The 55803-nt window shown below is 73.3% G+C and carries 52 protein-coding genes and 1 pseudogene (1 of these 53 only partly in view); 38 read left to right on the forward strand and 15 right to left on the reverse strand.

Annotation, left to right across the window (positions count from 1 at the left end):
* Positions 1-828 precede the first annotated feature (828 nt).
* Genes ABZ128_RS13720 through ABZ128_RS13730 form a run of 3 tightly spaced genes read left to right on the forward strand, consistent with a single transcriptional unit; the run spans position 829 to position 3538 of the window.
* On the forward strand, positions 829-1596 hold the full coding sequence (locus ABZ128_RS13720; RefSeq protein ID WP_356848260.1) for a hypothetical protein: 768 nt from the start codon (positions 829-831) through the stop codon (positions 1594-1596).
* A gap of 47 nt (positions 1597-1643) precedes the next feature.
* On the forward strand, positions 1644-2795 hold the full coding sequence (gene mycP / locus ABZ128_RS13725) for a type VII secretion-associated serine protease mycosin (protein WP_356848433.1): 1152 nt from the start codon (positions 1644-1646) through the stop codon (positions 2793-2795).
* Positions 2796-2797: 2 nt separating this feature from the next.
* A complete protein-coding gene (locus ABZ128_RS13730) occupies positions 2798-3538 on the forward strand; it encodes an SseB family protein (RefSeq protein ID WP_356848262.1) in 741 nt (246 codons plus the stop codon).
* A 123-nt stretch (positions 3539-3661) separates the two neighbouring features.
* Here the strand turns inward: ABZ128_RS13730 and ABZ128_RS13735 are convergent, their stop codons facing one another.
* Positions 3662-4048 carry a DUF1844 domain-containing protein gene (locus tag ABZ128_RS13735; RefSeq protein ID WP_356848263.1) on the reverse strand — a complete coding sequence of 129 codons (387 nt, stop codon included), beginning with the start codon at positions 4046-4048 and terminating at the stop codon, positions 3662-3664.
* A 353-nt stretch (positions 4049-4401) separates the two neighbouring features.
* Between ABZ128_RS13735 and infC the strand changes: the two genes are divergently transcribed.
* The 9 genes from infC (at position 4402) to ABZ128_RS13780 (ending at position 14636) form a co-directional block, all read left to right on the forward strand.
* Positions 4402-5109, forward strand: coding sequence for a translation initiation factor IF-3 (gene infC, locus ABZ128_RS13740; RefSeq protein WP_356848434.1), 708 nt, complete (start codon positions 4402-4404; stop codon positions 5107-5109).
* Between the two features lie 114 nt (positions 5110-5223).
* Positions 5224-5418 (forward strand): 50S ribosomal protein L35, encoded by a 195-nt coding sequence (rpmI, locus tag ABZ128_RS13745; protein ID WP_114056849.1) that lies wholly within the window; start codon positions 5224-5226, stop codon positions 5416-5418.
* Between the two features lie 99 nt (positions 5419-5517).
* Positions 5518-5910 (forward strand): 50S ribosomal protein L20, encoded by a 393-nt coding sequence (gene rplT / locus ABZ128_RS13750; protein WP_008741875.1) that lies wholly within the window; start codon positions 5518-5520, stop codon positions 5908-5910.
* Between the two features lie 129 nt (positions 5911-6039).
* Entirely contained in the window at positions 6040-6903 is an 864-nt protein-coding gene (locus tag ABZ128_RS13755) for an RNA methyltransferase (RefSeq protein WP_356848265.1), read from the forward strand.
* 55 nt (positions 6904-6958) lie between these two features.
* Entirely contained in the window at positions 6959-8149 is a 1191-nt protein-coding gene (locus ABZ128_RS13760) for an ATP-binding protein (RefSeq protein WP_356848267.1), read from the forward strand.
* A gap of 150 nt (positions 8150-8299) precedes the next feature.
* The gene (gene pheS, locus ABZ128_RS13765; RefSeq protein WP_356848268.1) at positions 8300-9427 is read left to right on the forward strand and encodes a phenylalanine--tRNA ligase subunit alpha; all 1128 of its coding nucleotides are present in this window, start codon (positions 8300-8302) and stop codon (positions 9425-9427) included.
* Complete coding sequence (pheT, locus tag ABZ128_RS13770) at positions 9427-11955, forward strand: phenylalanine--tRNA ligase subunit beta (RefSeq protein ID WP_356848270.1); 2529 nt, start codon at positions 9427-9429, stop codon at positions 11953-11955. Before pheS ends, pheT begins: the two co-directional genes overlap by 1 nt.
* 756 nt (positions 11956-12711) lie before the next feature.
* Entirely contained in the window at positions 12712-14052 is a 1341-nt protein-coding gene (locus tag ABZ128_RS13775) for a transcriptional regulator (protein WP_356848271.1), read from the forward strand.
* 53 nt (positions 14053-14105) lie between these two features.
* Positions 14106-14636 carry an NUDIX hydrolase gene (locus ABZ128_RS13780; protein ID WP_356848272.1) on the forward strand — a complete coding sequence of 177 codons (531 nt, stop codon included), beginning with the start codon at positions 14106-14108 and terminating at the stop codon, positions 14634-14636.
* A 31-nt stretch (positions 14637-14667) separates the two neighbouring features.
* On the opposite strand, the gene ABZ128_RS13785 is transcribed toward ABZ128_RS13780, so the two are convergent.
* Complete coding sequence (locus ABZ128_RS13785; RefSeq protein WP_356848274.1) at positions 14668-15561, reverse strand: 3-hydroxybutyryl-CoA dehydrogenase; 894 nt, start codon at positions 15559-15561, stop codon at positions 14668-14670.
* 154 nt (positions 15562-15715) lie between these two features.
* Between ABZ128_RS13785 and ABZ128_RS13790 the strand changes: the two genes are divergently transcribed.
* On the forward strand, positions 15716-17005 hold the full coding sequence (locus tag ABZ128_RS13790) for a family 10 glycosylhydrolase (RefSeq protein WP_356848276.1): 1290 nt from the start codon (positions 15716-15718) through the stop codon (positions 17003-17005).
* A 69-nt stretch (positions 17006-17074) separates the two neighbouring features.
* Here the strand turns inward: ABZ128_RS13790 and ABZ128_RS13795 are convergent, their stop codons facing one another.
* Together ABZ128_RS13795 and ABZ128_RS13800 are read right to left on the reverse strand one after the other, a co-directional pair.
* Entirely contained in the window at positions 17075-17272 is a 198-nt protein-coding gene (locus ABZ128_RS13795) for a DUF1918 domain-containing protein (RefSeq protein ID WP_356848278.1), read from the reverse strand.
* Between the two features lie 61 nt (positions 17273-17333).
* Positions 17334-18290 (reverse strand): DMT family transporter, encoded by a 957-nt coding sequence (locus ABZ128_RS13800; RefSeq protein ID WP_356848280.1) that lies wholly within the window; start codon positions 18288-18290, stop codon positions 17334-17336.
* Here ABZ128_RS13800 and ABZ128_RS13805 point away from each other — a divergent pair.
* From ABZ128_RS13805 to ABZ128_RS13815, 3 genes are all read left to right on the forward strand, one after another.
* Complete coding sequence (locus ABZ128_RS13805) at positions 18289-19812, forward strand: PLP-dependent aminotransferase family protein (RefSeq protein WP_356848282.1); 1524 nt, start codon at positions 18289-18291, stop codon at positions 19810-19812. The genes ABZ128_RS13800 and ABZ128_RS13805 overlap by 2 nt on opposite strands.
* Before the next feature lie 31 nt (positions 19813-19843).
* On the forward strand, positions 19844-20419 hold the full coding sequence (locus tag ABZ128_RS13810) for a histidine phosphatase family protein (RefSeq protein ID WP_356848284.1): 576 nt from the start codon (positions 19844-19846) through the stop codon (positions 20417-20419).
* A 61-nt stretch (positions 20420-20480) separates the two neighbouring features.
* Positions 20481-21227, forward strand: coding sequence for an N-acetyltransferase (locus ABZ128_RS13815; RefSeq protein WP_356848285.1), 747 nt, complete (start codon positions 20481-20483; stop codon positions 21225-21227).
* A gap of 43 nt (positions 21228-21270) precedes the next feature.
* On the opposite strand, the gene ABZ128_RS13820 is transcribed toward ABZ128_RS13815, so the two are convergent.
* Positions 21271-21717, reverse strand: coding sequence for a peptidase inhibitor family I36 protein (locus ABZ128_RS13820; protein WP_356848287.1), 447 nt, complete (start codon positions 21715-21717; stop codon positions 21271-21273).
* A gap of 132 nt (positions 21718-21849) precedes the next feature.
* The gene (locus ABZ128_RS13825; protein ID WP_356848288.1) at positions 21850-22857 is read right to left on the reverse strand and encodes a winged helix-turn-helix domain-containing protein; all 1008 of its coding nucleotides are present in this window, start codon (positions 22855-22857) and stop codon (positions 21850-21852) included.
* Positions 22858-23088: 231 nt separating this feature from the next.
* On the opposite strand from ABZ128_RS13825, the gene ABZ128_RS13830 reads away from it, so the two are divergent.
* From ABZ128_RS13830 to ABZ128_RS13855, 6 genes are all read left to right on the forward strand, one after another.
* Positions 23089-24078, forward strand: a complete 990-nt coding sequence (locus ABZ128_RS13830) for a sigma-70 family RNA polymerase sigma factor (RefSeq protein WP_356848290.1) — start codon at positions 23089-23091, stop codon at positions 24076-24078.
* A gap of 64 nt (positions 24079-24142) precedes the next feature.
* On the forward strand, positions 24143-25171 hold the full coding sequence (argC, locus tag ABZ128_RS13835; RefSeq protein WP_356848291.1) for an N-acetyl-gamma-glutamyl-phosphate reductase: 1029 nt from the start codon (positions 24143-24145) through the stop codon (positions 25169-25171).
* A gap of 67 nt (positions 25172-25238) precedes the next feature.
* Positions 25239-26396 carry a bifunctional glutamate N-acetyltransferase/amino-acid acetyltransferase ArgJ gene (argJ, locus tag ABZ128_RS13840; RefSeq protein ID WP_356848292.1) on the forward strand — a complete coding sequence of 386 codons (1158 nt, stop codon included), beginning with the start codon at positions 25239-25241 and terminating at the stop codon, positions 26394-26396.
* Positions 26393-27331 carry an acetylglutamate kinase gene (argB, locus tag ABZ128_RS13845; RefSeq protein WP_356848294.1) on the forward strand — a complete coding sequence of 313 codons (939 nt, stop codon included), beginning with the start codon at positions 26393-26395 and terminating at the stop codon, positions 27329-27331. Before argJ ends, argB begins: the two co-directional genes overlap by 4 nt.
* Positions 27328-28527 carry an acetylornithine transaminase gene (locus ABZ128_RS13850; protein WP_356848295.1) on the forward strand — a complete coding sequence of 400 codons (1200 nt, stop codon included), beginning with the start codon at positions 27328-27330 and terminating at the stop codon, positions 28525-28527. Before argB ends, ABZ128_RS13850 begins: the two co-directional genes overlap by 4 nt.
* 7 nt (positions 28528-28534) lie before the next feature.
* Positions 28535-29098, forward strand: a complete 564-nt coding sequence (locus ABZ128_RS13855; protein ID WP_356848297.1) for an arginine repressor — start codon at positions 28535-28537, stop codon at positions 29096-29098.
* Between the two features lie 72 nt (positions 29099-29170).
* On the opposite strand, the gene ABZ128_RS13860 is transcribed toward ABZ128_RS13855, so the two are convergent.
* From ABZ128_RS13860 to ABZ128_RS13870, 3 genes are read right to left on the reverse strand one after another with little or no spacing between them, the layout of a single operon-like run.
* The gene (locus ABZ128_RS13860; RefSeq protein WP_356848435.1) at positions 29171-29857 is read right to left on the reverse strand and encodes a L,D-transpeptidase family protein; all 687 of its coding nucleotides are present in this window, start codon (positions 29855-29857) and stop codon (positions 29171-29173) included.
* Positions 29858-29863: 6 nt separating this feature from the next.
* On the reverse strand, positions 29864-30445 hold the full coding sequence (locus tag ABZ128_RS13865) for a pyridoxamine 5'-phosphate oxidase family protein (RefSeq protein WP_356848298.1): 582 nt from the start codon (positions 30443-30445) through the stop codon (positions 29864-29866).
* Between the two features lie 42 nt (positions 30446-30487).
* Positions 30488-31027, reverse strand: coding sequence for a hypothetical protein (locus ABZ128_RS13870; protein WP_356848300.1), 540 nt, complete (start codon positions 31025-31027; stop codon positions 30488-30490).
* Between the two features lie 39 nt (positions 31028-31066).
* Between ABZ128_RS13870 and ABZ128_RS13875 the strand changes: the two genes are divergently transcribed.
* Complete coding sequence (locus ABZ128_RS13875) at positions 31067-32260, forward strand: argininosuccinate synthase (RefSeq protein ID WP_356848302.1); 1194 nt, start codon at positions 31067-31069, stop codon at positions 32258-32260.
* 84 nt (positions 32261-32344) lie between these two features.
* Entirely contained in the window at positions 32345-33772 is a 1428-nt protein-coding gene (gene argH / locus ABZ128_RS13880) for an argininosuccinate lyase (protein ID WP_356848303.1), read from the forward strand.
* Positions 33773-33846: 74 nt separating this feature from the next.
* Here the strand turns inward: argH and ABZ128_RS13885 are convergent, their stop codons facing one another.
* Together ABZ128_RS13885 and ABZ128_RS13890 are read right to left on the reverse strand one after the other, a co-directional pair.
* The gene (locus ABZ128_RS13885; RefSeq protein WP_356848305.1) at positions 33847-35046 is read right to left on the reverse strand and encodes a hypothetical protein; all 1200 of its coding nucleotides are present in this window, start codon (positions 35044-35046) and stop codon (positions 33847-33849) included.
* A 72-nt stretch (positions 35047-35118) separates the two neighbouring features.
* Positions 35119-35633 (reverse strand): annotated as a pseudogene (locus tag ABZ128_RS13890) (HAD domain-containing protein).
* 85 nt (positions 35634-35718) lie between these two features.
* On the opposite strand from ABZ128_RS13890, the gene ABZ128_RS13895 reads away from it, so the two are divergent.
* From ABZ128_RS13895 to ABZ128_RS13905, 3 genes are all read left to right on the forward strand, one after another.
* Complete coding sequence (locus ABZ128_RS13895) at positions 35719-36288, forward strand: helix-turn-helix domain-containing protein (RefSeq protein WP_356848306.1); 570 nt, start codon at positions 35719-35721, stop codon at positions 36286-36288.
* Entirely contained in the window at positions 36267-37811 is a 1545-nt protein-coding gene (locus tag ABZ128_RS13900; RefSeq protein ID WP_356848437.1) for an MFS transporter, read from the forward strand. Before ABZ128_RS13895 ends, ABZ128_RS13900 begins: the two co-directional genes overlap by 22 nt.
* 65 nt (positions 37812-37876) lie before the next feature.
* Entirely contained in the window at positions 37877-39352 is a 1476-nt protein-coding gene (locus ABZ128_RS13905) for a membrane-associated oxidoreductase (protein WP_356848307.1), read from the forward strand.
* 12 nt (positions 39353-39364) lie between these two features.
* Here the strand turns inward: ABZ128_RS13905 and ABZ128_RS13910 are convergent, their stop codons facing one another.
* Positions 39365-40126 carry a lysophospholipid acyltransferase family protein gene (locus tag ABZ128_RS13910; RefSeq protein WP_356848308.1) on the reverse strand — a complete coding sequence of 254 codons (762 nt, stop codon included), beginning with the start codon at positions 40124-40126 and terminating at the stop codon, positions 39365-39367.
* A gap of 134 nt (positions 40127-40260) precedes the next feature.
* Here ABZ128_RS13910 and ABZ128_RS13915 point away from each other — a divergent pair, with 134 nt between their 5' ends.
* The 3 genes from ABZ128_RS13915 (at position 40261) to ABZ128_RS13925 (ending at position 42603) form a co-directional block, all read left to right on the forward strand.
* Positions 40261-41436 (forward strand): glycerophosphodiester phosphodiesterase, encoded by a 1176-nt coding sequence (locus tag ABZ128_RS13915; protein WP_356848310.1) that lies wholly within the window; start codon positions 40261-40263, stop codon positions 41434-41436.
* Between the two features lie 122 nt (positions 41437-41558).
* A complete protein-coding gene (locus ABZ128_RS13920; protein ID WP_356848311.1) occupies positions 41559-42059 on the forward strand; it encodes a sigma-70 family RNA polymerase sigma factor in 501 nt (166 codons plus the stop codon).
* 37 nt (positions 42060-42096) lie between these two features.
* Positions 42097-42603, forward strand: a complete 507-nt coding sequence (locus ABZ128_RS13925; protein ID WP_356848312.1) for a GNAT family N-acetyltransferase — start codon at positions 42097-42099, stop codon at positions 42601-42603.
* A 33-nt stretch (positions 42604-42636) separates the two neighbouring features.
* Here the strand turns inward: ABZ128_RS13925 and ABZ128_RS13930 are convergent, their stop codons facing one another.
* Positions 42637-43011: a hypothetical protein gene (locus ABZ128_RS13930; protein ID WP_356848439.1), complete on the reverse strand. Its 375-nt coding sequence runs from the start codon at positions 43009-43011 to the stop codon at positions 42637-42639.
* A 79-nt stretch (positions 43012-43090) separates the two neighbouring features.
* Positions 43091-43459: a hypothetical protein gene (locus ABZ128_RS13935; protein WP_356848313.1), complete on the reverse strand. Its 369-nt coding sequence runs from the start codon at positions 43457-43459 to the stop codon at positions 43091-43093.
* A gap of 565 nt (positions 43460-44024) precedes the next feature.
* Between ABZ128_RS13935 and ABZ128_RS13940 the strand changes: the two genes are divergently transcribed.
* The 8 genes from ABZ128_RS13940 to ABZ128_RS13975 all read left to right on the forward strand — a co-directional run bounded on the left by ABZ128_RS13940 (position 44025) and on the right by ABZ128_RS13975 (position 54658).
* Entirely contained in the window at positions 44025-45080 is a 1056-nt protein-coding gene (locus ABZ128_RS13940; protein ID WP_356848314.1) for an ATP-binding cassette domain-containing protein, read from the forward strand.
* Positions 45077-45745 (forward strand): methionine ABC transporter permease, encoded by a 669-nt coding sequence (locus ABZ128_RS13945; protein ID WP_356848315.1) that lies wholly within the window; start codon positions 45077-45079, stop codon positions 45743-45745. Before ABZ128_RS13940 ends, ABZ128_RS13945 begins: the two co-directional genes overlap by 4 nt.
* Positions 45746-45867: 122 nt before the next feature.
* Positions 45868-46728: a MetQ/NlpA family ABC transporter substrate-binding protein gene (locus ABZ128_RS13950; protein ID WP_356848317.1), complete on the forward strand. Its 861-nt coding sequence runs from the start codon at positions 45868-45870 to the stop codon at positions 46726-46728.
* Positions 46729-46881: 153 nt separating this feature from the next.
* Positions 46882-47565: a GNAT family N-acetyltransferase gene (locus ABZ128_RS13955; RefSeq protein WP_356848318.1), complete on the forward strand. Its 684-nt coding sequence runs from the start codon at positions 46882-46884 to the stop codon at positions 47563-47565.
* 69 nt (positions 47566-47634) lie between these two features.
* Positions 47635-48840 carry a precorrin-6y C5,15-methyltransferase (decarboxylating) subunit CbiE gene (gene cbiE, locus ABZ128_RS13960; RefSeq protein WP_356848319.1) on the forward strand — a complete coding sequence of 402 codons (1206 nt, stop codon included), beginning with the start codon at positions 47635-47637 and terminating at the stop codon, positions 48838-48840.
* Positions 48841-49128: 288 nt separating this feature from the next.
* Positions 49129-52260, forward strand: a complete 3132-nt coding sequence (cobT, locus tag ABZ128_RS13965) for a nicotinate-nucleotide--dimethylbenzimidazole phosphoribosyltransferase (RefSeq protein ID WP_356848320.1) — start codon at positions 49129-49131, stop codon at positions 52258-52260.
* Between the two features lie 277 nt (positions 52261-52537).
* A complete protein-coding gene (gene cobA / locus ABZ128_RS13970; RefSeq protein WP_356848322.1) occupies positions 52538-53770 on the forward strand; it encodes a uroporphyrinogen-III C-methyltransferase in 1233 nt (410 codons plus the stop codon).
* Between the two features lie 57 nt (positions 53771-53827).
* Positions 53828-54658 (forward strand): RNA methyltransferase, encoded by an 831-nt coding sequence (locus ABZ128_RS13975; protein ID WP_356848323.1) that lies wholly within the window; start codon positions 53828-53830, stop codon positions 54656-54658.
* Positions 54659-54662: 4 nt separating this feature from the next.
* Here ABZ128_RS13975 and ABZ128_RS13980 read toward each other — a convergent pair whose 3' ends face one another.
* Positions 54663-55803: the 3' portion of a serine/threonine-protein kinase gene (locus tag ABZ128_RS13980; protein ID WP_356848325.1), read on the reverse strand. The gene runs 59 nt beyond the window's last position; only the last 1141 of its 1200 coding nucleotides appear in the window; its start codon lies off the right edge, out of view; its stop codon occupies positions 54663-54665.

Genomic DNA, 55803 nt, shown 5'->3' on the forward strand with positions numbered 1-55803 from the left:
GTCGCTTCGCGATGGCCTTCGGCCACCCTTGACTGCCCGGCCCGCCCCGGAAAGACAACAGACTGCCGGGAAGCCCCCGAGGAATGGCCGGGGGGACAGATGGACATGCGGGCCCGTCAGCGATGCCCGGGCCGTCTCCGGCTGCCAGTTCCCCATCCGGGGCCGATAGGCCCCTTTTCCGCGGCCACCAGCGCCTCAGATCGCTACGCAGCCGCTCCCGACATAGCGTCCGCGGCCCGTCCGGGGCCGCTCATATACGCGACAGATCGCTACACAGTCAGTCGAGGCTTGGCGTCCGACGACCGTCCGTGGCCCGCTGTGGGGGCCGGCCCGTGCCTCATGACTGGGGCCCTCGGAATTGTGGGGCTGGGGCCGGGCCGCGAGATGTGCGGGTGGGGTGGGGACACTGCGGTGGTGAGTCGAGGATGAGCGGTCACCGCCGGGTCCGTTCGCGATCCCGCCAGGATCCGCGAGCCGAGACGAACTTCCGGAGTGGCACCGCCCCACCACGGACCGGTCCCGTCCCGGGACACTCACCTACCGCGGAGCCCCGCCGGGGCAGATCAACTCCGCCTGGGCGCGTCACCGCCGCGGAGCCGGTCCGCCGGGACCGCCCGTCGGCGGGAGGCGGGCCGTCTGGTCATCCGCCCGGGCAGCCCGCCGCCGCAGAGCCGGCCGGCTCGCACGGATGCGGTTCGGCCGGGACGGCCACCGCCGCCCCGCCCGGGGCACGGGCGGTGGCGGGCCCGTTCGGGTTCCGGCCCGGGGGCCCGAGGGCGCGTAGAGTGGCCGGAGGCAGCCGTACGGAACGGGGGGCGGAGCCGCCGGATGACCACGTCGACACCGCATGCGGTCCTGACCGGGCCCGGCCCGGAGCCCGAACCCGAGCACCACCCCCCGCGGCACCGCCGCCCCACCGCCGCCCCCGTCTGCGCCCTCCTCGGCCTCGTCCTCCTCTGCGGCGCCGCCCTCACCGCCTGGGCCGACCACCGCGCCGCGCACCGCCCCCCGACCGCCGAGGCCGTCTACCGCCGCGCCGGCTCCCTCTGGCGGGCCACCCCCGTCGACACCCTCTTCCCGCCCGTCCTCGCCGGCCCCGATGCCGGCCCCGGCGGCGCAGACCGGACCTGGACCCGCGTCGCCCTGGCCCCCGACGCCGAGTGCGGCCCGGCACTGGCCCCGGCCTGGCAGGCGGCCCTCGTCCCCACCGGCTGCACCCGCGTCCTGCGCGCCACCTACACCGACGCCACACGCAGCTCCCTCGTCACCGTCGGGATGGTGTTCACCCCCGCCGACGCCGCCGACATGGCCGCCCTCAGCGGCCACTTCACCGCGCCCCCGGGCTTCGGCTTCGCGGACGGCCGGCGCGCCGCCTGGACGGCGTCCGTGCTGCCCGAGGGCCCGATCGTCCTGTACACCGTCTCGGCCTTCACCGACGGCCGCCCCGTGGACGCCCCCCGCCCCGCCGAGGAGGCCATGCGCAAGGACGCCACCGGAGCCGTCGCCCAGGCGGGCCTCGGCCACGAGGCCAAGGCCGTCGCCACGGCCATGGAACGCACCGTCCAGGCCCTCGCCGCCCCGGAGCCCGCCCGGTGACCACGGCCCCTACCACCCGCGCCTCCACCCTCACCGCCCTCACGGCCCTGGCCGCCCTCTTCGTCGGCACCACCGCGCCCCCCGCCTCCGCCGACACCATCCGCGACCGCCAGTGGGGACTGACGGCCCTGCGCGCGCAGGAGGCCTGGGGCACCACCCAGGGCGACGGGGTCACCGTCGCCGTCCTCGACACCGGGGTCGACTCCACCCACCCCGACCTCGCCGGACAGGTACTCGAAGGCGCCGACCTGATCGGCATGGGCGCCGGCCGCGGCGAACGCTCCTGGGCCCGGCACGGCACCGCCATGGCCGGGATCATCGCCGGGCACGGCCACGGCCCCGGCCGCGGCCAAGGCGTCCTCGGCATCGCACCGCAGGCCAGGATCCTCCCGGTCCGCGTGATCCTGGAGGAGGGCGACCCCGGCCGGGCCAAGGCCCGCGAGACCAAGGGCGGCGCCCTCGCCGACGGCATCCGCTGGGCGGCCGACCACGGTGCGGACGTGATCAACCTCTCCCTCGGCGACGACAGCGACTCCGCCCACCACGAGGCCGCCGAGGACGAGGCGGTCCAGTACGCCCTCGCCAAGGGCGTGGTGGTCGTCGCCTCGGCGGGCAACGGCGGCCGCCAGGGCGACCACGCCTCCTACCCGGCGGCGTACCCCGGGGTCATCGCCGTCACCGCCGTGGACCGGGCGGGCCGGAAGGCGGCCTTCTCGACCCGCAACTGGTACGCCACCGTCAGCGCCCCCGGCGTCGACGTGGTCATCGCCGACCCCGACCGCTCCTACTACGAGGGCTGGGGCACCAGCGCCGCGGCGGCCTTCGTCTCCGGCGCGGCGGCCCTCGTGAGGGCCGCCCACCCGGACCTGTCCCCGGCCCAGGTCAAGAAGCTGCTGGAGGACACCGCCTCGGACGCCCCGGCCGGCGGCCGGGACGACTCCCGCGGCCACGGCCTGGTGGACCCCGTCGCCGCCCTCCGGACGGCCGGGCAGCTGCACCCCGAGCCGCCCGTCCCCGCCCCGGTCGCGGCGGGGTCGCCCTACTTCGGCCCCGGCCCCGAGCCGGTGGCCGCGCCGGGGCCCGGCCACCGCCTCGCCGCCACCGCGGCCGCGTTGGCGGGCGCGGCCCTGCTGGTCCTGGCCGCCGTACTGGCCCGGCGGCCGCGGAGCGTACGCCGGGAGCGGGATACAGTCGGGTAACTGTGGCGAACAAAAGCATTCCCGACCCCGGTTTCTCCGACGACGACGGCTCCGCCGACCCCCGGCTGAGCGCGGCCCTGGCCGCCTGGTCGCAGGACAGAGCGAAGGAACCGGAGGTACTGGCCGCGCTCAAGGACGCCCGCCTGCTGGTCCCGGTCGTCGCCGTCCTCGGCGAGGTCGAGACCGACCCGGAGACCGGGCTGAAGCGGGAGAAGACCAGCGACATGGCCGTCCCGACCCTGCGGGCGGGGGAGCGGCGGGCACTGCCCGCCTTCACCTCCATCGCCTCGCTGGCCCTCTGGGACCCCGCCGCCCGGCCCGTGGCCGTCCCCCTGCACCAGGCGCTGGCCGCCGCCGCGCACGAGAAGGCCGACACCGTCGTACTGGACCTGGCCGGGCCGGTCACCTACCAGCTCACCGGCTCCGCCCTGCTCGCACTGGCCGAGGGCCGTACCGACGCCGACCCGCTCGCCGACCCCGCCGTACGGGAGGCGGTACGGGCCGTCGTGTCCGCGGAGCCGACCGTACTCCGCGCCCACCTGGGTCCCGGCGGGGCGGACGCCGACGGCACCCTGGCGATCGTGCCGGCCACGCCGGGGCAGGCCCCCGAGGCGGCCCGGCGGGTCGCGCAGGCGCTGGCGGCCGACGAGACCCTGCGGGCCCGGCTGGTGCGCGGGCTGGACCTGGCGCTGCTCCCGGCGGCGGCCCCGGCCCCGCCCGGCGAGCCGCTCTTCTCCCGCTGAGCCGACTGAGCCCGCTGAACTCCGCCGAGGCGGCGTACACGCAGAGGGGCCGGGGCGATCGCCCCGGCCCCTCCCTGTTGCGGGCCCGCCCGGGGCGCGCTGCCGTCCGCGGACGGCGACGGCTCAGCCGAAGACGGGTCCCGTGAACTTCTCGCCCGGCCCCTGCCCGGGCTCGTCCGGCACCAGGGAGGCCTCGCGGAAGGCCAGCTGCAGCGACTTCAGGCCGTCGCGCAGCGGGGCCGCGTGGAAGGAGCTGATCTCGGTGGCGCTCGCCGTGACCAGGCCCGCGAGAGCGGTGATCAGCTTGCGGGCCTCGTCGAGGTCCTTGTGCTCGGAGTCCGGCTTGTCCAGGCCCAGGTTGACCGCCGCGGCGCTCAGCAGGTGCACGGCCACCGTGGTGATCACCTCGACGGCGGGCACGTCCGCGATGTCGCGGGTCATGGCGTCGTAGTCGGGGGCGTCCGGCGTGCTGCCGGCGTCGGTGGCGGGGGTGGGGGTCGCGTCAGTCATGCCTCACACGATAAGCCGGTCGGCGCTGGTCCCCGACCGGGCACCGGATGAGCGGACCCGGTGCGGAATGCTATATTGGGCTGACGACCGGCCGGAGACGCATGTCACCGGCCCACAAGTGGAGGCTCCGCTCTCCCACCTGACCGTCCTCCGGGGCGGCGGGTCACCGGTCAGGCGGCATCCATCGTTCCGTACGGACGATGGAAAGCTGCCCGAGTCTGCGCCCCGCGGTTCGCACGCGGCGGTGCTCCGGTTGTTTTGGAGCCCCCGCCTGTGCCCGGCGGGGCATTTTTCGTGTTCCGCCGCGGTTGGTCTGACGACAAATGACGTCAGCGGCTGTCTGCCAGACAGTCGTGTGGTGCTACCGAGGAGGATCCATCAGCACCGAGCCCCGCATCAACGATCGGATTCGTGTCCCTGAGGTGCGACTCGTCGGTCCCAGCGGCGAACAGGTGGGCATCGTCCCGCTTGCGAAGGCGCTTGAGCTCGCGCAGGAGTACGACCTGGACCTGGTCGAGGTCGCGGCGTCTGCACGCCCGCCGGTCTGCAAGCTCATGGACTACGGCAAGTTCAAGTACGAGTCGGCCATGAAGGCCCGTGAGGCGCGCAAGAACCAGGCGCACACGGTCATCAAGGAAATGAAGCTCCGGCCGAAGATCGACCCGCACGACTACGACACCAAGAAGGGTCACGTCGTTCGGTTCCTCAAGCAGGGCGACAAGGTCAAGATCACGATCATGTTCCGTGGTCGCGAGCAGTCCCGGCCGGAACTCGGCTACCGACTGCTGCAGCGTCTGGCTTCGGACGTCGAGGACCTCGGGTTCATCGAGTCGAACCCGAAGCAGGACGGCCGAAACATGATCATGGTCCTCGGTCCGCACAAGAAGAAGACCGAGGCGATGGCCGAAGCCCGCGAGGCGCAGGCCGCCCGCAAGGCCGAGCGCCAGGGTGTCGCCGCCGACGAGGCTCCCGCGAAGGAAGCCGCCGTCGAGGAGGGCACCGAGGTCGCCTCTGCCGAGGACACCGAGGCCGCCTCTCCCGAGGCACCCGCCGAGGCCTGATCCGAGGCCTGATCCGAGCCAGCCTGTCCCGGATCACCGACACAACATGACGCTCCCGCAAGCCGGTCCACCCGGACCGGTGGGGAGCGCCACCGACGAGGAGATAACGGCGCCATGCCGAAGAACAAGACGCACAGCGGTACCAAGAAGCGCTTCAAGGTCACCGGCTCCGGCAAGGTGCTCCGCGAGCGCGCCGGCAAGCGCCACCTGCTCGAGCACAAGTCGTCCAAGCTGACGCGTCGCCTCACCGGCAACGCCGAGATGGCCCCGGGCGACGCCGCGAAGATCAAGAAGCTTCTCGGCATCTGACGTCTCCGCTCCCTTCCGGAGCGGGACGCCATGACCGGGACCCCATCGAATTTCGGGCCGTGTGAACACACCCGCGGCCCCGCTACAAGGAGTTAAAAAGTGGCACGCGTCAAGCGGGCAGTAAACGCCCACAAGAAGCGCCGGGCGATCCTCGAGGCGGCCTCCGGCTACCGCGGTCAGCGTTCGCGCCTGTACCGCAAGGCCAAGGAGCAGGTCACCCACTCGCTGGTCTACAACTTCAACGACCGCAAGAAGCGCAAGGGCGACTTCCGTCAGCTGTGGATCCAGCGCATCAACGCCGCTGCCCGCCAGAACGGCATGACGTACAACCGCCTCATCCAGGGTCTGAAGGCCGCCAACATCGAGGTGGACCGCAAGATCCTCGCGGAGCTGGCCGTCAACGACGCCAACGCGTTCGCCGCCCTCGTCGAGGTCGCGCAGAAGGCCCTCCCGGCCGACGTGAACGCCCCGAAGGCCCCCGCCGCCGCCTAAGCGTCACGCTTCGCGCAGCAAGCCTCCACTGGCTTCAGCCCGGACCCGCAGGCCCCGTGCCTGCGGGTCCGGTGCGTTGACGTCCCACCTGTCTCCACCCGCAGTACGTACGGAAGCGAGCCGACCGCCATGGGTACCCCCGCCCCCGCCGAGCTGATCTCACCCCGGTCCCCGAGGGTGGCCGCCGCCAGGCGGCTCGCGCGGCGCAACTTCCGCACCAAGGAGCGCCGGTTCATCGCCGAGGGCCCCCAGGCCGTGCGCGAGGCCGTCGAGCACCGCGGAGCGGCGGGCGCGACCCTGATCGAGCTCTTCGCGACGGTCGAGGCGGCGGAGCGGTACAGCGGGATCATCGACGCCGCGCTGGCCGCCGGGGCCCGCGTGCACTACGCCTCCGACGAGGTGCTCGCCGAGGTCTCCCAGACCGTCACCCCGCAGGGGCTGGTCGGCGTCTGCCACTTCCTCGACTCGCCCTTCGAGGACATCCTGAAGGCCGAGCCCAAGCTCGTCGCCGTCCTCGCCCACGTCCGCGACCCGGGGAACGCCGGCACCGTGCTGCGCTGCGCGGACGCCGCGGGCGCCGACGCGGTCGTCCTCACCGACGCCTCCGTGGACCTGTACAACCCCAAGTCCGTCCGGGCCTCGGTGGGCTCCCTCTTCCACCTGCCCGTCGCCGTGGGCGTCCCCGTGGAGCAGGCCGTCGCGGGCCTGCGGGCCGCCGGCGTACGGATCCTCGCCGCGGACGGGGCCGGGACGGACGACCTCGACGCCGAGCTGGACGCGGGCACCATGGGAGGCCCCTCGGCCTGGGTGTTCGGCAACGAGGCCTGGGGCCTGCCCGAGGAGACCCGGGCGCTCGCCGACGCCGTCGTACGGGTCCCGATCCACGGCAAGGCCGAGAGCCTGAACCTCGCCACGGCCGCCGCGGTGTGCCTGTACGCGTCCGCGCGTGCACAGCGGGCGCCCGGAGGGTGCCGCTCCGTGACCCCCAGCTAGTAATGTGGCGGCGCGGGGGCCCACTGCGCTACTCGGAAATGTGGGGTACGGGGACATGACCGTCGGGACGAACAGCTCGCCAGGGGCCGCGAAGGCGGCCGGGACACCCACCCTGGCGGCCGTGCCCCCGCAGACCGCGGGCCGCGCCGGACAGGGCGCCGGGCCCGCGGACTTCGCCGGCCTCGGGATCGACCCCGACGACCTGCCCGACGGGCTCGTCGTCGCCGACCACACCGGCCGGGTGATCTGCTTCAACTCCGCCGCCGCCCGGATCACCGCCCTGGCCCCGGCCGAGGCGCTGGGCGCCCGGATCGAGCGGGCGCTGCCCCTGGAGGACCTCGACGGCCGCCGCTGGTGGACGCTGACGGACCCGTACGGGGGCCTGGCCACCCGCCGCGGGCAGCCCGAGCGGAACCTGCTCCTGCCCGGCGGCCGCGAGGTGCTGGTCTCCGCCCGGTACGTGCGCACCCACCCCACCGGCCCGCTGCGCCGCCTCGTGGTCACCCTGCGGGGCACCGAGGCCCGCCGGCGCACCGAGCGCAGCCACGCGGAGCTGATCGCCACCGTCGCGCACGAGCTGCGCTCCCCGCTCACCTCGGTCAAGGGGTTCACGGCGACCCTGCTGGCCAAGTGGGAGCGGTTCACCGACGACCAGAAGCGCCTGATGCTGGAGACCGTCGACGCGGACGCGAACCGGGTCACCCGGCTGATCGCCGAACTCCTCGACATCTCCCGCATCGACTCCGGCCGCCTCGAAGTGCGCCGCCAGCCCGTGGACATCGCCACCGCCGTCGGCCGCCACGTCCAGGCGCTCACCGCGAACGGCCAGGCCCCCGACCGGTTCCTCGTACGGGTGAGCCGTTCGCTCCCCGATCTGTGGGCCGACCCGGACAAGATCGACCAGATCCTCGGCAACCTCCTCGAAAATGCGGTGCGGCACGGCGAGGGAACGGTCACCATCGACGTGTCGCCGACCAGCCTGACGAACGCAGCGGGCAAGACCGAGGAGGGAACCGCCGTCACCGTGACCGACGAGGGCCCCGGGATCCCCGAGGAGTCGATGGGCCGCGTCTTCACCCGCTTCTGGCGGGGCAGCAAGCGCGGCGGCACCGGCCTGGGCCTGTACATCGTCAAGGGCATCGTGGAGGCCCACGGCGGCGCCATCACGGTCGGCCGCGGCCCCGGCGGCGGCGCCGAGTTCCGATTTATCCTGCCCGTCGGCGCGCCGGCGTACCTCACGCAGTAACCCTGCGGAGCGTCTCGCCAAGCGGCCCACGGGCTCCTTCACCCCCGGCGACCTTTAGACTCGTCCTTTGGCACCTTTGTGTCTCTGTGTCGACGGTCTGATCGCGCCGTACGGGGACCCACCAGCCAGCCATCGGAAGTACGGGAAGAGATGTCGGCACCGAACAAGTCGTACGACCCTGTCGAGGTCGAGGCACTGAAACCGGAAGAGATCGAGCGCATGCGGGACGAGGCGCTCGCCGCCTTCGCGTCCGCCGGCGACCTCGACGCGCTGCGCGAGGCGAAGAGCGCGCACATGGGTGACCGCTCGCCCCTGGCGCTCGCCAACCGCGAGATCGGCGCCCTGCCGCCGCACGCCAAGGCCGAGGCCGGCAAGCGCGTGGGCCAGGCCCGTGGGGCGGTGAACAAGGCCTTCGGGGCCCGCACCGTCGAGCTTGAGCGTGAGCGCGACGAGCGGGTGCTGGTCGAGGAGGCGGTGGACGTCACGCTGCCCTACGACCGCGTCCCGTCCGGCGCCCGCCACCCGCTGACCACGCTGATGGACCGCATCGCGGACATCTTCGTCGGCATGGGCTACGAGGTCGCCGAGGGCCCCGAGGTGGAGGCGGAGTGGTTCAACTTCGACGCCCTCAACTTCACGCCCGACCACCCGGCGCGCCAGATGCAGGACACCTTCTTCGTCCAGGGGCCGGCCGGCACCGAGGGCGACGAGTCCGGCGTCGTGCTGCGCACCCACACCTCCCCGGTGCAGGCGCGCTCCCTGCTGGAGCGCAAGCCGCCCGTGTACATCGTGTGCCCCGGCCGCGTGTACCGCACCGACGAGCTCGACGCGACCCACACCCCGGTGTTCCACCAGGTCGAACTGCTCGCCGTCGACGAGGGCCTGACCATGGCCGACCTCAAGGGCACCATGGACCACATGGTCCAGGAGCTGTTCGGCGAGGGCACGACCACGCGCCTGCGTCCGCACTTCTTCCCGTTCACCGAGCCGTCCGCCGAGATGGACATGCAGTGCTACGTGTGCCGCGGCGAGTCGGTGGGCAACCCCGACCGCCCCTGCCGTACCTGCTCCAGCGAGGGCTGGATCGAGCTGGGCGGCTGCGGCATGGTCAACCCCAAGGTGCTCATCGCCTGCGGCGTCGACCCGGAGAAGTACAGCGGGTTCGCCTTCGGGTTCGGCATCGAGCGGATGCTGATGTTCCGTCACAACGTTGAAGACATGCGAGACATGGTCGAGGGAGACGTTCGTTTCACCCGGCCGTTCGGGAGTGAGATCTGATGCGCGTCCCGCTTTCCTGGCTGCGGGAGTACGTCGACCTCCCCGCGGGTGAAACCGGTCGCGACGTCGCGGCCAAGCTCGTCGACGCGGGCCTTGAGGTCGAGACCGTCGAGCAGCTCGGCGCCGGGCTCAAGGGCCCGCTCGTCGTCGGTCAGGTGCTGACCATCGAGGAGCTGGAGGGCTTCCGCAAGCCGATCCGCTTCTGCACGGTCGACGTCGGCCGGGCCAACGGCACCGGCGAGCCGCAGGAGATCGTCTGCGGCGCCCGGAACTTCTCCGTGGGCGACAAGGTCGTCGTGGTCCTGCCCGGCGCGGTCCTGCCTGGCGACTTCGCGATCGCCTCGCGCAAGACGTACGGCAGGACCTCGCACGGCATGATCTGCTCCGGCGAGGAGCTCGGCATGGGCGACGACGGCACGCACGGCATCATCGTGCTGCCGCCGGAGCACGAGGTCGGCACCGACGCGATCGAGCTGCTCCAGCTCGTCGACGAGGTCCTCGACATCGACATCACCCCGGACCGCGGCTACTGCATGTCCATGCGCGGCGTGGCCCGCGAGGTGGCGACCGCGTACGGCCTGCCGCTGCGCGACCCGGCCCTGCTGGACGTGCCCGCCCCCAACTCGTACGGCTACCTCGTCAAGATCGACGACCCGGCGGGCTGCGACCGCTTCACCGCCCGCACCGTCACCGGTCTCGACCCCGAGGCGCGCTCCCCGATCTGGCTCACCCGCCGCCTGCAGAAGGCCGGCATGCGCCCGATCTCGCTCGCCGTCGACATCACCAACTACGTGATGCTGGAGCTCGGCCAGCCGCTGCACGCGTACGACCGCTCGCGCCTCGACGGCGCCATCGGCGTCCGCCGGGCCGAGCAGGGCGAGAAGTTCACCACCCTCGACGGGGTCAAGCGCACGCTCGACGCCGAGGACCTGGTGATCACCGACAACAGCGGGCCGATCGGTCTCGCCGGTGTCATGGGCGGTGCCAACACCGAGATCGCCGACTCCGTGACCGACCCCGAGACCGGCCAGGTCACGGGTACCACGGACGTGGTCATCGAGGCCGCGCACTTCGACTCGGTGTCGATCTCGCGCACCGCCCGCCGCCTCAAGCTGTCCTCCGAGGCGTCCAAGCGCTTCGAGCGGGGCGTGGACCCGCAGGCCGCCGCGGCGGCCGCGCAGCGGACCGTCGACCTGCTGGTGCTGCTCGCGGGCGGCACCGCCGAGGCCGGCGTCACCGAGCTCACCGCGCCGGGCGCCCCGCGCACCATCGCGATGCGCGCGGACCACCCGGACCGGGTCGCGGGCATGGACTACGGCCGCGAGACCGTCGTCCGCCGCCTCCAGGAGGTCGGCTGCGACGTCTACGGGCAGGACGAGCTCGTCGTCACCGTCCCCTCGTGGCGGCCCGACCTCGCCGAGCCGAACGACCTCGCCGAGGAGGTTATCCGGCTGGAGGGCTACGGCAACCTGCCGTCGACCCTCCCGCAGGTCCCCTCCGGCCGCGGCCTGACCGCCCGGCAGCAGCTGCACCGCCGGGTCGGCCGGGCGCTGGCCGGCGCGGGCTACGTCGAGGCGCTCAGCTACCCGTTCCTCGGTGAGGGCGTCTTCGACCAGCTCCAGCTGCCCGCGCACGACGCGGCGCGCCAGGTTGTCAAGCTGGTCAACCCCATCTCCGACGAGGAGCCGGCGCTGCGCACCACGCTGCTGCCGGGTCTGCTGGGTGCGCTGCGCCGCAACGAGAGCCGCGGCAGCCACGACCTGGCCCTCTTCGAGACCGGTTCGGTCTTCCGGGTCGGCGAGCAGCCGGGCGTCGCCGTGCGGCTGCCGGTCGACCGGCGTCCCACGGACGAGGAGATCGCCACGCTGAACGCCGCCCTGCCGGCGCAGCCGCGGTACGCCGCGGTCGCGCTGGCCGGTGCGCGCGAGCAGGCCGGCTGGTGGGGCAAGGGCCGCCCGGCGGACTGGGCGGACGCCGTCCAGGCCGCGCGGGTGCTGGCCGTCGAGGCCGGGGCCGAACTGGTGGTCCGCCAGGGCCAGTACGGTCCCTGGCACCCTGGCCGCTGCGCCGAGCTGGTCGTCACCCTCGACGGGGTGGAGCAGGTCATCGGCCACGCCGGCGAGCTGCACCCGCGGGTGGTCAAGGCGATGGGCCTGCCGGCCCGCACCAGCGCCATGGAGCTCGACCTCGACCGCCTCGCGGCGGCCGGCGGCCGGCCCGTGGAGGCGCCCCGGATCTCCACCTTCCCGGTGGCGACCCAGGACGTCGCGCTGATCGTCGACGCGTCGGTGCCGGCTGCGTCGGTGGAGGCGGCCCTGCGCAAGGGCGCGGGCGAACTCCTCGAATCGCTGCGGCTGTTCGACGTGTTCACCGGTGAGCAGGTCGGGGAGGGCAAGAAGTCCCTGGCGTACGCGCTGCGCTTCCGCGCGACCGACCGCACGCTGACGGCCGAGGAGTCCACGGCGGCCCGCGACGCGGCGGTGGCGCTGGCCGCTGAGCGTACGGGGGCGGTGCTGCGGGGCGCGTAGCCGCTGCCGCGGCCGCTGCCGCTGCCTTTCCGAGGGGCGCACCCGAAGCCGGGCTGCGCCCCTCACCCCTTCCCGGCGCCGCTGCGGGGGCGTGCCCCGGCTGCGCCGGGTGCCCTGGGGCTCCGCCCCAGACCCCGCGCCTCAAACGCTGGCGGGGCTGGTTTGTGCCCCGGGGCGCCGTGCCTTCAGCGAAGGCGGGGCTGGTGTGTGCCTGCGGGCGCCGCTGCGCGAGCGTGCCCCGGCTGCGCCGGGTGTCCTGGGGCTCCGCCCCAGACCCCGCGCCTCAAACGCCGGCGGGGCTGGATTTGCCCCCGAGCCCGTGCCTTCAGCGCAGGCGGGGCTGGATTGCGCCGAGCCCGTGCCTTCAGCGCCGGTGGGGAGACGACGGGTGCCGGGCGGCGCACCGGGTCTCGGTGGGAAGGCCCGGTGCGCTTGCGGCCCGGTTCCGGCCGGAGCCCGGCGACCAACCGGGCGCCGGCGGAACCGCGGCGCGCCGCCCGCCTGCCATGGAGTGTCGGGCAGACAGCAGAACGGGCGGCGCCTTGCCGGGTCGTCGCACTGTACGAGGGGGAGCCGACGACCCGAGCGGCCTCTTGGCGAGGCCCTTAAGTGAAGCGCCCCGAGCGGCCGTTGCGGCAGAGTGCGTATCGCATTTATGCGCGTACTCACTTCACACCCTGTGTGAATCGGACGCAGTACACCTCGTGTGAACGCCGGAACCACTAGCCTGAAGGGGACGAGCCCTTGGAGGGGCCCATGCAGCCCAATGCCCTGCTCGACGCCCTCCTCGCCGAGGCGGGCATGTCCCACGCCGGACTCGCCGCGCACGTGAACCAGGCGGGCCGGTCCCGGGGACTCGCCCTGCGCTACGAACACACCGCGGTCACCCGGTGGTTGAAGGGCCAGCGGCCCCGCGGCCAGGTGCCCGACCTGATCTGCGAGGTGCTCGGCGGCCGGCTGGGGCGCCCGGTGTCGCTGGACGACGTCGGATTCGGCGTGCCCGGCCAGCCCCTGGCCCCGCACGCCTCCCCGCTCAGCGGCTTCGTCGACCGCGCCGCCGCCCTGTGGCGCTCCGACGACCAGGGCCGCTACCAGCTGCTCACCGCCGAGGCGGTCACCGGCACGCCCGCCGTGATACCCGTCTGGGAGTGGGAGAACCCGCCCGAGGACGCCGACGTCTCGCGCGACGGGCCGAACCGGATCGGACCCGAGCACATCGAGATCCTGCGGGCCGCCCGCGCCCACTACGAGGTCATGTACCGCCGGGCCGGGGGTGTGGCCACCCGGGCCCGGATCGTCCGCTTCCTCGGCAGCGAGACCGCGCCCATGCTGCGCGGGAGTTACTCCGACAGCCTCGGCCGCAAGCTGCACCGGGCCACCGGTTCCCTCGTGGCGGTGGCCGGGATCTGCGCGTACGACTCCGACGCCCACGGGCTCGCCCAGCGCTACTTCCACCAGGCCCTGCGGCTGGCGAAGGCGAGCGGCGACCGCGGCCTCGGCGCGTACGTGATCGCGCTGATCGTCAACCAGAGCCTGCACCTGCGGGAGTACCGGCAGGCCGTCGCCTTCGCGGAGGCCGCGCTGCGCGCCGCGGGCCGGCACACCACCCCGGCCCTGGCCGCCGACCTGTACGCCATGCAGGCCAAGGCCTACGCCCAACTCGGCGATCCCGCAGCCGCCTTGGCCTGCATTCGGCACGCCGAGGCGGCGGCCGAGCGGATCCGGCCCGGTACGGAGCCCGACGAGACGGGGTACGTGCAGCCCGGGCTCGTCAACGTACAGGTGGCGGAGGCGCTGCTCAGCCTCGGCGACCTCGACGCCGCTCACGAGCAGGCGACGGCGGCCGTCGGCACGCCCGCGCACGACCGGGGCCGGGTCCACCGGCTGGCGATGCTGTGCGAGATCCAGTTGCGCCAGGGCGAGGCGGACCGCGCGGTGGCGGCGGCCGCCGAAATGGCCGAGCGGGCCACGGGGATGGAGTCGCTGCGGCTGCGCGACCGGCTGCGGGCGGTCCGCGAACAGCTGCTGACCAGCGGGTGTTCGGGTGCCCAGGAGACCGCTCAGCTCATCGACGGGGCGCTGCGCGTTCCGCTGTGACCGCCTCAGCTGCTGCCATGTTGCCACCAACGGATGCGGAAGGTGGCAGAACCGTGCAGTGGACGAACCTGAGTGAGCAGACCGTGTACAAGAACCGGTGGTTCGACGTGAACCTCGCGGATGTGGAACTCCCCGACGGCCGGCACCTGGACCACTTCGTGATCCGGCTGCGGCCGGTCGCCGTCGCCACCGCCGTGAACGAGGCGAACGAGGTGCTGCTGCTGTGGCGCCACCGCTTCATCACGGACAGCTGGGGCTGGGAACTGCCCGCGGGCGTGGTGGAGGACGGGGAGGACATCGAGAGCGCCGCGGCCCGGGAGATGGAGGAGGAGTCGGGCTGGCGGCCCGGCCCCCTGCACCATCTGATGACCGTGGAGCCCGCCAACGGGCTGACCGATGCCCGCCACCACCTCTACTGGGCGGACGGCGCGACGTACACCGGTCATCCGGAGGACGATTTCGAGTCCTCGCGGCGCGAGTGGGTGCCGCTCAAACTCGTGCCGGACATGATCGCGCGCGGCGAGGTCCCGGCCGCCAACATGGCGGCCGGACTCCTCCTCCTGCACCACCTGCGGCTCGGCTGACCGCGGACGGGCCCCGTCAGCCGCAGGGGATTCAGCCGTACGGGTAGAAGCCCGAGCCGGTCTTGCGGCCGAGACGGCCCGCGTCGACCATCCGCTGGAGCAGCGGGGGAGCGGCGTACAGCGGCTCCTTGTACTCGGCGTACATCGAATCGGCGATCGAGACGATGGTGTCCAGGCCGATCAGGTCGGACAGCTTGAGCGGGCCCATCGGGTGGGCGCAGCCCAGCTCCATGCCGTTGTCGATGTCCTCGCGGCTGGCGATGCCGGACTCGAACATCCGGATCGCGGAGAGCAGGTACGGGACGAGGAGCGCGTTGACGACGAAGCCCGACCGGTCCTGGGCGCGGACGGCGTGCTTGCCCAGCACGTCGCCCACCAGGGCCTCGGCCCGCTTGACCGTCTCCTCGCCCGTGGTCAGCGCGGGGATCAGTTCGACGAGCTTCTGCACCGGGGCCGGGTTGAAGAAGTGGATGCCGATGACCTGGTCCGGCCGCGAGGTCGCGACGGCCAGCTTGACCAGCGGGATCGAGGAGGTGTTCGAGGCGAGGATCGCGTCCGGGCGGGTGACCACCTGGTCGAGGACCTGGAAGATCTCCGTCTTGACCTGCTCGTTCTCGACGACCGCCTCGATGACCAGGTCGCGGTCGGCGAACTCGCCGAGATCGGTGGTGAACGTGAGGCGGGCCAGGGTGGCGTCCCGCTCCTCCTCCGTGATCTTGCCGCGTTCGGCGGCCTTCGTCAGGGAGTTGTGCAGCCGGGTGCGTCCGATCTCCAGGGCCTCGCCTGTGGTCTCGGCGACCTTCACCTCAAGGCCGCTGCGGGCGCACACCTCCGCGATGCCCGCACCCATCTGGCCACAGCCCACTACGCCGACTCGTGTGATGTCGGAAGGGAGGTCAGTCACTTCGTGCCTTTCGCTGCTCATCCGTCGGCGGGTCCCCCGTGGGTGCAGTGGTAACTGCGGTCCGGCGCCCGCCACGCCCCCCGACGTTACCCCCGACCTTGGCCCCGGTGGCGTGCCGGGGCGGGCATGCTGACTCCACGCGAGGCAATGTCACGGAACGGAACGGAGTCGTCACATGACGTACATCGGACGGCGGATGCTGCTGGCGGGGGCCGCCGGCGCACTGGCCGGCACCGCCGCGGGCCCGGCGGGGGCCGCACAGCGGGCGGAGGGGGCCGGCCGGGGGGCGGCTCCGCGTGAGCGGGGCGGAGCCGGCAGGGCCGGGGGCGCCGGAGCGGCCGCAGCGGAGTTCCGGGGCATGTGGATCGCCTCGGTGGAGAACGTCGACTGGCCCTCCGAGTCCGGGCTGAGCGCGGGAGCCCAGCAGAGCGAGCTGCTCGACCTCCTCGACACCGCCGTCGAGCGCCGGCTCAACGCGGTGGTCCTCCAGGTGCGGCCGGCCGCGGACGCGATGTGGCCGGCCGCCCGTGAGCCCTGGTCGCAGTGGCTGACCGGGGAGCAGGGCGTGGATCCCGGCTGGGACCCGCTGGGCACGGCGGTCCGGGAGGCCCGGGCCCGCGGGCTGGAGCTGCACGCCTGGTTCAACCCGTACCGGGTGGCGAACCACACCGACCCCGACCGGCTGAGCGAGGGCCATCCGGCCCGCCGCAACCCCGACTGGACGGTCGCGTACGGCGGGAAGCTGTACTACAACCCCGGGCTGCCCGAAGTGCGCGCGTTCGTGCAGGAGGCCATGCTCGACGCCGTCTCGCGCTACGCCGTGGACGGGGTGCACTGGGACGACTACTTCTACCCGTATCCCGTGGAGGACGAGTACTTCGACGACGACGACGCCTACCAGCGGCACGGGGGCGGCTTCGGCTCCCGGGAGGACTGGCGCCGCGACAACACCGACACCCTGGTGCGGGAGATGTCCGCCCGGCTGCGGGCGCTGCGCCCCGGGGTGCGGTTCGGCATCAGCCCCTTCGCCATCTGGCGCAACCGCGACCGCGACCCCCTCGGCTCGGCCACGCAGGCGGGGGTGGCCACGTACGACGACCTGTACGCGGACACCCGCAAGTGGGTCAAGGAGGGCTGGATCGACTACGTCGTGCCGCAGGCGTACTGGCCCATCGGCCACCCGACCGCGGACTACGCGAAGATCGTCCCCTGGTGGGCGCAGACCGTCGCCGGCACGGGCGTGGACCTGTACGTGGGGGAGGCGCTGTACCGGTGCGACGCGGACAGCGACACCGAGGCCTGGCGCGACCCGGCGGAGCTGTCCCGGCACCTGCAGTTCGCGCGCGGATACGCCGAGGTCCGCGGTCACGTCTACTTCTCGGCGAAGCAGGTGGTCGCGGACCCCAATGGAGCGATGGCCAGGGTCGTTGCCGACCATTACCCGACGACGGTGCCGCCGCGCTGAGCGGCCGCCGGTCGTGTGTCCTGTGGCGTGTGGCGGGGCGTGTGCGGGTGGGCTGCAGTCGATGTGCAGTCAGTGTGCGGGCTCGGCGGGGTGCTTGACGACGCAGTCGGGGCCCGGGGACATGACGGCCTCGTGGCCGTCCGAGAAACGGACCCGGTAGGGAGGGGTGCCGTTTTCGCCGAGTACCTGAGTGATCTCACCGACCTTGTCGTGCTGCCCGACGACCCTGCCGTGCTGCACGAGCTGGTCTCCCTCGGTCGCGCGCATTGCTGACCTCCTCGGAGGCGGTCTGGTTCCGGTGACAGCAGTTTACGGCGATTCGGGTGGATTAAGCCCGCTGGGTGACGGCGATGCAGACGAGGACGGCGCAGGCGGCGGCCGGGGCTGCCGGGGAGAGGTGTTCACCGAGCAGGGCGACCGACCAGACCAGGGTCAGCAGGGGCTGCGCGAGCTGGAGCTGGCTGGCCCTGGGGGCGCCGATCTCCGCCATGCCCCGGTACCAGACGTACAGGCCGAGGAAGGTGGAGCCGGCGGCCGCCCAGAGCAGGCCCGCCACCCCGTGGCCGGTGAGGTGCACCGGCTCGTACGCCAGGCCCAGCGCGGAGCCGGCCAGGCTGAGCGGCAGGCACAGCACCAGCGCCCAGCCGATCACCTGCCAGCCGGGCAGGACGCGGGCGAGGCGTCCGCCCTCGGTGTAGCCGGCCGCACAGACCAGCAGGGCTGCGAACAGGTAGCCGTCGCCCGCGGAGAGGGCGCCGCCGCTCTGCGTCAGGGTGAAGCCGAGGACGACGCCGGCCCCGGCGAGGGCGGCGCCCCAGAACCGGCGCGAGGGGCGGGCCCCGGTCCGCAGCGCGGACAGCGTGGCGGTCGTCAGCGGGAGCAGGCCGACCACGACGGCGGCGTGCGAGGTCGTGGCGGTGGTGAGGGCCAGGGTGGTGAGCAGCGGGAATCCCACGACCACTCCGCCGGCGACCACGGCCAGCCCCGCCCAGTGCTCGCGGCCGGGCAGCGGGACCCGCCCGGCGAGCAGGAACCCGCCCGCGATCACGGCGGCGAGCACACTGCGCACGGCGACGAAGGACCAGGGGCCGAAGCTCTCCAGGCCCCAGGCGGTGGAGGGGAAGGTCAGGGAGAAGGCGACCACGCCGAGCGAGGCGAGGGCGGTACCGCTTCCGAGCCGTGCCCCGCCGAGCCGGGCCCCGCGGGCCGGGGCGGACGCGGTAGCGGCGGGGCGGGCCCCGACCGCTATCGAGGTCGAGCGAGTAGCGCTATTCTGTGCTGTCATGTACGAGAGTAGCAGTGTGGCGGCACTGGCAGAAACGCTGCGGTCGGAGCTCGACCGCTACCCGGTGGGCGGAAAGCTCCCGTCGAGCCGGGCCCTCGTCGAGCGCTACCGGGTCAGTCCCGTCACCGTCTCCCGCGCCCTCGCACGGCTCGCCTCCGAGGGGCTCGTCGTCACCCGGCCCGGCGCCGGGGTGTTCCGGGCGGCCCCGCGCACGGCCGGGCACGCCCCCGGCGACACCTCCTGGCAGGAGGTCGCCCTCAGTGCCGAGGGCGCGGGCGAGGTGATACCGCGCGCCGTGGACGCCTCCGGGGTGCTGAACTCCCTGGCCGCGCCGCCGCCCGGGGCGATCGAGCTCAACGGCGGCTACCTCCATCCCTCGCTGCAGCCCGAGCGGGCCATGGCCGCAGCCCTCGCCAGGGCCGGCCGGCGCCCCGGCGCCTGGGGCCGGCCGCCCCTGGAGGGGCTGCCCGAGCTGCGCGCCTGGTTCGCCCGGGAGATCGGCGGCCCGGCGGGCGCCCTCACCGCCGCCGACGTCCTGGTCACCGCGGGCGGACAGAGCGCGCTGACCACCGCCCTGCGCGCGCTGGCCCCGCCGGGGGCGCCCGTGCTCGTCGAATCCCCGACCTACCCGGGCCTGCTGTCCATCGCCCGTGCCTCCGGATGCCGGCCGGTGCCCGTGCCCATGGACGCCGAGGGGGTCCGCCCGGAGCTGCTGGCCGCCGCGTTCGAGGCCACCGGGGCGCGGGTCTTCGTATGCCAGCCGCTCTTCCAGAACCCGACGGGGGCGGTGCTGGCCCCCGCGCGGCGCTCGGAGATCCTGCGGATCGCCCGCGCCGCCGGGGCCTTCGTCGTCGAGGACGACTACGCCCGCTCCCTGGCCCACGAGGACTGCGGGCTGCTGCCGGCCACCCTCGCCGCCGAGGACGCCGACGGGGTCGTCGTCCACGTCCGCTCCCTCACCAAGGCCACCTCGGCCAGCCTGCGCGTGGGCGCCCTCGCCGCGCGCGGGCCGGTGCTGGAGCGGCTGCGCGCCATCCAGGTGGTGGACAGCTTCTTCGTGCCCCGGCCCTTGCAGGAAGCCGCCCTGGAGCTGGTCGGGGCGCCCGCGTGGCCCCGCCACCTGCGGGCCGTCGCCACCGCTCTGCGCCACCGGCGGGACGTGCTCGCCGGCGCACTGCGGCGGGAGCTGCCCGAGCTGGAACTGTCCCATCTGCCCACGGGCGGGTACCAGTTGTGGGTCCGCGTGGCCGCCGGGGACGACGACGCGGCCTTCGCGGCGGCGGCCCTGCGCGCCGGTGTCGCGGTCGCGCCCGGCCGCCCGTACTTCTGTGCGGAGCCGCCGGGCGCCTACGTCCGGCTCAGCTTCGCCGGGGTCTCCGGCACGGCAGAGCTGCACGAGGCGGTCCAGCGGCTGCGCGAGGGGCTCGCCGATGCCGCCGGCGGTCGCGCCGGCGTCCGCGGTGACGCCCAGGGCGGCGCCTTGGGCCATGCCCCCGGCCATGCCCTCGGTCGAGACGCTTGACCGCATGCGGCAAGCGGCTCACCATCGCCGCATGAATGTTCGGGTTTCGCTGGTGGCCGCAGCCCGTGGCTGCTCGCTGCTCGCCGAGCGCTTCGACGACGACCGCCCGCTGGACGTGGCCGGCTGGCGCGCGGTCGAGTCCGCCGCCCACGGGCTCGTCCCCCTCGGCGCCGCCGAGCTGCGCTACTGCTCGCCGACCCCGCGCAGCCGGGCCACGGGCCAGGCCCTCGGCTACGCCCCGCTCGCGCAGCCCGCGCTGCGCGAGTGCGACATGGGCCGCTGGCGCGGGCTGACGCTGGCCGAGGTGGCGGAGCGCGAGCCCGGGGCGGTGGACCTCTGGCTCAGCGATCCCCTGGCCGCCCCGCACGGCGGCGAGTCCCTGCTCGCCTTCATCTCCCGCATCGGCGGCTGGCTGGACAGCCGGCCCGCGGACGACGGCGGGGCCATCGTGGCGGTAGCCGAGCCGTCGGTGCTGCGGGCCGCGCTGGTGTACGCGCTGAGGGCGGCCCCGCTGACCTACTGGAGCGTGGACGTCCGACCGCTGTCCACGGTCACCCTGACCGGCTGGTCGGGCCGCTGGCACCTGTCGCTGCCGGCCCCCGCGTAGGGCGCGGAGCCGATGGTCAATTCGGTGGAGGCGGAGCCGGAGAGCGGCTTAGCCTGCGGGCATGACCGACCTTGTGATCACCACGCTCGCCGAGCGTCCCGAACTGGCCGGCCGGCTCTGGGACATGCAGGACTCCTGGCCGGAGTTCTCCCGCCACGACCCGGTCGGCTGGCTCCTGTACCCGCGGATGGTGACGGAGCTGGCGCCGTACGTCCTGGTCGCGACGGACGGCGACGAGGTGATCGGCCGCGGGTTCAGCGTGCCCTTCGCGCAGCACGCGAAGGGCCGTGACGGGGTGCTGCCCCCGCGGGGCTGGGACCAGGTCCTCCTGTGGGCCTTCTCCGACCTGCGGCGCGGGATCACCCCGGACACGGTCAGCGCCATCGAGATCAGCATCGCCGCCGGCCGGCAGGGCGAGGGCCTGTCCGGGCGGATGCTGTCGGTGATGCGCGAGAACGCCCGCGCCCGCGGCTTCACCGAGGTGGTGGCCCCGGTCCGCCCGAGCGGCAAGCCGGCCGAGCCGGACACCCCGATCCAGGAGTACGCGTACCGCACCCGCGCGGACGGCCTGCCGTACGACCCGTGGCTGCGCGTCCACGCCCGCGCGGGGGCGGTCATCGATTCGGTCGCCCCCTTCTCGATGACGATCACCGGCACCCTCGCGGAGTGGCGCGCGTGGACCGGCCTCCCCTTCGACACCCCGGGCCCGGTCCACGTCCCGGGCGCCCTGACCCCGGTCCGCTGCGAACCGGAGCAGGGCTACGCGGTGTACGTGGAACCGAACGTCTGGGTCCGCCACCGGCTGTGAGGGACCCGGCTGACGGATCCGGCCCGCGGGGGGATCCGGCTGTCTAGGAGCCCTTGTACGAGCCGATCGGCGTCGCCGTCCCGCAGGAGGAGGAGCCCAGTTTCGCCACGGACGAGATCCGGTCGTGGAGCCCGAACCAGTCGCCGAGCTTCGAGACCGAATAGCCCGGCCGTACGCAGTACTTGGCTCCGCCGTAGTACGCGTCGACGTACACGTACCAGGAGACGCTGTTGCGGTTCCACAGCGAGTCGAACCGGTCGTTGTCCCCGCCCAGGGCCGGCGCGGAGGCCGTGTAGGCGGTGAAGATGCCGGCGTAGCCGGCGTCGGACCAGGCGCACAGGCGGTTGTCCGCGCACTGGGCGGCGCTCGCCGACGCGGGCGCCTGGGCCGTGGCGAAGGCGACCGCCGCGGCGCCCAGCAGGACCGCCGCCCGTTGCAGGGCGCGGCGCGGGCGGGACGTCCTACGCGGTGAACTCGGCGCAGCAGTCATGCTCGTACTCCTCTTCCGTCTTCTCTGGCTTCTTCTCCGGCTGCCTTTCCCCGGGCCGTGGTGCCCGTCGGGAAGGCCGAGAGGAAGCCTGGGGCCGGCCGGCCGCCGGCGGCCATGCCCTTAAGCCACGGCTTAAGGGCAGGTCCCGCGGAGCAGTTCCCGGCCCAGGGGGGTCGTGACGTGCAGCACGGATCCCCCGCGGCGGCTGGTGGTGATGAGCCCGGCACCGCGCAGCGCCTTCGCGTGCTGGCTGGCCGCCGCCGGGGTGACGCCGAGCCGCCGGGCCAGCTCGGTGGTGCCGCAGCCTTCCGCGACGAGGTGCAGGGCGGCGGCCCGGGTGCGCCCCAGCAGGGCGCCGAGGCCCGCGCCGTCGGCCGGGCCGCGCCCGGGCCACAGCGCGGAACCGGTCTCGGGGCCGGTCACGGCCGGTACGGTCAGCCGCGGTACGGCCTCGTCGTCGTACGGGTCGTACAGCAGGCTGAGTTCGCGCCAGGAGAACACCGTCGGCGCGAGGACCAGCCCCCGCCCGCCCAGGTGGACTTCGACCGCGCGCGGGTGGCGCACCTCCAGCACGGGCGGGAGCCAGCGCACCAGCGGCGGGCACAGCGAGGCGAGCAGCCCCTCGACGCCTTCGTCGAGGAAGGTCCGGGCGTACTGGGCGCGCACCGCGTCGAGCCGTGACCGGCAGGCGGACCAGTACGGCCCGACGGCCGCCCGGTGGCAGGCCGCGAACGCCGCCGCCAGCTGCCGCCGGGCCCCGCCGTCCCCCTCGGCCAGGCTCCGCGCCCAGGCCGTGTGGGCGGGGTCGAAGGCGACGGCCTCCACCTCGCGGCGGACCCGGGCCCGGGGTGCCCGCAGCAGCCCGTCGACGGCGTGCTCCGGGTCGGGCGAGTCACCGGCCAGCGCCAGCAGGTCGAGTCCGGGGCCGCGGGCCGGCAGCAGGGCGGTGAGAGGCGCCGTGTCCTGCGCCGTGTCCTGCACCAGGCGCCCGGCCACTTCCGCGCGCCACCGGCGGAACGGCACCGGGCAGGAGCGCCTGCCCAGCATCTCCAGGCTGTAGTACGTCTCCGCCGCGGCCCCGACGGTGCCGGCGACCCGGGTGCGGGCGAGATCGTCCGCGGTGAAGTGGATGCGCAACACCCCTGACCCCCGTCACGGTGCGGCGGCGCGGGCGGACTCGGCGCCGCGCGGCAGCCGCTTTCGCGGGCACACCACCATGGTGGGATGCCACCGCGAGGCCTTCAATGCCCTTTCCGGCCCTCTTGCGCCCCGTCAGGCCCGCCGCTCCGGATCCCGTCGGCCACTGGGCCCGCGGCCATTGGGCAGGCAAGATCAGGTATCCGGGAACCATCTGACTCGGAGGGGTGCGGCATGGGGGACACGGAGGAGTCCGGCGCGGCGGCGCAGGGGCTTGAGGAATACCGGGGGGAGCTGACCGGGTACTGCTACCGGATGCTGGGCTCGTACGCGGAGGCCGAGGACGCCGTGCAGGAGACGCTGGTCCGGGCGTGGCGGGGCGCCGACCGCTTCGAGGGCCGGTCGTCGCTGCGGTCGTGGGCCTACCGCATCGCCACCCGCGTCTGTCTGGACGCCCTCGCCTCGGGCAAGCGGCGGGCGCTGCCGATGGACCTGTCCGGCCCGAGCGAGGGCGGCACGCCGCCGGCACCCCCGGAGGACTCCGAGCTGTGGGTGGGACCCTGTCCCGGCCAGGACCCGGAGGCGGCGGCGACGACGGGCGAGTCGGTGCGGCTGGCGTTCGTGGCCGCGCTGCAGCACCTGCCGCCCAGGCAGCGGGCCACGCTGATCCTGCGGGACGTCCTGGGCTTCTCGGCGCGCGAGGTCGCCGACCTGCACGGCTCCACCGTCGCCTCGGCCAACAGTGCTCTGCAGCGGGCCCGCGCCACGCTGGCCGAGCGCCGCCGGGAGTCGGACGGGCCGGCCGCCCGGCCGTCCGACGTGCACGTCCGCCGGGTGCTGGCCGAACGGTACGCCACGGCCTTTTCCCGGTACGACATGGAGGAGCTGAACATGCTCCTCCATGTCGACGCCACGTTGTGCCTGCCGCCGTACGCGAAGTGGATGCGCGGTGTGCCCGACATCCGGGCGTGGCTCACCGGTCCCGCGATCGGCTGCCGCGGCTCACGGCTGGTCCCGACCGTGGCGAACGGCTCCCCGGCCTTCGGCCAGTACCGTCCCCGCCCGGACGGCACCGGCTACGTACCGTGGGCCCTGCAGGTCGTCGAGTTCTCCGGCGACCGGATCACGGGCATCACGGCCTTCCGTGACACCGGTCGCCTCTTCCCGCTCTTCGGCCTGCCGGGCAGCCTGGGTCAGGACGACCGGCCAGGCTCTCGTGCCTGACTGCATACCCTTTGCATAAAAGTGCAGCGGTACGTATAGTCATGCCATCGAGGAGGAGGGTCCGATGGTGGTTCGTGTAGCGGTGGCCGGAGCGAGCGGGTACGCAGGCGGAGAGGTCCTGCGGCTGCTCCTCGCCCATCCCGAGGTGGAGATCGGCGCGCTGACCGGCAACTCCAACGCCGGACAGCTCTTCGGCACCCTCCAGCCGCACCTGGTCCCGCTCGCGGGTCGCACCCTGGAGGCGACCACGCCCGAGGTCCTGGCCGGGCACGACGTCGTGTTCCTGGCGCTGCCGCACGGGCAGTCCGCCGCCGTCGCCGCCCAGCTCGGCGACGAGGTGCTCGTCGTCGACATGGGCGCCGACCACCGGCTGAAGGACTCCGCCGACTGGGACCGGTTCTACGGCGCCCCGCACGCCGGCACCTGGCCCTACGGGCTCCCCGAGCTGCCCGGCGGCCGCGCCGCGCTGGAGGGCACCAAGCGCATCGCCGTTCCCGGCTGCTTCCCCACCGCCGTCTCGCTCGCGCTGTACCCGGCCTACGCCGCGCAGCTCGCCGAGCCGGAGGCCGTGATCGTCGCGGCCACCGGCACCTCCGGCGCCGGAAAGGCCCTCAAGCCGCACCTGCTCGGCTCCGAGGTCATGGGATCGGTGAGCCCCTACGGCGTGGGCGGCGGCCACCGGCACACCCCCGAGATGGTGCAGAACCTCTCCCCGCTCGCCGGAGAGCGGGTCAGCGTCTCCTTCACGCCGACCCTCGTGCCCATGTCCCGCGGCATCCTCGCCACCTGCTCCGCGACGGCCCGCCCCGGCACCACCGCCGAGGCGGTCCGGGCGGCGTACGAGAAGGCGTACGCGGACGAACCCTTCGTCCACCTGCTCCCGGAGGGCCAGTGGCCGGCCACCGCCTCCGTCCAGGGTTCCAACGCCGTCCAGATCCAGGTCGCGTACGACGAGTCCGCGCAGCGGATCATCGCCATCAGCGCCATCGACAACCTCACCAAGGGCACCGCCGGCGGTGCCGTGCAGAGCATGAACATCGCCCTCGGGCTCCCCGAGGGCCTGGGACTTTCCACGACCGGAGTGGCTCCGTGAGCGTCGCACGCGCAGCCACCGGGCTGACCGTGCGGAAGACGACGACGGCCGCAGACGAGGAGATGCAGTGAGTGTCACGGCAGCACAGGGATTCACGGCCGCGGGCATCGCGGCCGGGATCAAGGAGAACGGCAACCCGGACCTGGCCCTGGTGGTCAACAACGGGCCGCGGCTGGCAGCGGCGGGCGTCTTCACCTCCAACCGCGTCAAGGCCGCGCCGGTGCTCTGGTCCGAGCAGGTCCTGCGCGGCGGCACCGTCAGCGCGGTCGTCCTGAACTCCGGCGGCGCCAACGCCTGCACCGGCCCCAAGGGCTTCCAGGACACCCACGCCACCGCCGAGAAGGTGGCGGAGGTGTTGGGCGGCGAGCACAGCGCGGGCGAGGTCGCCGTCGCCTCCACGGGCCTGATCGGGGTCCTGCTCCCCATGGACAAGCTGCTGCCGGGCATCGCAACCGCGGCCGCCGCGCTCACCACCGACGGCGGTGAGGCCGCCGCCGTCGCGATCAAGACCACCGACACCGTGCACAAGACGGCCGCCGTGACCCGGGACGGCTGGACGGTCGGCGGCATGGCCAAGGGCGCGGGCATGCTCGCCCCGGGCCTGGCCACCATGCTCGTCGTGCTCACCACCGACGCCGACCTGGACCACGCCGTCCTCGACCGGGCGCTGCGCTCCGCGACCCGCACCACCTTCGACCGCGTCGACTCCGACGGCTGCATGTCCACCAACGACACGGTGCTGCTGCTCGCCTCCGGCGCCTCCGGCCGGGTGCCGGCGTACGAGGAGTTCGCCGAGGCCGTCCGGACCGTCTGCGACGACCTGGCCCGCCAGCTGATCGGCGACGCCGAGGGCGCCAGCAAGGACATCCGGATCGAGGTCGTGGGTGCGGCCAGCGAGGAGGACGCCGTCGAGGTCGGCCGCTCCATCGCCCGCAACAACCTGCTCAAGTGCGCGATCCACGGCGAGGACCCGAACTGGGGCCGGGTGCTCTCCGCCATCGGCACCACCAAGGCCGCCTTCGACCCGGACCGCCTGAACGTCGCCATCAACGGGGTCTGGGTCTGCAAGAACGGCAGCGTCGGCGAGGACCGCGAGCTGGTCTCGATGAAGGACCGCGAGGTCCGCATCACCGCCGACCTGGCCACCGGCGGCGAATCCGCCGTCATCTGGGCCAACGACCTCACCGCCGAGTACGTCCACGAGAACAGCGCCTACTCCTCATGAGCAACGACAAGGCCGGCCAGCCCGGCGCCGGAACCACGCGCAAGCACACCGCCCTGCCCAAGGCGCAGATCCTCATCGAGGCCCTGCCGTGGCTCACCCGGCACAACGGCAAGATCGTCGTCATCAAGTTCGGCGGCAACGCCATGGTCGACGAGGGCCTCAAGGCCGCCTTCGCCCAGGACGTCGTCTTCCTGCGCCAGGCCGGCCTGCGGCCCGTCGTGGTGCACGGCGGCGGCCCCCAGATCAACGCCCAGCTCGACAAGCAGGGCCTGGTCAGCGAGTTCAAGGCGGGCCTGCGCGTCACCACCCCGGAAGCCATGGACGTCGTACGGATGGTCCTGGCGGGCCAGGTACAGCGCGAGCTGGTCGGGCTGCTGAACCAGCACGGGCCCCTCGCCGTCGGCCTGACCGGCGAGGACGCCCACACCATCACCGCCACCCGGCACGTCCCGGAGATCGACGGCGAGCCCGTCGACATCGGGCGGGTCGGCGAGATCACCGCCATCGACACCGGCGCGATCGAGGCGCTGCTCGCCGACGGCCGGATCCCGGTCATCTCCTCCATCGCCCGCAGCGCCGACGACCACCACGTCTACAACGTCAACGCCGACACGGCGGCCGCGGCCCTCGCCGCCGCCCTCGGCGCCGAGACGCTGATGGTCCTCACCGACGTGGAAGGCCTGTACGCGGACTGGCCGCTCAGCGACGAGGTCATCAGCCGCCTCACGGTCAGCGAGCTGGAGAAGCTGCTGCCCGAGCTGTCCAGCGGGATGGTGCCCAAGATGGAGGGCTGCCTGCACGCCGTCCGCGGCGGCGTGAGCACGGCCCGCGTGATCGACGGACGGGTTCCGCACTCGATCCTGCTGGAAATCTTCACCGACGAGGGAATCGGCACGATGGTCGTGCCCGACGCACAGGGAGGGGAAAGCGAGTGACCGGCAACCAGGAGTACGCGGCCCGCTGGCAGGGCGCGCTGACCGACAACTACGGCACGCCCGCGCTGGCCCTCGTACGCGGCGAAGGCGCCCAGGTATGGGACGCCGACGGCAAGCAGTACACCGACTTCGTCGGCGGGATCGCCGTCAACGCCCTCGGCCACGCCCACCCCGCGGTCGTCGCGGCGGTGACCGGCCAGATCACCACCCTCGGCCACGTCTCCAACCTCTACGCCTCCGAGCCGGTCATCGCGCTCGGCGAACGGCTCCTCCAGCTCTTCGGGCGCCCCGGCCGGCTTTTCTTCTGCAACTCCGGCGCAGAGGCCGTCGAGGCCGCCTTCAAGATCGGCCGGCTGACCGGGCGGACCCACATGGTCGCCACCGACGGCGGCTTCCACGGCCGGACCATGGGTGCGCTCGCCCTCACCGGCCAGCCCAGGAAGCAGGACCCGTTCCGGCCGCTGCCCGGCGATGTCACCCATGTCCCGTACGGCGACGTCGAGGCCCTGCGGGCCGCCGTCACCGAGGAGACCGCCCTCGTCGTCATCGAGCCGATCCAGGGCGAGAACGGCGTCGTCGTACCGCCCGCCGGATACCTGACGGCCGCCCGCGAGATCACCAGGGCCACCGGCACCCTGCTCGTCCTCGACGAGGTGCAGACCGGCATCGGCCGGTGCGGCCACTGGTTCGAGCACCAGGCCCACGAGGGTGTGGAACCCGACCTCGTCACCCTCGCAAAGGGTCTGGGCGGCGGTCTGCCGATCGGCGCCGTGGCCGCCTTCGGACCGGCCGCACAGCTCCTGCAGCCCGGCCAGCACGGCACCACCTTCGGCGGCAACCCGATCGCCTGCGCCGCCGGCCTCGCGGTGATCGACACCATCGCCGCGGAGGGACTCCTCGACCAGGTCAAGACCCGCGGGGAGCGGCTGCGCTCGGGAATCGAGGGCGCCGGCCACCCGCTCGTCTCCCATGTCCGTGGGGAGGGCCTCCTCCTGGGTATCGTGCTGACCAAGCCGCTCGCACCGCAGGTGCAGCAGGCGGCCCAGGATGCCGGCTTCCTGGTCAACGCGCCCGCCCCCGACGTCGTACGGCTCATGCCCCCGTACGTCCTGACCGAGGCCGAGGCGGACGCGTTCGTCCAGGCGCTGCCGGCGATCCTCGACGCAGCCAACGGGGACGGACGAACCGGGGAATGAGACGACGATGAGCCAGGCGCAGGACAACGAGCAGTGGGGATCCCCCCCGGCGGAGGCCGGGGGAGGGCCCTCCGTCCCCCAGACCCGTACCGCCCGCCACCGCCGGATCGTGGACATCCTCAACCGGCAGCCGGTGCGCTCCCAGAGCCAGCTGGCCAAGCTGCTCGCCGACGACGGGCTGAGCGTCACCCAGGCGACGCTCTCCCGCGACCTCGACGAGCTGGGCGCGGTGAAGATCCGCAACACCGGCGGTGAGCTCATCTACGCGGTGCCCAGCGAGGGCGGTTTCCGCACCCCGCAGGCACCGCTGGGCGAGTCGGCGAAGGAGGAGCGCATGCGGCGCCTCTCCGGGGAACTGCTGATCTCGGCGGAGGCCTCCGCGAACCTCGTGGTCCTGCGCACCCCGCCGGGTGCCGCGCAGTTCCTCGCCTCGGCGATCGACCAGGCCGAACTCCACGCCATCCTCGGCACGATCGCGGGCGACGACACCCTGATGCTGATCAGCCGCGACCCCGCGGGCGGCCAGGCCCTCGCGGACCACCTCCTGCGCCTGGCCCAGAAGGAAGGCTGACGGCAGCCCTTCCGCAGGCGGTGGCAGATCCCGGGCGCCCGGGCCCGGGCCCGGGCACGTCGCCCGGGACGTTCAGTACCGCGTGACGGCCAGGGGGCCGTCCGTCGTGCCGATCGCGATGTGGGGACGGCGGCGGGGGCTGGCCCAGCGGAGGATCTCGCGCATCGCCCGCTCCGGGACCGAGACGCAACCGGCCGTCGCCCCCTTGCCGTGGACGTGGAGGAAGATGCCCGCGCCGCGGCCGTGCACCGGGCGGTCGTAGTTGAAGCCGATGACCAGCGCGTGCGCGTACTGCTTCTCGTACGCGACCAGGTGCTCCGCCTCGCCCGGGGCGCAGTCCGCGGGCAGGGGCTCCACCCAGCGGTTGTAGGCGGCCGAGGCGTTGTCCTGGCACCACCAGGACTGCTGCGTCACCCGCCGGTAGCGGTACTCGGTCCCCGCCGGGGCGCGGACGGTGCCGAAGGCGTACGGCAGCGCGTACAGGCCGGTCGGCGTGGTGTTGGTGCCCTGGATGCGGGACCGGCCCTCCGTCAGGCCGTTCGCGCCGAAGCGGGCTTCGGTGGTGCCGGCCTCGTACCAGCGGCCCGCCCGCCGGTCCCACCACGTCACCCGCCCCGTGGTCGATCCGGGGGCGGGTGCGACGGCGGTGACCAGCTGGCTGCCGCCGCCCGTGTCGGCGAGACGGGCCGGCAGCGGCGGAGAGCCGTGGGGGAGCAGGCTGGTGACGATCAGTGAGCCGGTGACGACAGCGGTACGCAGCACATGTCAGACGGTACGGGGCGGAAGGGGCAGCGGCAGCGCAGGCAGGCCGTCAAGACTCGAACCGATGTGGTCCTTCTTCTCGCAGTACTCCGCGAACTCCTCGTCGCTCTTGCGCCCGAAGTACTCCGCGTGGAGGGTGCGCTCGCCCTGGTACTCCATGAGGGGGACCGCGTACCCGCAGACGTCGGCGATGCGGCGGGCGCGCACGACGATGACCGCCCGCGCCGAGGGCCCGTCGGCGTCCCCGAACAGGCCGATGAGCTCCCCCCAGCGCGGGTCGTCGCGGAAGACCGCCTCGCCCTCGCCGTGGATGCGCACGATGTTCGGCGGTCCGCTGAAGGCGCACCACATCAGGGTGATCCGGCCGTTCTCGCGGACGTGGGCGATGGTCTCGGCGCCGCTGCCGCCGAAGTCGAGGTAGGCGAGGGTCTGCTCGTCGATGACGACGAGCGTTCCCGAACGGCCCTTGGGGGACAGGTTGACGTGGCCGTCACCGGCGAGCGGTGCGGTCGCGGTGAAGAAGACCGGCTGCTCCTCGATGAAGGTGCGCAGCCGGCCGTCTATGCGTGTGTGAAGCTTTCCCATGGACCGATTATCGGCCGGAACGGTCGGTTCAGGCCGCGGGGTTCAATCCCACAGATCCCGACGGGAACGCCACAGCCGCCGGTCGCCGTGCGCCGTGGGCGCGTGCAGCGGCTCCGGTCCCGCACCGTCCTCGTCCGGCAGCCGCAGCCCCGCAGCGCGCGGCTTCGCGAGCCACCGGGGCCGACGGGTCGTCCGGCAGCGCGAGCAGGGCCGCATGGTCGGGGTGGCGTCCAGCCGGCGCAGCCCGGCCAGGGCGGCGTCCGTCCACAGCCGGCCCGCCGCCGAGTCCCGCTCGGCGGCGGCCTGCCGGGCCGGCTCCCGTACGCCGAGCAGTCCGGCGTCGATCGTGATCCGCGCCGCGAACAGCCGGGTCGGGCGGTCGGTGCTCCTGCGCAGGGCGTCCAGGATGGCGCCGCGCTCCGCGCCGGTCAGCGCGTTCCAGCTCCACTCCCGCGACGGCCGCCCGGGCCGCCACCACGCGGCGAGGCCGGGCTCCCCGTCCAGCAGCCTCACGGCGGCGGCGCGCAGCTGGTCAGCGGCCGGGCGGCAGCCCTGATTGACGAAACATACGGAGTAGTGCATAGTTATGCCTGTCGTTGAATGCACTGTAAGGAGAAACCCGTGACCGAGCGCGTCGTACTCGCCTACTCGGGCGGCCTGGACACCTCCGTCGCCATCGGCTGGATCGCCGAGGAGACGGGCGCCGAGGTCATCGCCGTTGCCGTGGACGTCGGCCAGGGCGGCGAGGACCTGGACGTCATCCGCAAGCGCGCGCTCGACTGCGGTGCCGTGGAGGCCGAGGTCGCGGACGCCAAGGACGAGTTCGCCAACGAGTACTGCCTGCCGGCGATCAAGGCGAACGCCCTCTACATGGACCGCTACCCGCTGGTCTCGGCGCTCTCCCGGCCCACGATCGTCAAGCACCTGGTCGCCGCCGCCAAGAAGCACGGCGCCACGACCGTCGCCCACGGCTGCACCGGCAAGGGCAACGACCAGGTCCGCTTCGAGGCCGGCATCGTCGCCCTCGCGCCCGACCTCAAGTGCATCGCCCCCGTCCGCGACTACGCGATGACCCGCGACAAGGCGATCGCCTTCTGCGAGGAGAAGAACCTCCCGATCGCGACCACCAAGAAGTCCCCGTACTCCATCGACCAGAACGTCTTCGGCCGGGCCGTGGAGACGGGCTTCCTGGAGGACATCTGGAACGCGCCGATCGAGGACATCTACGAGTACACCTCGAACCCGGCCGTCCCGCGCGAGGCCGACGAGGTCGTCATCTCCTTCAAGGAGGGCGTCCCGGTCGCCATCGACGGCAAGCCCGTCTCGGTGCTCCAGGCCATCCAGCAGCTCAACGAGCGCGCCGGCGCGCAGGGCATCGGCCGGATCGACATGGTCGAGGACCGTCTCGTGGGCATCAAGTCCCGCGAGGTCTACGAGGCCCCGGGCGCGATCGCGCTGATCACCGCCCACCAGGAGCTGGAGAACGTCACCGTCGAGCGCGAGCTGGCCCGCTACAAGCGGCAGGTCGAGCAGCGCTGGGGCGAGATGGTCTACGACGGCCTGTGGTTCTCCCCGCTCAAGCGCGCCCTGGACGGCTTCATCAACGAGGCCAACCAGCACGTCACCGGTGACATCCGGATGACCCTGCACGGCGGCCGCGCCGTCGTCACCGGACGCAAGTCCGAGGAGTCGCTGTACGACTTCAACCTGGCGACCTACGACTCGGGCGACACCTTCGACCAGTCCAAGGCCCAGGGCTTCATCGAGATCTTCGGCCTGTCCGCGAAGATCGCCGCGCGCCGCGACCTCGCCTGAGTCGTCACGCAGTACGCAGACGGCCTCCCCGTTCCTCCGCGCGGGGAGGCCGTCGTACACCCCCACTCTTGAGGAGCAGTAGCTGTGAGCAGCAACAACGGTGACGTCCGGCTCTGGGGCGGCCGGTTCGCCGACGGCCCGGCCGAGGCCCTCGCGAAGCTTTCCGCCTCGGTCCACTTCGACTGGCGCCTCGCGCCGTACGACATCGCCGGCTCCCGCGCCCACGCGCGCGTGCTCGCCAAGGCGGGCCTGCTCACGGCCGACGAGCTCGACCGCATGATCGCCGGCCTGGACCGGCTCGAAGCCGACGTGGCCGACGGCTCCTTCACCGGCACCATCGCCGACGAGGACGTGCACACCGCCCTGGAGCGCGGCCTGCTGGAGCGGCTCGGCGCCGACCTCGGCGGCAAGCTGCGGGCCGGCCGGTCCCGCAACGACCAGGTGGCCACCCTCTTCCGGATGTACCTGCGCGACCACGCCCGGATCATCGGCGGCCTGGTCGCCGACCTCCAGGACGCGCTGGTCGGCCTCGCGGAGACCCACGCCGACGTGGCCATGCCGGGGCGCACCCACCTCCAGCACGCGCAGCCCGTGCTCTTCGCCCACCACGTGCTCGCCCACGTGCAGTCCCTGTCGCGGGACGCGGAGCGGCTGCGCCAGTGGGACACCCGCACGGCGGTGTCCCCGTACGGTTCGGGTGCGCTGGCCGGATCCTCGCTGGGGCTGGACCCGGAGGCGGTCGCGGCGGAGCTGGGCTTCGAGCGCGGTTCGGTCGGCAACTCGATCGACGGCACGGCCTCGCGCGACTTCGTCGCCGAGTTCGCGTTCATCACCGCGATGATCGGGATCAACCTGTCCCGGATCGCGGAGGAGATCATCATCTGGAACACGAAGGAGTTCTCCTTCGTGACCCTCCACGACGCCTTCTCCACCGGCTCCTCGATCATGCCGCAGAAGAAGAACCCGGACATCGCGGAGCTGGCGCGGGGCAAGTCGGGCCGCCTGATCGGCAACCTGACCGGTCTCCTCGCCACCCTCAAGGCCCTGCCGCTCGCCTACAACCGGGACCTCCAGGAGGACAAGGAGCCCGTCTTCGACTCCTGCGACACCCTCGAAGTCCTGCTGCCCGCCTTCACCGGCATGATGGCCACGCTGACCGTCAACCGGGAGCGGATGGAGGAGCTGGCCCCGGCCGGGTTCTCCCTCGCCACGGACATCGCCGAGTGGCTGGTCAAGCAGGGTGTGCCCTTCCGGGTGGCGCACGAGGTGGCCGGCGAGTGCGTCAAGGAGTGCGAGGCGCTCGGCATCGAGCTGGACGAGCTCACCGACGAGCAGTTCGCCAAGATCTCGGAGCACCTGACCCCCGAGGTGCGTACGGTCCTCAACGTCCCCGGCGCGCTGGCCTCCCGCAACGGCCGGGGCGGCACCGCCCCCTCCGCGGTCGCGGCCCAGCTCACCGAGCTGAAGGCGGACCTGGTGATCCAGCACGCCTGGGCCGCGCACAAGCAGTAGCGCCCCCGCCCGAAGGGGCGGGCGGAGCCGGTCGGTTCCGCCCGCCCCTTCGGCACGCCCGGCTCCGGCAGGCCTCAGCGGCCTCCGGTGACCGGGTGGTCGGGCTCGTAGTTGGTCAGCACGCAGCCCTCGACCTGGGACCCCTCCAGGCGGTATCCGGCCGGCGCGGAGAAGCCGGGCACACAGTTCAGGTAGAGGAACTGCTGCTGGTAGAGGCCGAAGCGGACGCCCGGGTCATTGGTCTCCACGGCGATGTTCTCCCCGACGAGCAGCCGGCTCGCGGTGCCGCGGAGCTTGCCGTCGTCCTTCAGGTCGGCGAGCTGGGCGGCCTTCGCCCTGGTCTGGAGCTTCCTCATGTCCGAGACCGTGTCCAGCCAGTTGAGGTCGTGGGCCCGCTGAGCCCCGGCCGGCACCCCGCACAGGGCGCGCCCCGACAGCCCCCACGCGAGGGGATCGCCCGACACCACCGGCGCGTAGTCGATCGACTCGACGGCCACCGTGGCGGGGTCGGTCGAGAAGTGCGAGCAGTCGACACTGGAGGCCACGAGCTTCTTCAGCTCGGCCATGCTCCCGGCCTTCGCCAGCCCCAGGCTTCCGTGGGCGGGTTGGCCCGGCTTCCCGGCCGCGCCGCCGCTCGCCGCCGGGTCCTGCGGGGTCTCCAGGTTCGGGCTGCCCTGGCCGTCCTCGCTGCCGACGAAGTCGCTCAGGACGCAGCCCTCGACCAGCGCCTTCTCCCGCTTGTAGCCCTTGGGCACCGGAGCCGTCGGATTGCAGGTCAGGACGCGCAGGTCGGAGCGGACCAGCGCGACGGCCGTCCTGGTCCGGGTCGGGGTCGCGACGAAGCCCTTGCCGACGAGGACGCGGCTGTTCAGGCCGTAGGCGCCGTCACCGCCGGCGATCTTGTCCATGACGTACTGCTTGTAGCGGGTCTGGAACTCCTTCATGTCCGAGGGGATGGAGAGGACGATCTCGCCGTGCTCGGGCTTGTCACTGCACAGGCCCCGCTGGGTCACGGACCACTGTCCGGCCTTGGTGAGGTCGTCGGACGGCAGCCGGGGGTCGTCCGGCGCGGCGCTCAGGTCCTCGCACGAGGTGTACTGCCGTACGTAGCGCTGCGCCTCGGCGAGGGGGCCCTCGGGGGCGGCCTGCCCGCTCGCGGTCCCCGTCCCGGCGGGCCGGGCGCCGTCTGCGCCCCCCTTGCAGGCGGAGAGGGCGGCGAGGCAGGCGAGGGCGGCGATCGGGGCGAGGATCCGCGGCATCCGCTGGAGGTGCATGGGTCGCTTTCGTCGGAACGGCAGGTCATGGGGGTGGCATGCACATGTTAAGTGCCCCTGGACTCCCGCCCGTTACGCCGCCCACCGCGCCAGCGCCTCGAAGTCGGCCCGCACCAGCCCCACCCGCTCGTCGATGCGCAGCAGCAGTGTCCGCAGCGGGTGGCGTTGGTCCACGTATTCCCGGTCCATCGCCGTGATGTCGTCGTCGATCCACGCGAACTCCCGCCCGGCCGCGTACTCCAGGACGTACTGCGTCTTCCAGAAGGTGCCGCGCGGGGCCCGCCGTGCATCTGCGGCCAGTCGATGAAAGGGAGCCGCGGCAGGCCCAGATGCGGCCCTATCCAGTCGTTCGCCTCGTCCTTCCAGGTGGTGGCCCACACCAGCTCGTACGCATCCGCCAGCGCGAGCAGCTCCGCGCCGTGCCCGTGGTTCAGCCAGACCCGCAGCGGCCGACGGCTCTCCGCCTGCGACCAGCCCGTCGGGCGCATCCGGTGGGTGGAGTAGCCCTGCGGGCGGCGCTGGGCCCGGGCCGCGTAGGGGTTCAGGGGGCCGTCCACGTCGATCAGCAGCAGCGGTTTCGCGGTCATCTCGGCAGCATTCCGTTCCGGGCGCCCGTGAGGCATCCCTTTTTTGAGTGAGACGTCGATGTCTCATTTGGTGTATGGTTGTCTCATGGCCATGGATCGTGATCAGGTGCTCCGCGCCGCCGCCGCGCTGCTCTCCCGCAAGTCGACCGCCACCATGGACGAGGTCGCCCGGGCCGCCGGCATCGGCCGCGCCACCCTCCACCGGCACTTCGCCGGACGCGACGCCCTCGTACGGGCCCTGGAAGACCTCGGCATCCGCGCGTTCGAGGTGGCCTTCGACAACGCCCGTCTCCACGAGGGGACGGCCGTCGAGGCCCTGCGCAGGCTCGTCGCCGAGGCCGAGCCGGATGCCCAGCTGCTGGCCTTCCTCGTCACCGAGAACCAGCTCTTCGAGGGGGACCAGGTCAACGAGGGCTGGGCCCGGCTCGACGCCCGCGTCAGCGCCCTCTTCCGGCGCGGCCAGGAGGAGGGCGACATCCGGATCGACCTGAGCCCCGCCTGGCTCACCGAGGCCCTCTACGGCCTCATCGGCACCTGCGCCTGGGCCGTGATGGACGGCCGGGTCGCCGCGAAGGACTTCCAGTACATGATCATCGAGCTGTTGCTCGGTGGCGCACGACGGAGCGTGGAGAAATTAGCCGTACCGAACAGCTGAGCCGCCGGAAGGGGGAGCAGGAGAGGAGCCGCGGGCGCTGGCTGGCCCTCTCGGTGCTCGTCCTCGCCGTCCTGCTGGTCGCGGTGGACGCCACCGTCCTCGGTCTCGCCACGCCCTCGCTCAGCGAGGACCTGCGCCCCTCGGGTACCCAGCTGCTGTGGATCGGCGACATCTACTCGTTCGTCATCGCCGGTCTGCTCGTCTCCATGGGTTCCCTCGGCGACCGCATCGGCCGCAAGACACTGCTGCTCGCCGGCGCCACCGCCTTCGGCGCCGTCTCCGTCCTCAACGCCTGTGCCACCAGCCCCGAGATGATGATCCTGGCCCGCGCCCTGCTCGGCGTGGCCGGCGCCACCCTGATGCCCTCCACCCTCGCGCTGATCCGGAACATATTCCACGACCCCCGGGAGCGCAGCCTCGCCATCGGCATCTGGGGCGCCACCGCCTCCGCGGGCGCGGCCGTCGGCCCCGTGGTCGGCGGAGCGCTGCTCCAGCACTTCTACTGGGGCTCGGTCTTCCTCATCAACCTCCCCGTGATGCTCGTGCTGGTCCTCGTCGGCATCAAGCTGCTCCCCGAGTCCAAGAACCCCGTCTCCGGTCCCTGGGACCTGCCCAGCGTCGGACTGTCCCTCGTCGGTGTCATCGGAGTCGTCTACGCCGTCAAGGAAGCCGCCATCCACGGCGTGACCTGGCAGACCGGAGCCGCCGCAGCCCTGGGCGCCGCCGCGCTCGTCGTCTTCGTGCGCCGCCAGTTCCGGCTGGCCTCGCCGCTGCTCGACATGCGGCTGTTCCGGCACCGCGGCTTCTCCGGGGCCGTACTCGCCGATCTCCTCACCGTCTTCGGCCTCTCGGGCCTGGTCTTCTTCCTGTCCCAGTTCCTCCAGCTCGTCCAGGGCCGCCAGCCGCTGGAGGCCGGACTCGCCGAACTGCCCGCCGCCGTCGGCGCGGTGGCCACGGGACTGGTGGCCGGCCGGTACGCCCGGAGGTTCTCGGTGCGGTCGGTCGTGGCCGGCGGCCTCGGCGCGAGCGGGCTCGCCCTGGGCGTGCTCACCCTGATCCACCAGGACAGCGGCTACCCGCTGCTCGGCGGGGCCCTGCTCGTCGTCGGCCTCGGCGCCGGATTCTCCTTCACCGTCACCGCCGACGTCATCCTCTCCAGCGTGCCCAAGGAGCAGGCCGGCTCGGCCTCCGCCGTCTCCGAGACGGCGTACGAGCTCGGCGCCGCCCTCGGCATCGCCCTGCTCGGCTCCATCGTCACCGGCGTGTACCAGGGCTTCACCGCCCCGGCCTCCGTCCCCGCACCCGTGGCCGCGGCCGCGCACGAGTCGCTCGGCGGCGCCGTCGAGGCGGCGGCGGTGGTGGACCCGGGGACGGCGCAGGCCATGGTGCACGCCGCCCAGGGGGCCTTCGTGGACGGCCTCCGCCTCGCTTCCGGCGTCGGAGCGGCCATCCTCGTGGCCACCGCTTTCGCGGCCTGGTTCCTGCTCAAGGGGCAGGAGCTCCAGGACGGCGTCGAGCACTGACGGCCAACCCGCTCCGGGCCCCGGCAAGTTGACATCCCGTTGAAACGCGGGACACCATCCCGGCGATGGAGATCAACGATCTGACCCCGGCCGAGCGGCGCGTCTGGGACGCCTTTCCGCGCGGCGACGCCGTCGACTTCCGGCACGAGCCCGGGGACAGCTCCGTCGACGGGGCCGGCTGGGGACCGGAACGCACCGTACGCGCCGAGGTGCTCCGGGCCCTTCTGCTCGGTGCCGGCCCGGCGGAGGAGGGCCAAGTCGCCGGGATCAAGGTCAAAGGGGCCAGGATCGTCGGCAAACTCGACCTCAGGTACGCCGTCGTCGACCACCCGGTCCGGCTGCGTGACTGCTGGTTCGAGCGCAAGCCCCTCCTGTACGGCGCCCAGCTGAAGGCGCTTGTCCTCGGCTACTCGACGCTGCCCGGCCTGACCGCCGCCACCCTGCGCGTGGACGTGGTCCTACGGCTCTCCTGCTGCCGGATCACCGGGCCCGTACGCCTTCAGGGCGCCAGGATCTCCGGCGGGCTCTTCCTTCAGGGAGCCGTGATCGGGCCGCCTTCCGGAGAGGAGGCGGGCGAGGCAGCGCTCCAGCTCAACCACGCCGAGATCGGCACCGACATCATCGCCAACGATCTGACCGTGCACGGCCAACTGCGGCTGAACGGCGCCACCGTGGGCGGACAGGTGCAGCTCGACCGGGCCCGCCTGCTGAACCCCGGCGGCATCGCCCTGCACGCGGAGACCCTCGGCGTCGGCACCGACCTGCGCGCACACCGGCTGCACGCCCGCGGCATGGTCAACCTCACCGGCTCCCGCATCCCCGGCCAGGCCAACCTCACCCGTGCGGACCTCGGCAACCCGGGCGCAACCGCCCTGCGCGCCTCCAGCTGCGCCATAGGCGAGCTCTGGCTGCGCCGGTGCCCACCGATCCAGGGCGACGTGAACCTGCGCCGCTCCACCGTCGACCTGCTCCACATAGATCCGGAGGCCTGGCCCGAGCGGATCGCCATCGACGGCCTGACCTACCGCACGCTCGCCCCGCACCTCCCCGCCGAGCAGCGGCTGCCCGCACTGGACCGGGAGGAGTCGGGCTACCTCCCGTACGCCTACGAACAGCTCGCCGCGGCGTACCGGACGGTCGGCGACGAGGCGGCCGCCCGGACCGTGCAGCTCGCGAAGCTGCGGCGGCACCGGCGCACCCGGCCGCGGCACGCCAGGCTCTGGGGGCTGCTCCAGGACACCACCGTGGGCTACGGGTTCCGGCCGCTGCGCGCGGCGGGCTGGCTGGCGGCGCTGCTGGTCACGGGCACGATCGCGTACGGGCTCCAGCCGCCGCGGCCCCTCAAGCAGGGGGAGGCCCCCGACTTCAACCCGGCCTTCTACACGATCGACCTGATGCTGCCCATCATCGGCTTCGGGCAGGAGCAGGCCTTTGCGCCGAGCGGCTGGTACCAGTGGCTGTCGTACCTGCTGATCGTGACCGGCTGGGTCCTCGCCACGACGACCGCGGCGGGCGTCAGCCGGTCACTGCAACGGCAGTAGCGCGGGCGGACCCTACGCGGCCTTCGCCTTGGTGGCGTACATGTCCACGTACTCCTGGCCCGACAGCTGCATGACCTCGGCCATCACCGAATCGGTCACGGCGCGCAGCACGTAGCGGTCGCGGTCCATGCCCTCGTAACGGGAGAACTCCATGGGCTCGCCGAAGCGGATGGTGACCCGGCCGGGGCGGGGCATGCCCTTGCCGCCGGGCTGGAGCTTGTCGGTGCCGATCATGGCGAACGGGACCACCGGGGCGCCGGTCATCAGCGTCAGGCGGGCGATGCCGGTCCGGCCGCGGTACAGCCGGCCGTCGGGGGAGCGGGTGCCCTCGGGGTAGATCCCGAAGATCTTGCCCTCCTCCAGGATCCGTCGGCCGGTCATCAGGGCGGCGACGCCGCCGTTGGCCCCGTCCCGGTCGACCGGGATCATTCCGGCGCCGGTGAAGAACCAGGCCATGGCGCGACCCTTGATCCCCTTGCCCGTCACGTACTCGTCCTTGCCGATGAAGTGGACCGTGCGGTCGCACACCAGCGGCAGGATCATCGAGTCGATGAAGGTGAGGTGGTTGCCCGCCAGAATCACCGGCCCGGTCCCCGGGATGTTCTCGATGCCCTCCACACGGGTGCGGAACATCATGCGCATGACCGGTCCGACAGTGGCCTTGATGAGCGCGGTACGGAACAACGTGAGCCCTCCGGCATCGAAAACGGCTTCGCGCGACACGGCGGTCGCGCAGGTGAGGACGATACTCGCGGGTCCGGGCTGATCGCACATCGGGTTCACACATCGGATACGCAGTGTTGACGCGCGTTTGCGCCATGTTCCACCCGTACGCACCCCTCGGCCACCGTCCGCTGCCTACGATCACGACGCCGATTGCGCCGGTTCGAGACAGAGGAGTGGCACTCATGACACAGGGTGGGGCAGCGCGGCGTACGGTCCTGGGGGCGGCCGTGCTGGCGGCGGGGGGAGCCGTGGCCGGACTCCCGGCGGGATCCGCGGCGGCGGCGCAGCCGGCCGGTGCGGCGCAGGCGGCGGGAGAGGGCCGCGGCGGCTACCGGGACCTCCCCGTCCCGCTGGTCATCGGCCACCGGGGCGCCTGCGGCTACCGCCCCGAACACACCCTCGGCTCCTACGAACTCGCCCTCGACCTCGGTGCCGACGTCGTCGAGCAGGACCTGGTGCCCACCCGCGACGGCCATCTGGTGTGCCGGCACGAGAACGAGATCGGCGGCACCACCGACGTCGCCGACCACCCGGAGTTCGCCTCCCGGCGCACCACCAAGTCGGTCGACGGGGTCTCGGTCACCGGCTGGTTCACCGAGGACTTCACGCTCGCCGAACTGAAGACCCTGCGGGCGAAGGAACGCATCCCCGCCGTCCGCCAGCGCAACACCCTCTACGACGGCCGGTGGGACGTGCCCACCTTCGAGGAGGTGCTCCGCTGGGCCGACCGGGAGGGCAGGCGGCGCGGCCGGCGCGTCTGGCTGCACGTGGAGACCAAGCACCCCACCTATTTCCGCTCCCTCGGCCTCGGCCTGGAGGAGCCGCTCGCCGCGCTGCTGCGCCGCTACGGCCGTGACGGACGGGGCGCCCCGCTCTTCCTCCAGTCCTTCGAGCCCTCCAGCATCCAGCGCCTCTCCCGGCTGGTCTCCGCTCCCCGCGTGGTGCTGCTCTCCGCTGCGGGCACCCGCCCCTGGGACTTCGAGGTGGCCAAGGACCCCCGTACGGTTGCGGATCTGGTCAAGCCCGAGGGGCTGCGGTGGATCGCCGGGTTCGCGCAGGGCATCGGCCCGACCATGGACCTGATCCTGCCCCGGGATGCGGAAGGCCGGCTCGGGGCTGCGACGACCCTGGTCAAGGACGCCCATGCCCAAGGCCTGGTGCTGCACCCCTACACCGCGCGCAACGAGAACGCCTTCCTGCCCGCGGAGTACCGCAAGGGCACCGACCCGGCCGCCTACGGCGACGCCTTCGGAGCCTTCCGCGCCTACTTCGCCCAGGGCATCGACGGCATCTTCACCGACAACGCCGATACGGGACTGCTCGCCGCCGAGGCCTTCCGCCCGGGCCGGGGCCGCTGAGGCGGGCCCGGCCGCGGCGACCCGCCGACGACCGGGCGTCAACACACAAGCGGAACAGCACGTACGGGTGGGCTGCGCGCGGCGGGGAAACCGCCGGGCGCGGGCCGCGCGTCCCGCCCGGCATGGACCTGCTGAAGCAACTGGGCCCCCTGCTCTCCGCGGAGGCGGCCGCGGAGGCCCCGGCCGCGGGCGTGGACGCCGCCGACCTGGAACAAGCCGTCTGGGTGAGGCTCCTGGAACGCGGCCCCGCCCCCGCCGAGCCCGCCCGCTGGCTGCGCCGGGCGGTACGCGCCGAGGCGCGCCTCGCCCGCCGCCGGGCCCGCCGCGAGATCCCGTACGGCTGCCGGCCCGGGAGCGCCGGCGCCGCGGAGCCGGAAGTGGCGCTGCTGCACGGGGAGGAGAACCGGGCCCTCCGATCGGCGGTCGCCCGATTGCCCGGACGGTGTCCGGAGCTCCTGAGGGCACTTCTTTCGCCCAGAGACCTGACTTACCGTGAAATCGCAGGAGAGTTGGGTATCTCACAAGGAAGTTTGGGACCCGTCCGTTCCCGTTGCCTGGGATGTCTGCGCAGAATGCTGGCTGCAGAGGTTGCGGCTCCCGGCCCACGGGGAAGGGAGCGGTAGACCGACGGGCTACCAGGTGAGCGGGAGGCATGCGCACATGGGCATGAGCGTGACCATTTCGGCGGCAGCTGCCGAGGACACTGAGCAGATCCTCAAACTGCAGTACCTGGCGTTCCAGCGCGAGGCGGAGCTCTACGGCAACTACCGCATCCAGCCGCTCACCCAGACCCTGGACTCCCTCAAGGCGGAGCTGGCGACCGACACGGTGCTGGTCGCCCGGCTCGGCGACGAGGTCGTCGGCACCGTGCGCGGCAACGTCGACGAGGACGGCACCGGCAGGATCGCCAAGCTCTGCGTACACCCCCGCCTGCAGGGCCACGGGCTCGGCGCCCGGCTGCTGAGCGCCGTCGAGGAGGCCCTCACCGGACACGGCGGCCCCACCCGGTTCCGTCTGCACACCGGCCACAAGAGCGAGTCGAACCTGCGCCTCTACCGCAAGGCGGGCTACGTCCAGGTCGGCGGTCGCACGGCCTCGGACGGCGTGCGGCTGGTGATCCTGGAGAAGGACGCCCCGCAGGCCGCGGACTTCGCGGTCAGCGCCTGACGCAGCCCGGTCAGCGCCTGACGCACCGCCGGGTCAGCGCCTGACGCGCAGCCAGAGCATCCCGGTGATCGGCAGGATCACCGGGATGAACAGGTAGCCCATCCCGAAGCCGGACCACACGGTCGAGTCGGGGAACGCCTCGGGACGCACCAGCGTCCAGGTGCCGACGACCAGGACGCCGGTCAGCTCGGCGGCGCAGCAGATCCGCGCCGCCTTGCGGGCCGTCTCCCCGCCGCGCACCAGCGAGTACGTGATGAAGGCGTACACCAGCGCGGCCACGCCGGACAGTGAGTACGCGAGCGGGGCCTGGTCGAACTCCGTGGAGATCTGGTAAGCGGAGCGCGATACGGCGCCGACCGCGATCACCCCGTAGAGCCAGACCAGCAGCAGGCCGGGCCCGGAGACCAGCCGGGCGCGCCCGGCGGGCGCCTCCCGTCCCCCGGGCTGCGCCGCGGGCGGCGCCTCGGACGCCGCGGTGTCGGGAGTGTCAGGCACCGGGGGTCCCCCAGATGTCGTAGAGGCGTACTTCGAGCACGGCGAGGACGACCGCACCCGCGGCCACCGTCACCGAACCCCACTTGGTGCGCTCGGTCAGCGAGAGCAGCCCGGCCGCCGGGACCGCCGCGAAGGCGCCCACCAGATAGGCCACGAAGATCACCGAGCCCTCGTCGGGCTTCCCGCCCTGGGCCAGCTTCACCAGCCCCACCACCAGCTGGGCCAGGACCAGCAGGGTCACCACGCCCATGCCGATGAAGTGCCAGTCCTTGGTCGGCTGGTCGCGCAGGGCGGCGAAACCGCACCAGGCGGCAAGGGCGAGTGCGGCCACACCGAGGGCGGCCGTCAGGGCGTCGAGCATGCAGCGAGGGTATTACGGGGGTGAAAGCCCCGGTGCGCCCACCCCGGGGGCGGCCGTGGTCCTGACCACAGCGCTCCCTCCCGGACGGTGCTCGGCGAGGCCGGGGCCGTACCCGGAGCCGGGCCGGCTCCCCGCAGGTCAGGCCGCCGCGGGAGCCCGGGACGGAGCCTCCGGGACCCTTCGGCCGTGTCCGGTATGCGGCCGAAAGCCGTCCGCTATCCGGACGGCTTTGATCGGTGACGGGATACGTCTGCTTTACTGGGGCCCATGACCACGACGAGCAGCCGCACCCTTGCGACCGAGGCGACGATGACGCCCGGTGCTCGTTGTATGTGTCGAATGTGCGCCTTCTGAGGGCCCCCTCCCCGAGCCTCGCGCCCCGAAGCGAGGCAGGCCGAGCCCGTCCGCCCCGCCACTGCCGAGCGCAGTACGGACCGGAACGCTCCTGCCCCCGCGCATGCGAAGGAACCGCCGTTTCGCCCCGGTTCAACCCGTATCGCGTCCCAGATGTTTGCCCCGTGCCCGGCACCCGCTGCGCCGCGCACTCGACAGCGACGGAAATCCTGTGATCACCACATCGGGCCTCACGAAGGTCTACCAGTCCCGTGGCCGTGAGGTCACCGCCCTGGACGGCGTCGACCTGCACGTCCGCGAGGGCGAGGTCTACGGAGTCATCGGCCAGAGCGGCGCCGGCAAGTCCTCGCTCATCCGCTGCGTGAACCTGCTGGAACGCCCCACCACCGGCACCGTGACCGTCGACGGGGTCGACCTCACGGCCCTGGCCGGCCGCGGCCGACGCGCCGGAAGGGAACTGCGCCAGGCCCGCAGCCGGATCGGCATGGTCTTCCAGCACTTCAACCTGCTGTCCTCGCGCACCGTCCAGGGCAACATCGAGCTGCCCCTGGAGATCCTCGGCGTCTCCGGTCGCGAGCGCTCCCGCAAGGCCCTCGAACTCCTCGACCTCGTCGGCCTCGCCGACAAGGCCAGGGCCTACCCCGGCCAGCTCTCCGGCGGCCAGAAGCAGCGCGTCGGCATCGCCCGCGCCCTCGCCGGCGACCCGAAGGTGCTGCTCTCCGACGAGGCCACCAGCGCCCTCGACCCCGAGACCACCCGCTCGATCCTCCAGCTGCTGCGCGACCTCAACCGGCAGCTCGGCCTGACCGTCCTGCTCATCACGCACGAGATGGACGTCGTCAAGACGATCTGCGACTCGGCCGCCCTGATGAAGCGGGGCCGGATCGTGGAGTCCGGCACCGTCGCCGAACTCCTCGCCACCCCCGGCTCCGAGCTCGCCGGCGAACTCTTCCCCGTCGGCGGCGCCGCCACCGGCCCCGACCGCACGGTCGTCGACGTCACCTTCCACGGCGAAGCCGCCACCCAGCCGGTGATCTCGCAGCTGTCGCGGACGTACAACGTCGACATCTCGATCCTCGGCGCCGCGATGGACACCGTCGCCGGCCGCCAGATCGGCCGGATGCGCATCGAACTGCCCGGCCGCTACGAGGACAACGTCGTCCCCGTGGGCTTCCTGCGCGAACAGGGCCTCCAGGTCGACATCGTCGACGAGGACGCCGACATCGACTCCGAGATCGCCGCACTCGTCAAGGAAGGTGCCAAGTGACCTGGTCCGAGATGCAGCCCCTGCTCACCCAGGGCACGTACGACACCCTCTACATGGTGCTGTGGTCCACCCTGGTGACCGTCCTCGGCGGACTGCCCCTGGGCATCCTGCTGGTCCTCACCGACAAGGGCGGCCTGCTGCAGAACCAGCCGGTCAACAAGGTGCTCGGCATCATCGTGAACATAGGCCGCTCGCTGCCGTTCATCATCCTGCTGATCTTCCTGATCCCGGTCACCACCGCCGTCGTCGGCACCTTCATCGGCCCCACCGCCATGATCGTGCCGCTGGCCATCGGAGCCGTCCCCTTCTTCGCCCGGCTCGTCGAGACGGCCGTCCGCGAGGTGGAGCACGGCCTCGTCGAAGCCGTCGAGTCCATGGGCGGCGGCATCCCCACCCTGGTCGGCAAGGTGCTCCTGCCGCAGGCGCTCCCCTCCCTCGTCGCCGCCGTCACCACCACCGTGATCACCCTGGTCGGATATTCCGCCATGGCCGGCGCGGTCGGCGGCGAAGGACTCGGCTCCAAGGCCATCACCTACGGCTTCCAGCGCTTCGAGACCGGCTTCATGGTCGCCACCGTCGTCGTCCTCATCGCCATCGTCACCGTGATCCAGCTGATCGGCGACGGCGCGGTACGCCTCCTCGCCCGGCGCGGCCGGGCGGCCTGAGCCCCCCGGCTCCCCAGACCTCTCCACCCAGGAAAGAAAGCCCGCACTTGTCGTGCTTGGGCCACCACCCGCAAGACCCGCGTGAGACCCACGCACTTGCACCGCAATGAAAGGCACTCTTCGTGCGCAAGAACACCAAGCTCACCGTCCTCGCCGCCGCCACCGCCGCGCTCTCCCTCGGCCTCACCGCCTGCGGCAGCTCCTCGGACCCGGCCTCCAAGGCCGACGGCGCCGCCGCCGACGCGAGCAAGCCGCTCCTGATCGCGGCCTCCCCGAGCCCCCACGCCGACGTGCTGAACTTCGTCAAGGACAAGCTCGCGGCCAAGGAAGGCCTCAAGCTGGAGGTCAAGGAGTTCACCGACTACGTCCTGCCCAACACCGCCACGGAGCAGGGCCAGGTCGACGGCAACTACTTCCAGCACAAGCCGTACCTCGACGACTTCAACAAGAAGAACGGCACCCACATCGTGCCCGTCGTGAACGTGCACCTGGAGCCCCTCGGCCTGTACTCCAAGAAGGTCAAGGCCCTCGCCGACCTCAAGGCCGGCCAGACCGTCGCCGTCCCCAACGACACCACCAACGAGGGCCGCGCCCTCCAGCTGCTCGCCGCGAACAACGTGATCACCCTCAAGGAAGGCGTCGGCACCAGCGCCAAGCTGTCCGACATCACCGACAAGAAGGGTCTGGAGTTCAAGGAGCTGGAGGCCGCCACCGTCCCGCGCGCCCTGAACGACGTGGACGCGGCCGTCATCAACGGCAACTACGCCATCGAGGCGCACCTCACGCCCGCCAAGGACGCGCTGGTCCTGGAGAAGGCCGAGAACAACCCGTACGCCAACTTCCTCGCGGTCAAGGCAGGCAACGAGAAGGACCCGCGGATCGAGAAGCTCGCCAAGCTCCTGAACTCCGACGAGGTCAAGAAGTTCATCGAGGAGAAGTACCAGGGCTCGGTCACCCCCGCCTTCGGCGCCCCCACGGCCTGATCGCCGCCCCCGTCCGGCCCCGCACGCCCCACCGGTGTGCGGGGCCGAACGCTGCCCGCTTCCGGGCAACCCGGCCATGCACATCCCCCGGCGCATGCTGCATGCTGTGCCTACGACCCGCACAAACGGTCCAGCAACAGCATGGAGCTGCGCATGACTACCACCTTCCCGGACGTCACCATCAGCACGGACCGGCTGGTGCTGCGCCCCTTCGACGGGGAGGACGTCACCGCGCTCGCCGAGATGATGAACGACGAGCACATCGTCGCCTGGACCTCGGCGCCCCACCCGTACACCCCCGCCGACGCCCGGGCCTGGGCCACCCGGCAGTCCCACGCCGAGCGCACCGAGGGCCGCGGCATCGTCTTCGCCGTCGCCGAGTTCCTCACCCAGCGCCTCGTCGGCATCGTCCACCTCCAGAACACCAACTGGCGCACCCGCACCACCGAGGTCGGCTACGTCACCGCCCCCTGGGCCCGCGGCGAGGGCTACGCCAGCGAGTCCGTCCTCGCCGTCGCCCAGTGGCTCTTCCGCGACCAGGGCTTCGAACGCCTCGAACTGCGCACCGCGGCCGACAACACCGCCTCCCAGCAGGTGGCACAGAAGATCGGTTGCATCAGCGAAGGCGTCCTGCGCAACGCATGGATAGTGCGCACGCAGACCGCCGACGGCTCCTGGAGCGACACCCGCACCGACCTCATCGTCTGGAGCCTGGTCCCCGAGGACCTGGAGGACGCCGACGGCTACCGGGACCACGAGGGTTACGAGGCCTACGGGTACGAGCTCGGACGGCCCGCCGGCGCGAACGGCCACACCGTCGGCGCCGACTGGAACTGACCCGATGACCAGGTAGTCTCACCGTGCCCGCATCCCCGCGCCCGCCCCCACCCCAGGAGACTGACGACGATGGCCGACCGGGTCACGGTGATCGGCTGGGACGGCTCCCCCCTGACCGCGGCCGCCCGGTCCGCGCTCTCCGCGGCCACCCTCGTGGCCGGCGCCGCCCACCACCTCGCACTGCCCGAGGTCCCGCCCACCGCCGAACGCATCCGCCTGGGCAGCCTCGGCCTGGCCGCCCGCCGGATCGCCGGCCACCGCGGCACCGCCGTCGTCTTCGCCGACGGCGACCCCGGCTTCTTCGGCGTCGTCCGCACCCTGCGCGCCCCGGAACACGGGCTCGAAGTCGAGGTCGTCCCCGCCGTGTCCTCCGTCGCCGCCGCCTTCGCCCGCGCCGGCATGCCCTGGGACGACGCCCAGGTCGTCGTGGCCCACCCGCGCACCCTGCGCCGCGCCGTCAACGTCTGCCGCGCCCACGGCAAGGTCGCCGTCCTCACCTCGCCCGGCGCCGGGCCCGCCGAACTCGCCCTGCTGCTCGGCCCGGTCCACCGCACCTTCGTCATCTGCGAGGAACTGGGCACGGACAAGGAGCAGGTCACCGTCCTCACCTCCGACAAGGCCCCCGACCACAGCTGGCGCGACCCCAACGTGGTCATCGTCATCGGCGGCGCCGGCCAGGCCGCCGCCTCCGCCGAACCGCCCTGGCTGCTCGGCCAGAACCCGGCCCAAGCCCTCACCCGCGGCTGGGCCCGGCCGCAGGCCGGCACCGGCGAAGGGGAGTCGGCGCAGCTGCGCGCCGCCCAGCTGGCCCGCCTCGGCCCCCGCACCGGGGACCTCGTCTGGGACATCGGCGCGGGCTCCGGAGCCTTCGCCGCCGAGGCCGCCGCCTTCGGCGCCGCCGTCATCGCCGTCGACGCCGACCCGCGCGCCTGCGAACGCGTAACTGCTGCCGCCCGGGAGCGGGGCGTACAGATCCGGGTCGTCCCCGGCCGTGCGCCCCACGTACTCGAAGACCTGCCCGAACCCGACGTCGTCCGCGTCGGCGGCGGGGGAGCCGAGGTCGTCGCGGCCGTCGCCGACCGCCGCCCCGAACGGATCGTCAGCCACGCCTCCACCCGCGACGAGGCGGAGGCGATCGGCCGCGCCCTCACCGAAGGCGGCTACACCGTCGAGTGCGCGCTGCTCCAGTCCGTGGGCCTGGACACCCGTACGTGGAACGAACAGGAGCGTTCTGTCGTCTTCCTGCTGGCCGCCGAACGCCCCGTGAACCGCTAGGCGGGAGCGCGCGGTAGGCTGGCCGATCGTCGTACTGCCCTGGTCGTACTGTCCTGGTTTGGCCGGGGGTGACGGCGCCAAAAGGCGCTCGACGTGGCGCAGTCCACAGCAGACCATGTCAGTTATGGCCGCCGTGGTCGCTAACGGGCGCGACAATGCTTACTGGTTGTCGCACGGTGTGTGCGAAGACGGACACGTCGCACGGCAGCCCCGCACGCAACGCCGCACGGCGGCCCCGTGGGCGACCGGGCGATCGAAGAGGGCAACACCGATGGGCGAGGGGTACGCATGACTGACACCGGCCAGGTACCGGGCGAGGGTCTCCCGGACAATGCGGGCATGGTGGATCAGCAGGGCATTCCCGCCCCGGCCCAGCACCCGGCCGCCGTCCCCGCTCCCGTCCCGGGGGGCTATGCCTTCCAGGACCTCGTGGACAACCCGGCCGAGCCGGAGGACGAGGAACTGCTCCTGATGCCGAGCGGCCAGGGCGCGTGGAGCGACCCGCAGGTCGTCCCGCCGGCGCCGGCCTTCCCCGTCGAAAACTCCTACGGTGACGCCCCGTACGCGGAGTACTCCGAGGCGTCGGCCGCCCCGGCCGCACCCGCGTACGCTGAGCCGGCCTACCCCGAGCCCTCGTTCCCCGAGCCGGCCTTCGCCGACCCGGCCTTCGCCGACTCCTCGTACAGCGCGGGCGCGCACGAGGCCGGCGGCCGTGACTCGGGCGCGCTCGACCTCGGCGGCCTCGTGGTCCCGCCCCCGGCGGCACCCGCCGCCCCGGCGGCCCCCGTTGCCCCCGCCCGCCGGCCGCTGCACATGGGCCCGCCGGTCCCCGAGGCCACCGGCGGGGTCGTGCGCTCCCTCGCCGACCGGGGTCCGGCCGCCGCTCCGGTCGCCCCGCAGCCCGTCGCCGCCGCCGTGAGCACGCCCGTCGCGCCGATTCCGGTACGGCAGCCGGGGCCGCAGACCACCGGGCCCGAGTACCTGGACGTCCCGCGCCCGCAGGCCGCCGCCCCGGTGGCGCCGCAGCCGGCCGAGATCCCGCTGCAGGCGGGTGCCCCGTGGGGGGCGGAGCCGGCCGCGGTGGCCGAGCCCGCGCCGCAGCCGGAGCAGCAGCCCGCGCCGCAGCCCCACGCGGAGCCGCAGCCGCAGCCCCAGGCGGAGCCGCAGCCCCAGCCGGAGCCGCAGGCGCACGCGGAACAGCAGCCGCAGGCCGAGCCGGCCATGGTGGCCGAGCCCGCACCGCAGCCGGAGCAGCCCGAGCCCGCGGCGGCCGCGGAGCCCGCGCCGATGCCCGAGCCGGAACCCGCCGCGGTCGTGGAAGCCGCCGAGCCCGCCGCCCCCGCGCCCGAGCCCGTCGTCGAGGCCGCTCCCGTGGCCGCGCCGGAGCAGGCGGAGCAGGCGCCGGCCGAGCCCGAGCCCGAGCCTGCGCCGCAGCCCGCCGCCCCGGTGGTCCAGGCCGCCGAGCCCGTGGCCGAGGAGCCGGTGGCGGCGCAGGCCGCCCCGGAGGCCGTGGCGGAGGCCGTACCGGCCCAGCCCGAAGCCGGCGCTCCCGCCCCCGTCGCGGAGCCGGAGCCGGAGCCCGAGCCCGAGCCGGCTCCGGTGGTGGCGGCCGAGCCCGCTGCCGAGGCTGCCGAGCCCGTCGCCGAGCCCGCTCCCGTCGAGGCCGCTCCCGCCGAGCCCTCCGCCGGTGAGCCGGCCCCCGCGTACGGCGACGCCGAGCGCGAGGCCGTCCTGCGCGTCATGCGCGAACGCCGCGACATCCGCAACGGCTTCCGCACCGACCCCATCCCGCACGAGGTGCTGCTGCGCGTCCTGGAGGCCGCGCACCACGCGCCCAGCGTGGGCCACTCCCAGCCCTGGGACTTCGTCGTCATCCGCTCGGCGGAGACCCGCCGGACGATGCACGAGCTCGCCCAGCGCCAGCGCGAGGCCTACGCGAAGTCCCTCCCCAAGGGCCGGGCGAAGCAGTTCAAGGAACTCAAGATCGAGGCCATCCTCGACACCCCGGTGAACATCGTCGTCACCGCAGACCCGACCCGCGGCGGCCGCCACACCCTCGGCCGGCACACCCAGCCGCAGATGGCCCCGTACTCCTCGGCCCTCGCCGTCGAGAACCTGTGGCTCGCCGCCCGGGCCGAAGGCCTCGGCGTCGGCTGGGTCAGCTTCTTCGACGAGCGCGAGATGGTCCGCGAGCTGGGCCTGCCGGAGCACCTGGAGGTCGTCGCCTACCTCTGCGTCGGCTACGTCGACGAGTTCCCGGAGGAGCCCGAGCTCGCGCAGGCCGGCTGGTCGCAGCGCCGGCCGCTGGCCTGGGTCGTCCACGAGGAGACGTACGGACGCCGCGCCCTGCCCGGCGAGGAGCCGCACGACCTGCTGTCCGAGACCGTCGCCGGCATCCGCCCGCTCGACGCGAAGGCACTGGGCGAGGCCTGGGAACGCCAGAAGCGCATGACCAAGCCCGCCGGGGCCCTGGGCATGCTCGAAATCATCTCCGCGCAGCTCAGCGGCCTTTCCAGGGTCTGCCCGCCGCCGATCCCGGAGCCCGCTGCGGTCGCGATCTTCGCGGGTGACCACGGGGTCCACGCCCAGGGCGTCACGCCCTGGCCCCAGGAGGTCACCACCCAGATGGTGGCCAACTTCCTGGGCGGCGGGGCGGTCTGCAACGCCTTCGCGAACCAGGTGGGCGCCGAGGTCTGCGTGATCGACGTCGGCGTCGCGGGCGACCTCCCGGCCACACCGGGCCTGCTCCCGCGCAAGGTCCGCCCGGGCACGGCGGACCTGTCGACCGGTCCGGCGATGACCCGCGAGGAGGCCGTCGCGGCCATCGAGGTGGGCATCGAGACGGCCCGCGACCTGGTGGCGGCGGGCAACAAGGCGCTGCTCACCGGTGAGATGGGCATCGCGAACACCACGGTGTCCGCGGCGCTGATCTCGGTGTTCACCGGGGTCGACCCTTCGGAGGTCACCGGGCGGGGCACGGGCATCAACGACGAGACGCACGCCCGCAAGGTCGAGGTCGTACGCCGTGCGCTGGAACTCCACCAGCCGGACCCGGCCGACCCGATCGGAGTCCTCGCGGCCATCGGCGGCCTGGAGCACGCGGCGATCGTCGGCCTCCTCCTGGGCGCGGCCTCCCTGCGCACCCCCGTGATCCTGGACGGCGTGAGCGCCGGCGCGGCCGCCCTGGTGGCGCGGGCGATCGCCCCGGAGGCCCTGTCGGCGTGCATCGCGGGCCACCGCAGCGCCGAGCCCGGGCACGTCGCCGCCCTGAACAAGCTCGGCCTGCGCCCGCTGGTCGACCTGGACCTCCGCCTCGGCGAGGGCACGGGCGCCCTGCTGGCCCTCCCGCTGGTGCAGAGCGCGGCCCGCGCGATGCACGAGGTCGCCACGTTCGACTCCGCGGGCGTCACCGAGAAGTAACCCCGCCCCCGGACCCCCGCGCCTCACACGCCGACGGGGCCGATTGCAGCCCGCGCGGCGTTTGAGCGCAACGGGCGCGGAGCGCCCGGAACGGGGTGCCGGGGGCGGAGCCCCCGGTTTCGGGAAGGGGCGGGGTGGGGAAGGGCCCCGCGCAGCGGAACCCGGCCCCGACCGGGGCCGTATCGTTGACCCGGACAGCGACACCGCACGTCAGTAGCAGACCAGCCGCTCCAGCGCAGCAGCGGCAAAGACCCGCCGCACCAGGAGCCGCACCGCCATGGCACACCCGGCACACCCCGCCTACCCCGTAGGACTCCGCCTCGCCGGCCGCCGCGTCGTCGTCATCGGCGGCGGCCAGGTCGCCCAGCGCCGCCTGCCCGCCCTCGTCGCCGCCGGCGCGGACGTCCTCCTGATCTCCCCCTCCGCCACCCCGTCCGTGGACGCCATGGCCGAGACGGGCGAGATCCGCTGGGAGCGCCGCCGCTACGAGGACGGCGACCTCGACGGCGCCTGGTACGCCCTCATCGCCACCCGGGACCGCGAGGCCAACGACCGCGCCTCCGCGGAGGCCGAGAGCCGGCGCGTGTGGTGCGTGCGCGCCGACGACGCCGACGCGGCCACCGCCTGGACCCCGGCCACCGGCCGCGTCGAGGGGGTCACCGTGGCCGTCCTGAGCGGCAACGACCCCCGCCGCTCCGCCGCCGTCCGCGACGCCGTCGTCGAGGGACTGCGCGACGGCTCGCTCACCGCCGGCCGCCCCCACACCCCCGGCGTCGCCCTCGTCGGCGGCGGCCCGGGCGACCCGGACCTGATCACCGTCCGCGGCCGCCGCCTGCTCGCCGAGGCCGACGTGGTCATCGCCGACCGGCTCGGCCCCCGCGACCTGCTCGACGAACTGCCGCCGCACGTCGAGGTCATCGACGCCGCGAAGATCCCGTACGGCCGCTACATGGCCCAGGAGGCCATCAACAACGCCCTGATCGAGCACGCCAAGGCCGGCAAGGCCGTGGTCCGGCTCAAGGGCGGCGACCCGTACGTCTTCGGGCGGGGCATGGAGGAGCTCCAGGCGCTCGCCGAGGCGGGTATCGCCTGCACCGTCGTCCCCGGCATCTCCAGCTCCATCTCCGTGCCCGGAGCCGTCGGAATCCCGGTCACCCACCGCGGCGTCGCCCACGAGTTCACCGTGGTCAGCGGCCACGTCGGCCCCGACGACCCGCGCTCGCTCGTGGACTGGGCCTCCCTCGCCAAGCTCACCGGCACCCTGGTGATCCTGATGGGCGTCGACAAGATCGGTCTGATCGCCGAGGCGCTGGTCCGGCACGGCCGTGCCGCCGACACCCCCGTCGCGGTCGTCCAGGAGGGCACCACCGCCACCCAGCGCCGGGTGGACGCCACCCTCGCCACCGTCGGCGCAACCGTCCGCGCGCAGGAGGTCCGCCCGCCGGCCGTCATCGTCATCGGCGAGGTCGTCCGCGTCGGAACCCCGAACGCCGGAACCCCGAACGTCTGAACGCCGCCGCCCCGCAAGGCCGTTGGCACCACACCCAGGACAAGGCAGTATCACCCCGTGGCAGATCTCATCACCGTCGAAGACCCCGACGACCCGCGGCTGCACGACTACACGGGCCTGACCGACGTCGAGCTCCGGCGCCGGCGCGAGCCCGCGGAAGGCCTGTTCATCGCCGAGGGCGAGAAGGTCATCAGACGCGCCAAGGACGCCGGGTACGAGATGCGCTCGATGCTGCTCTCCGCCAAGTGGGTCGACGTCATGCGCGACGTCATCGACGAGCTGCCGGCCCCCGTCTACGCGGTCACCCCTGAGCTCGCCGAACGCGTCACCGGCTACCACGTGCACCGCGGCGCCCTCGCCTCGATGCAGCGCAAGCCGCTGCCCGCCCCCGCCGAGCTCCTCGCGGACGAGGGCGCGGGCCGGCGCATCGCCGTGTTCGAGGGCTTCGTCGACCACGCCAACCTCGGCGCCGCGTTCCGCAGCGCCGCCGCCCTCGGCATCAGCGCGATACTCCTGTCCCCGGACTGCGCGGACCCGCTCTACCGGCGGGCCATCAAGGTCTCCATGGGGTCCGTCTTCTCGGTCCCGTACGCACGGCTGGACGCCTGGCCCGCCGACCTGGAGAAGGTCCGCGAAGCGGGCTACCGGATCCTGGCCATGACGCCGAGCCCGAAGGCCACGCCCCTGGACCAGGTCCCGCCGGAGCGCTTCGAGCGGTCGGCGATCATGCTGGGCTCCGAGGGGCACGGCCTGTCGACGTACGCGCTGCGCGCCGCCGACGAGTGGGTCCGGATCCCGATGGCGGAGGGCATCGACTCCCTCAACGTGGCCGCCGCCTCGGCGGTGGCCTTCTACGCCACCCGCCCGCCGCAGCCGCGCCAGCCCTGACGGGTCAGAACTTCTGGGCGGCGGCGATGCCCAGCGCCACGATCAGCGTCACCACGACGAACACGATCAGCCGCTGCCGCATCAGCTTCGGGTCCGGCCGCGAGGGGCGCCGTCCCGTGCCCGTGGTCCGGGGGGCCGGGCGGCCGCCCGTACGCCCCGCGGTCGGGCGGGAGGACGGACCCTGGCCTGCGCCGGGGTTCCGGGAGGACGACGGCCGTGAGTGGGGGCCGCTGTGCGGTCCCTTGGGCTGTCCCTGGGGCGCGGGTGTGCCGCCGGTACGCCGCTCCGTGCGCTGGTCGGCGTACTGCTCGGGGAGCCGCCCGGTGGGCCGTTCGGCCCGGACGCGCGGGACCGGCGGGCGGCCGTCGGACAGGCCCTGGGCCTCCCGTGCCGCGATCTCCTTGAGCCGCATCGACAGCTGGAGCGTGCTGGGCCGGTCCTCGGGATCCTTGGCCAGGCAGGCCCGTACGAGGGGCGCGAGTGCGTCCGGGACCCCGAGCAGGTGCGGCTCCTCGTGCACCACGCGGTACAGCATCACCTCGGAACTGCCGTGCCCGAAGGGGGAGTCGGCGGTCGCGGCGTACGCCAGGGTGGCGCCCAGCGCGAAGACGTCGGTGGCCGGGGTGACGGCGGCTCCGCGCACCTGCTCGGGGGCGAGGAAGCCGGGGGAGCCGACGGCGGTGCCCACATGGGTGAGCGTGCTCGCGCCGGTGGCCCAGGCGATCCCGAAGTCGATGATCCGGGGCCCCTTGGGGGACAGAAGAATGTTCGAGGGCTTCAGATCGCGGTGGACGACCCCCGCCTCGTGCACGGCGACCAGTCCCTCGGACAGCGCGGCGCCGATCGCGGCGATCTGCGCGGCCGTCAGGGGGCCTTCCTCGGCCACCTTGTCGTGGAGGGAGGGGCCGGGCACGTACTGGGTGGCGAACCACGGCCGTTCGGCCTCCAGGTCCGCTGCCACCAGGCGCGCGGTGCACCCGCCGCGGATCCGCCGGGCGGCGGACACCTCCCGGGCGAAGCGGGAGCGGAACTCCTGGTCCTCGGCCAGATCCGGCCGGATCACCTTGAGCGCGACGCGCTGGCCGCGCCGGTCCGAGCCCAGGTAGACCACACCCATGCCGCCGGCGCCGAGCCGTCGGTGCAGT

The sequence above is a fragment of the Streptomyces sp. NPDC006326 genome (assembly GCF_040612915.1).
In the GTDB taxonomy this organism is placed as follows: domain Bacteria; phylum Actinomycetota; class Actinomycetes; order Streptomycetales; family Streptomycetaceae; genus Streptomyces.

What these genes read in the sequence shown, in the direction of transcription:
- rpmI (WP_114056849.1), top strand. Translation starts at nt 5,224, where the DNA reads ATGCCGAAGAACAAGACGCACAGCGGTACCAAGAAGCGCTTCAAGGTC.
- ABZ128_RS13925 (WP_356848312.1), top strand. Translation starts at nt 42,097, where the DNA reads ATGGGCATGAGCGTGACCATTTCGGCGGCAGCTGCCGAGGACACTGAG.
- ABZ128_RS13895 (WP_356848306.1), top strand. Translation starts at nt 35,719, where the DNA reads ATGGCCATGGATCGTGATCAGGTGCTCCGCGCCGCCGCCGCGCTGCTC.
- ABZ128_RS13855 (WP_356848297.1), top strand. Translation starts at nt 28,535, where the DNA reads ATGAGCCAGGCGCAGGACAACGAGCAGTGGGGATCCCCCCCGGCGGAG.
- ABZ128_RS13885 (WP_356848305.1), bottom strand. Translation starts at nt 35,046, where the DNA reads ATGCACCTCCAGCGGATGCCGCGGATCCTCGCCCCGATCGCCGCCCTC.
- ABZ128_RS13755 (WP_356848265.1), top strand. Translation starts at nt 6,040, where the DNA reads ATGGGTACCCCCGCCCCCGCCGAGCTGATCTCACCCCGGTCCCCGAGG.
- ABZ128_RS13910 (WP_356848308.1), bottom strand. Translation starts at nt 40,126, where the DNA reads ATGTGCGATCAGCCCGGACCCGCGAGTATCGTCCTCACCTGCGCGACC.
- ABZ128_RS13810 (WP_356848284.1), top strand. Translation starts at nt 19,844, where the DNA reads ATGAATGTTCGGGTTTCGCTGGTGGCCGCAGCCCGTGGCTGCTCGCTG.
- ABZ128_RS13870 (WP_356848300.1), bottom strand. Translation starts at nt 31,027, where the DNA reads ATGCACTACTCCGTATGTTTCGTCAATCAGGGCTGCCGCCCGGCCGCT.
- cobA (WP_356848322.1), top strand. Translation starts at nt 52,538, where the DNA reads ATGGCACACCCGGCACACCCCGCCTACCCCGTAGGACTCCGCCTCGCC.
- ABZ128_RS13735 (WP_356848263.1), bottom strand. Translation starts at nt 4,048, where the DNA reads ATGACTGACGCGACCCCCACCCCCGCCACCGACGCCGGCAGCACGCCG.
- ABZ128_RS13955 (WP_356848318.1), top strand. Translation starts at nt 46,882, where the DNA reads ATGACTACCACCTTCCCGGACGTCACCATCAGCACGGACCGGCTGGTG.
- ABZ128_RS13820 (WP_356848287.1), bottom strand. Translation starts at nt 21,717, where the DNA reads ATGACTGCTGCGCCGAGTTCACCGCGTAGGACGTCCCGCCCGCGCCGC.
- ABZ128_RS13815 (WP_356848285.1), top strand. Translation starts at nt 20,481, where the DNA reads ATGACCGACCTTGTGATCACCACGCTCGCCGAGCGTCCCGAACTGGCC.
- ABZ128_RS13865 (WP_356848298.1), bottom strand. Translation starts at nt 30,445, where the DNA reads ATGGGAAAGCTTCACACACGCATAGACGGCCGGCTGCGCACCTTCATC.
- ABZ128_RS13915 (WP_356848310.1), top strand. Translation starts at nt 40,261, where the DNA reads ATGACACAGGGTGGGGCAGCGCGGCGTACGGTCCTGGGGGCGGCCGTG.
- pheS (WP_356848268.1), top strand. Translation starts at nt 8,300, where the DNA reads ATGTCGGCACCGAACAAGTCGTACGACCCTGTCGAGGTCGAGGCACTG.
- ABZ128_RS13760 (WP_356848267.1), top strand. Translation starts at nt 6,959, where the DNA reads ATGACCGTCGGGACGAACAGCTCGCCAGGGGCCGCGAAGGCGGCCGGG.
- ABZ128_RS13785 (WP_356848274.1), bottom strand. Translation starts at nt 15,561, where the DNA reads ATGAGCAGCGAAAGGCACGAAGTGACTGACCTCCCTTCCGACATCACA.
- cbiE (WP_356848319.1), top strand. Translation starts at nt 47,635, where the DNA reads ATGGCCGACCGGGTCACGGTGATCGGCTGGGACGGCTCCCCCCTGACC.
- ABZ128_RS13805 (WP_356848282.1), top strand. Translation starts at nt 18,289, where the DNA reads ATGTACGAGAGTAGCAGTGTGGCGGCACTGGCAGAAACGCTGCGGTCG.
- argC (WP_356848291.1), top strand. Translation starts at nt 24,143, where the DNA reads ATGGTGGTTCGTGTAGCGGTGGCCGGAGCGAGCGGGTACGCAGGCGGA.
- argB (WP_356848294.1), top strand. Translation starts at nt 26,393, where the DNA reads ATGAGCAACGACAAGGCCGGCCAGCCCGGCGCCGGAACCACGCGCAAG.
- ABZ128_RS13800 (WP_356848280.1), bottom strand. Translation starts at nt 18,290, where the DNA reads ATGACAGCACAGAATAGCGCTACTCGCTCGACCTCGATAGCGGTCGGG.
- pheT (WP_356848270.1), top strand. Translation starts at nt 9,427, where the DNA reads ATGCGCGTCCCGCTTTCCTGGCTGCGGGAGTACGTCGACCTCCCCGCG.
- ABZ128_RS13920 (WP_356848311.1), top strand. Translation starts at nt 41,559, where the DNA reads ATGGACCTGCTGAAGCAACTGGGCCCCCTGCTCTCCGCGGAGGCGGCC.
- ABZ128_RS13935 (WP_356848313.1), bottom strand. Translation starts at nt 43,459, where the DNA reads ATGCTCGACGCCCTGACGGCCGCCCTCGGTGTGGCCGCACTCGCCCTT.
- ABZ128_RS13830 (WP_356848290.1), top strand. Translation starts at nt 23,089, where the DNA reads ATGGGGGACACGGAGGAGTCCGGCGCGGCGGCGCAGGGGCTTGAGGAA.
- cobT (WP_356848320.1), top strand. Translation starts at nt 49,129, where the DNA reads ATGACTGACACCGGCCAGGTACCGGGCGAGGGTCTCCCGGACAATGCG.
- ABZ128_RS13790 (WP_356848276.1), top strand. Translation starts at nt 15,716, where the DNA reads ATGACGTACATCGGACGGCGGATGCTGCTGGCGGGGGCCGCCGGCGCA.
- ABZ128_RS13905 (WP_356848307.1), top strand. Translation starts at nt 37,877, where the DNA reads ATGGAGATCAACGATCTGACCCCGGCCGAGCGGCGCGTCTGGGACGCC.
- ABZ128_RS13775 (WP_356848271.1), top strand. Translation starts at nt 12,712, where the DNA reads ATGCAGCCCAATGCCCTGCTCGACGCCCTCCTCGCCGAGGCGGGCATG.
- ABZ128_RS13720 (WP_356848260.1), top strand. Translation starts at nt 829, where the DNA reads ATGACCACGTCGACACCGCATGCGGTCCTGACCGGGCCCGGCCCGGAG.
- ABZ128_RS13795 (WP_356848278.1), bottom strand. Translation starts at nt 17,272, where the DNA reads ATGCGCGCGACCGAGGGAGACCAGCTCGTGCAGCACGGCAGGGTCGTC.